Origin of the sequence: Pyxidicoccus xibeiensis (genome assembly GCF_024198175.1) — a bacterium.
Classification (GTDB): Bacteria; Myxococcota; Myxococcia; order Myxococcales; family Myxococcaceae; genus Myxococcus; species Myxococcus xibeiensis.
The window spans coordinates 287,417-344,620 of record NZ_JAJVKV010000007.1; the positions used below are offsets into that span (position 1 = coordinate 287,417).

The following is a 57,204-nucleotide window of genomic DNA, read 5'->3' on the forward strand; positions in this document are numbered from 1 at the left end:
CCACCGCAACGTCCACGTCCATCCGTCCAAGTCGAAGAAGTCCAAGGTGAGCAGCAAGCAGTGCCATCCGAGCCAGTACTGGGATGGCGACGAGTGCCGTCACAAGGGCAAGGGCAAGGGCGCTCGCAAGCACGACGACTGAGCGGGCTCCGAGCGGGACGTGCGCCGGGCCTCACCCGCAGGCTGTCCCGCTTCCGCTCGGGGAGCGGTAGGGTGGAGGGCGAACATGCGCTCCGAAGCCTCGCTCCCCCCGCTGCCCGCCCCGGTCCTCCCGCCGCTTCGCCAGGAGCCCCGAGAGGACATCATCCTGCTCGACGGCGGGACGGAGGCGTACCCGCGGATGCTGGCGGCCATCGCCTCGGCGACGCGGCGGGTGCACCTGGAGGTGTACACCTTCGAGCGTGAAGGTGTGGGTGCGCGCTTCGTGGATGCGCTGGTGGCGGCGGCCCGGCGGGGTGTGGCGGTGAAGGTGGTGGTGGACGGCTGGGGCAGCATCAAGGCCAGCAGCCACCTGACGCAGACGCTTCGGGCCGCGGGCGCGAAGGTGCGCGTGTACAACCCGCTCACCTCGCTGTTCACGGGGCGCTCGTGGCGGAACCACCGCAAGATTCTCCTGGTGGATGACGCGGTGGCGTTCCTGGGTGGCATCAACATCGGGGACGAGTACGCGGCGAATGGTGACGTCCCCGGCTGGGCGGACCTGGCGCTGGAGCTGCGAGGCGACATCTGCCGGCAGCTCGGCGAGAAGCTGCATGCGGGGGCGTCCGCACTGACGTCGGGGCCGGTGAGCCTGTTCCTGTCGGGACTGGGGGGCGGACACCGCTTGCGCAAACGGTACCTCTCGGCGATCGAGGGCGCGAAGCACGAGGTGGTGCTGGCGCATGCGTACTTCCTTCCGGACGCGGGCTTCGTGCGGGCGCTGAAGCGGGCGGCGCGGCGGGGGGTGAAGGTGTCGCTGCTGCTGGCGGGGCGCAGTGACGTGGTGTTCGCGCGCGCGGCGACGATGCGGCTGTATCGCGAGCTGCTGCTCGCGGGGGTGCACATCCACGAGTGGACGGCGTCCACGCTGCACGCGAAGGCGGCGGTGGTGGATGGGAAGACGCTGCTGGTGGGCAGCTTCAACCTGGACCCGCTCTCGCTGGTCAATCTGGAGACGCTGGTGGAGGTGGCGGAGCCCCGCATCGCGGCGCAGGTGGGGCTGTGGCTGGACAAGCACGTGGCCACGTCGCGGCATGTGGTGCTGGAGGAGTGCGGGCGCTCGCCGCTGCAGCAGTGGCTGCTGGATGTGGTGGGGCTGGCGGTGGCGCGCTTCGCGGAGCGGTTCGCCAGCTTCATCGGCCGGCGGCGGAAGCGGTGATGCGCGTGGGGTGCGGGTTCCCCGCATTCAGGTGTGGCGGTAGCGATTCGTAGAGTCCCTGCTTCGCGGTGCCGGTGTCCGGGCGCGCGGAGGGGATATGTCGCGACGGTGGTGGAGAGCGGCGGTGCTGGGTGGAGTGCTCGCCGGGTGCGCGGGAACGCCGGAGCGTGCGAGGCCGGACCGGTATGGCCTGGACTCGTTGACGGCCGCGTGCCAGCGGAACCCGAAGCTGTGTGCCCAGGCGGCAAGCGGAGAGGCGCTGGCGCCGTGGGCGAAGCCGATGGAGGTGGCAGCGTCGGTGGGTACGGCGGGCAGCGTCGCGGTCCGGGCGCTGACGGATGAGCAGGCGAGCCTCATCGAAGATGCGTTGGTCGAGTGTGCCGACGATGCACGTTCCGTGGTCCTCCTCCGCTACTTCCCCGATAGAGGTCCGCCCACCCGAGAGGAGTGCAACGAGGTTGTGGAGAATGCTGGAAAGGAGAACGCGAAAACCCTTGCCATGAAGCTCGGCACGGAGATGCACGCGGTCGCGCTCGCGTGCGCAGGGGAAAGACTGGGCAAGCTGCGTCCGGGAGGCTTCAGTCTTGAGCCGTGCTACCTGTACGACCCGGCGACGAAGACGTGGGAGCCGATAGGCCGAGACGCCGAGGAGTCACTGAGACAGCACGACCGCTGCAAGCTGACGGGGTCTCTCGTGCCTGACATCGTCATCCACGCAGGGGACCTCAAGCGGGCGCTTGCGGTCTATGACTTCAAGTTTCCCTGCGCAGACCTCGACAAGAGTGCGTTCTGGAGGAGGTATTCGTCGGGCCCGCACAAGAACCGCACTCAGAAAGACCTGTATAGAGAGGTAACAGGAGTGCCTGAATCCACGGCCATCATCCAGCCCAGGCTCGGAGTCATCCGATGAGCGAGCACTTCCCCAGGCTCCGCATTCACACCGAGAGCGGACACGTCCTGATTCGCGAAGGCCTCAACGCCACCTTCTACATGAAGCGCCCACATTCGGAGATTGCTCAAGGCATGCTCCGGTCGTTCGAGGCCTATCTGCGAGCAGTTGGGCCTTCAGCACTCACCGCCTACGCCGACCTGGAAGGGTACTGGCAGCAGCTCGACACGAAACGCTGGGGGGACATCTGGCAGGAACTGCGGCATCCACATGGAGCCAATGTCCAACTGACTGATACCGCCAGTCGCGAGAATCGCTTCGAGTTCGCCTACCAAGGACGTGCGCTGGACGACCCATCTCTCCATGTCGAGCCTGATGAGGCCTGCTTCGTCTCCTACTGGCTCCCCTCGGAGCTCCTGGAAGAGCGTGGCCCTCAATGGGTGCGCGAGCTACTCCTGGAGCTTGCCGCGCCACTGCCCTTCAACTCAGGCAATGCAGGCCTCGCCTTCAACTGCCCGCTCGATCATGTGGGCATACGCAGGGAGGTGGAAAAGTACTGCTTCCGCTATCCCGGCATGGATGTACTCGACCTGAGCTGGACCGCCATGCACATCGGCACGCGGGTGCGCGGACCCTCCTGGCTGACCTTCCTCGGCCAGCCCGTGCTGGGTGAACTGGGCGGCGCCGAGGGCCTGCGCTCGCGCCTCCACACTCCTGGCACCACCGTGCAGCAACTCGAAGGCGACCGGACCGTCATCACCCTCGGCCCCTGGCCCGAGGCAGGGGACACCGAGCAGGGCAAGGACCTCCCGGCATACCGCGAGCTGGCACGCGTCCTGGAGCCCGTGACGTACTTGGACTCGGCTGGCATCGGCATCCATGAGCAGCCCCCCCTCCGCTGGGCACGGCGCTTCCTCGACTGACCCACGGCCCAGCGCCGCGCAACATCCCTGTGACACGGCTCGCACGCAAAGCTGTGCCGGGCGTCATGGCGGCCTAGACTCCACCGGACATGCCCACCACCGCCCTCCAGCCCGTGCTCGCCGCCATCGACGTGGGCACCAACGCCGTGCGCCTGGAGCTCGCGCGACCGGACGTCGACGGCTCGCTCGAGACGCTGCACCAGGAGCGAGACCCCATCCGCCCCGGTGAGGGCGTCTTCGCCACCGGCACCATGCCGGAGGAAACCGCCGAGCGGCTCCTCTCCACCCTGCGCCGCTACGCCGCCCTCTGCCGCCGCCACAAGGCCCAGGTGCGCGCCGTGGCCACCAGCGCCCTGCGCGAGGCGCGCAACAGCAACGACATCGTCCGCCGCGTGCGCGAGGAGGCCGGCCTCAACCTGGAGGTCGTCAGCGGCAAGGAGGAGGCCCGCCTCATCTGCCTCGGCGTCCTCCACCGCAAGCCCCCCGGCACCCGCTCGCTCCTCATCGACATCGGCGGCGGCAGCACCGAAATCGCCACCGCCGTGGGCGAGAAGCCCGACAACCTCTGGAGCCTCGCGCTCGGCTCCGTGCGCCTCACGGAGGTCTTCGACGCCTCGCGCACCGTGACGGCCAAGCAGCTGCGCCTCATGCGCAGCTTCGTCTACGAGGCCCTCCGCAAGACGCTCCCGGAGAGCCTGCCCAACCTCCCGCGCGTGGCGCTCGGCTCCTCCGGCACCATCAACGCCGTGGTCGCCTTCGCCGCCAGCGAGAGCAGCGGCAACGCCACCGTGCGCCAGCTCACCCAGACGGTGGACACGCTCGCGGAGATGCCTCCCGAGCGCCGGCGCAAGCGCTTCGACCCGCGCCGCGCGGACATCATCGTCTCCGGCGCCGTCATCCTCGAGGCCGTGGCCAGGCAGCTCGGCGTCGAGTCCGTCAGCGTCGTCAACCGCGGCCTGCGCGACGGCATCCTCGTGGACCTGCTCTACCGCCAGGACGAGCACCGCGAGGACCGCAGCCTCGCCGACGCCGCCATCGCCATGGGCCAGCGCTTCTTCTTCGACGAGAAGCACGCGCGCCAGGTCTCCCGCCTCTCCCTCGCCCTCTTCGACGGGCTGGCCGCCCTCCACCAGCTCCCGCTCTCCGTCCGCCCCTACCTGGAAGTCGCCGCGCTGCTGCACGACATCGGCAATGCCGTCAGCTACGAGCGCCACCACAAGCACACCTACTACCTCATCCGGCACGCGGACCTTCCCGGCCTCGCCGACCGGGAGCGCGAGCTGGTGGCCCGCATCGCCCGCTACCACCGGCGCAGCCCGCCGGAGCTGGCGCACTCGGGAATGGACGGCCTCACCCCCACCGAGGCCCGTACGGTGCGCAAGCTCGCCACCCTGCTCCGGGTGGCCAACTCACTGGACTTGAGCCACCACCAGCCCATCAAGGACTTCAAGGTCACCAACGGGCGTGAAGGCGTGGCCCTGCACCTGCACACCCGCCAGCCCGTGGACCTTGAATTGTGGAACGTGGACCACGAGGTCCTCAACTTCCGCCGTGTCTTCGGCAAGAAGCTGTCGTTCCACGTCCACAACACCGCCGGCCGCTAGCGCCAGCCTCCCCGCCTGCCCTCCAGAGGAGAAGGCGGTTCGCGCTTTGCCCTCACCTGGAGTGATGCCCACCTCCATGGCGCGGGGCTCGCCTCCTGGGTGGCCCCTTCGTACCCGGAACGAGGGCCCCACGGGGGCAGGAGCGCGCGCGATGAAGGCAGTCGTTTTCCATGGGATTGGGGACATCCGGCTCGACGAGGTGGAGGAGCCGTCCATCGAGAAGCCGACGGACGCCGTCGTCCGGCTCACCGCGAGCGCCATCTGTGGCACGGACCTGCACATGATTCGCGGCACCATGCCGGGCATGAAGCCGGGCACCATCCTCGGCCACGAGGGCGTGGGCTACATCGAGACGCTCGGTGACGACGTGCGCAACTTCAGCGTCGGAGACCGCGTGGTCATCTGCTCCACCATCGCCTGTGGCAACTGCGCGTACTGCCGCTCGGGCTACTACGCCCAGTGCAACGATGCGAACCCCAACGGGCCCTCCGCGGGCACCGCGTTCTTCGGCGGGCCGGCCATGACCGGGCCCTTCCACGGCATGCAGGCGGAGAAGGTGCGGGTGCCCTTCGCGCACGTGGGCATGGTGAAGGTCCCCGAGGGCGTCACCGACGAGCAGGCCATCCTCATCTCCGACATCTTCCCCACCGGCTACTTCGGCGCGGAGCTGGCGGAAATCAAGCAGGGTGACACCGTGGCGGTGTTCGGCTGCGGGCCCGTGGGCCTGTTCGCCATCGTCAGCGCGAAGCTGCTCGGGGCGGGCCGCGTCTTCGCCATCGACTGCCACGAGGACCGGCTGGAGCTGGCGCGGGCCCAGGGCGCCGAAATCATCAACTTCGACCAGGAGGACCCCGTCGCGACGCTCAAGCGCCTCACCAACGGCATCGGCGTGGACCGCGCCATCGACGCGGTGGGCGTGGACTCCATACATGCCCACCACGGTCCCGCGGAGAAGGCCGCCAAGGCCGAGAAGGCCGAGTTCAAGCGCGAGGTGAAGGAGGTGGCTCCCAAGACGAACCCGGATGGCGACAACTGGGTGCCGGGCGATGCCCCCGCGCAGGCGCTGCTGTGGGCGGTGGAAGGGCTGGCCAAGGCGGGCACGCTGTCCATCATCGGCGTCTACCCGCAGCAGATGAAGACGTTCCCCATCGGCATGGCGATGAACAAGAACCTCACGCTGAAGATGGGCAACTGCAACCACCGCAAGTACATCCCCAAGCTGCTGGAGCTGGTGCGCACCGGCGTGGTGGACCCCACGGCCATCCTCTCGCACGTCGAGCCCATGGGCAGCGCCATCGACGCGTACCGCAACTTCGACCTGCGCAAGCCGGGCTGGGTGAAGGTGGAGCTGGAGCCCTCCCAGATTCAGTAGCGGATTCAGTAGCGGCCCGCTTCACGCATCCAGCAGGAGGCACGAGTCTCCGAACTCGTGTCCCAGGTAGCCGGCCGCCTCCGCGTGCGCGGCCGCCTCCCGCAGCAGCGGCAGCGGGGCGAAGGACTGGAGCAGCGCATGGTGGCTGCTCCCCGGCTCGTGCACGCCGGTGAGCAGCCCGTGCACCACGCGGGGCACGTAGCCCGGCCCCAGCAGCAGGTCCGTCACCTCTTCACCGGCCACCAGCTTCCCGCCGTGCTGGGCCGCGCGCCCCTCCAGGGCCCGCACCACGGTGGTGCCCACCGCCACCACGCGCCCACCCGACGCCCGAGTGCGCTCCACTGCCTCCACCGTGGGGGCGGGAATGTCCGAGCGCTCGGGCCGGGGCAGCGCCGCGTCCAGGGCCTCATCCCCCGTGGAGGACAGCCCCGCGGCATGGGTGAGGGACGCCAGGCGCACGCCCTTGCGCCGCAGCGCCAGCAGCAGGCTCCAGGTGAGGGGCAGCCCCGCGGAGGGCGCCTCCGCGGCCCAGGGACGCGCGCCGTACACCGTCTGCACGTGCCACAGCGCCAGCGGCCCTCCGGTGTACGCGTACTGCACCGGCCGGCCGCTCCGGTACAGGGCGGACCACAGCGCCGCGCCCCGCGCGTCGAAGGCCACCCGCAGCAGCCGGGGCGAAGGCGGCAGCACCGCCACCACCCGGGCCTTCAGCCCGCCCACCATGAAGCGCGAGCCCACGGGCATGGGCGGCGGGGGCGGCCGGTCCTCGGTGCGCTTGCGCCAGTCACCCGCGCCGAAGAGCACCGCCGTCCACGTGTCGTCCGGCTCGCGTGACAGCAGCCGCAGCTCGATGCGCTCTGCCGACTCGGTGCGCCCGGGCAGCGAGGCGGGCAGCGTGGCGGCGTCGTTCAGCACCAGCAAATCTCCTGCGCGCAGCAGCGACGGCAGGTCCGCCACGTGGGCGTCGCTGAAGCGGCCCGCGCGGGGCTCCACGTGCAGCAGGCGTCCCGTCTCCGGGTGCGCGTTGGGCCAGGTGGCGGGCTTCATGCGGCCTCCAGCTTCGTCGCCTCCAGGCGGGTGCCCGACGGCAGCGACTCCGCGCTCCGCTCCACCAGCGTGACGATGCGCGCCGCCACCGCCTCCGGCCTGCCCAGCTTCGAGTAGTCCGCCTCCGGCAGCGCGTCCCGGTACATCTTCGTGTCCATGTCCCCCGGGTCGATGTTGAGGAAGCCCACGCCGGTGCCCTCCAGCTCCGCGGCCCAGACGCGGCCCAGGTGCTCCAGTGCCGCCTTGGACACGCCGTACGCGCCCCAGCGCGGGTAGGCGGACACGGCCGCGTCCGAGGTGATGTTCAGCACCAGCCCGTGGCCTCGCACCGCCATGCTGCCCGCCACCGCCTTGGTGAGCCGGAAGGGGCCCACCACGTTGACCTCCAGCACGCGCTGCAGGTCCTCGCACGCCGTGTCCAGGAGCAGCGGCAGGGGCGTGGGCCCCAGCGTGCTCGCGTTGTGCACCAGCACGTCCACCGGGCCCACCAGCGCCGTGGCCGCGCCCACCAGCGGGTAGATGGACTCCTTGTCGCCCACGTCGTACGCCAGCGCGTGGACGTCCAGCCCCTCCGCGCGCAGGGGCGCGACGGCGGCCTCCATCTCCCCCGCGTGGCGCGCCACGCCCACCACCCGGGCACCCCTGCGGGCGAACGTCGCCATCAAGGCCTGGCCCAGCCCCCGGCTCGCTCCCGTGATCAGCACCGCTCTTCCGACGAGCTTCATGTGTGTCTCCTCCTTGCTTCAAGGGATACACGAAGCGCGCTGATGCATTGGCGTTGTGGCCAATGGCTTGGCAGATTGCCAATCCATGAACGACGAAGACCTGCCGGACAGGCTGGCGCGCAACATCCGGACGCTCCGCGAGACGCGAGGGGCCACGCAGGCGCAGCTCTCGAAGCTCGCGGGGGTGCCTCGCGCCACGTGGGCCCACCTGGAGTCCGGCGCGGCCAACCCCACGCTGTCCGTGCTGCACCGGGTGGCATCGGCGCTCCAGGTGTCGCTGGAAGAGCTGATAGCGAAGCCCCGGGCGAGCGCCCGGCACTACCCTCGCGCCAGCCTGCCCGTGCGGATGCGCGGTGGCGGCCTGCTGCGCAAGCTGCTGCCCGACCCGCTGCCCGGCATGGAGTTCGACCGGGTGGAGCTGCCGCCACAGGTGCGCATCACCGGCGTGCCGCACACTCCCGGCACCCGCGAGTACCTCGCCTGCGAGTCCGGGGAGATGGTGCTCATCGCCAGCGGGGAGCGCTTCCACCTCCAGCCCGGCGACGTCGTCGTGTTCCGCGGAGACCAGAAGCACTCGTACGAGAACCCCGGCGCGAAGCCCGCCGTGGGCTACTCCGTCGTCCTGCTGGCGCCCACCATTTGAAGCCCGCCGCGCTCAGCCCGCGTCCCGTCCGTAGTACCAGGCCGTGAGGGCCAGGCGCGGGGCGTGGGCGGCCAGCACCTCGTGCTCGATTCGCTCGCTCAGGAACACCACCAGTCGGTCCAGCGTCGGCGCCACGTCCACGGGCGCGGAGTCCTCCGGGTACAGCCGCAGCACGCCCCCGTGCTCCGGCACCCAGTCCGCGTTGGCGTACCAGATGGCCGTGGCCCGTCGGTTGGACTGGCCGGGGAACGCGTCGCGGTGGCGCGCGTAGTGCGCTCCGCCCCCCGGGTAGCAGGCGAGCTGCAGGTCGAAGCGCCCCAGCCCCAGGTACGCGCCCGAGGACAGCGCCTCGCCCAGCTCGCGGAAGCGCTCCCACAGCGAGCCCAGCGGCGTGCCCGGCTCGGGCACCACCCAGTCGATGAGGTCTCCGCGCACGGCCGAGTCGTGCGTCCGGTCCGCGCCCCGCCGGATGCCTGCCGGCCTCAGTCCGCCCGATGACACCCGGGCCAGCGCCTCGTCGCGCGCCGCGCGGGCCCGTGCCTCGCCCAGGAACGTGGGCCGGATGAAATATCCGCGCGTCCCCAGGGCTTCGACTTCCTCGTCCGTCAGCTCCACCCGGCTTCCTCCACGCGACACGTCGCGCACACGCGCACACCGTGCCCCAGACGTCCCCTCCAGGGAAGGAGGTACACTGTCCCCATGGCGCACCTCTCACGAGTCCTCACCGTCCTCCTGGGAGCCACGCTCGGAGCACTGGGCGCCTGGCTGCTCCTCCGCCCTCCGCCGTCGTCCCTGCCCGACACGCCCTCCGTGGTGCAGCAGATGCGCGACGTGGCCCGGCTGGAGACGCTGGAGGTGGCCCTCTACAAGAAGGTGGCCTTCGTCCCCGAGCCCGAGGCGACGGACACGCTGTGGAAGGACGTGCTCATCTGGGCGCGCCACTCCATCCAGAACCCGCATGGCCGCGCCATCGTCTTCGCGGACGCACGCCTGGGCTTCGACTTCCAGCGCTTCGACAAGTCCCACCTGCAGGTGGCCGGCACCCGCGTCTACGTGGTGCTGCCGCCGCTGGACGTGAAGGTGGAGCTGCGCCCCGGCGAGACGGAGGTCATCGACTCCAACCTGGACAGCGCGCAGACGGCGCAGCTCTTGGAGAAGGCCCGCCTCGCCTTCGAGCAGGAGGTGCGCGGCGACGCGCGCCTCAAGCAGCGCGCGAAGGACTCGGCGGAGCGCGCCCTGCGCGGGCTGCTGCTCACGCTCGGCTACCGCGAGGTCCTCTTCGTGGACACCCTGCCCACCGCCACCGCTGGCTGAAGCGCCGCCTCACACGGCGGACAGTCCCTTCGCGGTGAGGCGGAAGACGCCGGGAATGCCGTCCGGCGAGGGCACCAGCCGCTCCAGCGCCTCGCACGCCTCGACGTCCGTCTCGCGGCACACGAGCGCCAGCTCCCGTCGGCCCAGCGCCACCCGCAGCGGCCCCTCCCGGGTGCGCGCCATGAGCTCCCGCCACTGGGCCCGGGTGAGCAGGCGCGCGGCGTCGTGGCCATCTCCCTCCGCCACCGCCCACAGGCCGGAGAAGGCCTCCGCCAGCCGCACCTCGCCCTGGTCGATGAGGACGAGCTGTACCGGCGCCGGGCTCGCCTCCAGGTTGCGCCAGGCCGCCGCGTCCACCGCCTCCGCCGTCAGCCCCGCCGGGGCCAGCGCGGCCTCCGGCAGGTAGCGCACGAACTCGGCGTCCTCCAGCACGTAGAAGACCTCCAGGCCCGCGGGGCCCGGCCGGCACAGCGCACCCACCGCCCGCGCCGAGAAGCCCGCGGGCCGCAGCACCGGACGCAGCCGTGACTCCAGCGCGGAGGCTTCGGCGACCAGTCCGGAGGAGAGCCCTCCCAGCCGCGCCGCCAGCGCATCCACGTACGCCGTGAGGCCCGGGGCACCCGAGGACGCGCGGTAGGCCGCGTACAGCGAGCCCACGTCCACGCGCCCCACCCCGCCCGACGCCAGCTTCACCAGCAGGTCCTTGCCCTGCCGCCGGAAGCCCACCCGGGCCCGTGCCAGCGCGGCGGCGAGGGCGGTGGTGAACTCCGGGCGCAGCACCTGCACCTGGGGCGCCGGCGGAGGCGGCAGGTCGGCGGCCTCCAGCTCCTCCTTCAGCAGCCGCGCCTCGGCGTCGAAGGGGTCCCTGGCCAGCGCATCCTTTATATACGCGCGGGCCTTCTCGGCCTCGCCGCGCCGCAGCCCCAGCACCGCGAGCACCTTGAGCACCTCCGGGTCGCTGGGCTCCTGGGCCTGGACTTCTCGCAGCAGCGCCTCCGCGTCCCCGTGCCGCTCCAGCCCCAGCAGCGCCCGCGCCAGCCCCAGCCGCACCGGCACGTCCTTCGGGAAGTCGCGCCGCAGGGCCTCCAGCAGGGGCAGCGCCTCGCGCTCGGCGCCCGCGTTGACGAGCGCGTGCGCCACGGCCAACCGCAGCGAGGGGCCGGGGGTGCGCCGCGCCTCCTCGCGCAGCAAGTCCAGCTCCGCGTCGCCGAGTGTCTCGCCCGCCTCCACCTTCCGACGGACCCGCTCCAGTTCCTGGGAGGCGCTCACGGGCGAGACTCTAATGAGCTTCCGGGAGCCACGTGAAGGCCGGCCCGGGCCCCAGGCGTCGACACACTGTCAGCCACCGCGAACCACCTTCCGGAGGTGGCGCACGGCCTCCGGTATCCGCTCGACGTCCGTGGAGCCGAAGCCCAGCACGAAGCCGTGGCGGCCCGGCTCCTCCTGGTAGCAGCGGGAGAGCGGCATCGTCCACAGCCCCTCCTTCGCGGCGCGCTCGGAGAGCGGTCTGTCCTTGAAGCGCTTCGGCAGCGCCGCCACCAGGTGCATGCCCGCCTGGGCGCCGAGCACCTCCAGCATGTCGCCGAACTCCCGCTGGAGCGCGTCCACCAGCGCCGTGCGCCGCTCGCGGTAGAGCAGCCGCATCTTCCGCAGGTGGCGCGCGAAGTGTCCCTCGGTGAGGAAGTCCGTGAGGACGGCCTGGAAGAGCGTTGGCGGAAAGATGTCCATCGCATCGCGAAGCCGCGCGAAGCGGGGCACCAGGTCCGGGGGCAGGACGAGGTAGCCGATGCGCAGCGCGGGATAGAGCACCTTGCTGAAGGTGCCGATGTAGATGACCCGGGAGTCCCTATCCATCCCCTGCAGCGCCGACACGGGCAGGCTCTCGTAGCGGTACTCGCTGTCGTAGTCGTCCTCGAGGACCCACGCGCCGCTGCGCTGCGCCCAGTCCAGGAGCTGGAGCCGGCGTGACGCGCTCAGCGTCCCCCCGAGCGGATACTGGTGCGAGGGCGTGACATAGACGGCCCGCGCATTCGCGCAGCGGGCGATGCCGGCGCTCACGTCCAGTCCCTCCGCGTCGACGGGGACGGGCACCAGCCGGGCGCCGGCCAGGGTGAGGACGTCCCGCGCTCCGGCGTAGCCCGGCTCCTCCATCCAGACGGGGCTGCGAGGGTCCAGCAGCACGCGCGCGGACAGCTCCAGCGCCTGCTGCGAGCCGCTGACCACCATGATCTGCTCCGCCTCGCATCGTACCGCCCGCGACGTCCGGAGGTACTCGGCGAGCGCCTCGCGAAAGGGCCGGTAGCCCATGGGGTCGCCGTAGGCCAGCAGGTTCCGGGTCGGATTGCGCGAGTGGCGGGCGACCAGCGTCGACCAGACCTGGAAGGGAAAGTGGTCTATCGCGGGCTGACTCACGCGGAAGGCGCCCCAGTTCCCCATCCAGGGCCCGGGGGCGACCGGGAGCAGCGCGCTGCGCTGGGAGACCACGCGCCTGCCGGGCCGGGCCACCGTGCTCCGGACGCTCGCGCGCGACTCCGGCACCGGCGCCTCGTCGGGCAGCGTGCTGGCCACGAAGGTCCCCGAGCCCACGCGGCTCTCGAAGTAGCCCTCGGCCAGCAGCTGCTCGAATGCGCCCAGGATGGGGATGCGGGAGATGCCCAGCTCGGTGGCCAGGCTCCGCGTCGACGGCAGCCGCTGCCCTGCCCGCAGCCTCCGGTCGACGATGGCCTCCCGGTACGCCTCGTACACCTGCCGGTACAGCGGCTGAGGCGAGCGGCGGTCCACCGAGATGATGGGGACGATTCCCGACGGGGCTCTCTTCACCCGTCCAGGATAGTGGTCATGGCGACTCCGGCCAAAGCGGTCATCGAGGATGACCACCCTCCGGCCGGGATGACGCTCAGTGCTGCACGCCAGCGGGCCCGGTGACGGGCGTGGAGGGAGGCGTCGTTCCACCCTCCCCCGCGCCGCCGCCGCCCTCGGCCTGCCCGAGGAAGTCGTCCAGCGCGCCCACGTCGATGGGCTTGCGGAACACCGCGTCCACCAGCGCCAGGCTGGAGCGGTTCTGCCCGCGCACGTCCATGCCGGTGACGATGGCCAGCAGCGCATGGGGCGACTTCTTGCGCAGCTCGCGCGCCAGGTCCCACCCGCTCATCTCCGGCATCACGGCGTCCAGCAGCGCGGCGTCGAAGCGGCGCCGGTCCCAGATGCCCAGGGCCACTTCCGGACTGTGGGCCACCTGCACCTCGTAGCCCTCCTCGCTCAGCACCTCCGCCATCATCCGGGCGTTGTCCAGGTCGTCGTCCACCACCAGCACGCGGCGCGTCTGTTGGAAGCGCCGGGGCGCCTCCGGCCGCGTCACCTCCGCGCGCGAGGCCTCCGTCCGGGCGGCCTCCGACGCAGTGACTTCGTGTACGCGCGGCAGCCGCACCACGAAGGCGGCCCCGTGCCCCGAGGAGCTGTTCTCCGCCGTCAGCTGACCGCCCCAGCGCTCCACCTGCGCACGCGCCACGGCCAGGTACAGCGACAGCTGCGGCGCCCCCGTGTCCCTGCGCAGCGGGTCGAACAGCTGCGTCAGCTCCTCCACCGCGTACGGCGGGCCCTCGTCCTCGATGCGCAGCGTCAGCCAGGGCTCCCCGTTCGCACGGCTGCTGACGCGCAGCCGGCCCCCGGTCTCCATGCGGTCCCTGGCGGCCAGCAGCAGGTTCACCACCAGCTCGCGGAAGAAGCCCGCGTCCGCCCGCACCAGCCCGGCGCCTCCCAGGTCCAGGTCCACGTAGACGGGGTGCTCGCGCTGCTCCAGCTCGCCGCGCGCCAGCTCCAGCGCCTCGCGCACCGTCTGGTCCACCGGCACGTCCGTGGGCTGCTCCTGGGTGCGCTGGACGTTGAACTCCTGCAGCCGCGCCACCAGCTCGCCAATCTGCCCCACCGTCTTGTCGAGCGAGTCCAGGTGCTCGGGCTTGAACTCGCGCTGCAGCAGGGTGATGCGCAGCCGCAGCACGTTGAGGAAGTTGTTGAGCGCGTGCGCCGCGCCGCTGGCCAGCTGCCCCAGGGCCTGCTGGCGGGTGCGCTGCAGCAGCCGCCCCTGCAGCCGCCGCAGCTCCCCGTGCGCGCTCTGCAGGGCCTTGGTCTTGTTCACGGCCTCGGTGCGGTCGGTGAAGGTCATGATGGCGCCGGCCAGCTCGCCCTCCTCCTCCCACACGGGTGTGGCGCTCAGCTCCAGCGTGGCCTCGCCGCCGCTGGGGCGCTCCACCACCATCATCACCCCGCGCACCGGCACCTTCTCCTTGAGGGCCCGCAGGAAGGGCATGTCCGACACCTTGAAGGGCTCACCCGTCAGGTGCCGCGCGTTCACCTGCGTCAGCACCGGGTTGAGGGTGTTCGCCGCCCGAGCGCCCACCACCGCGCGCATGGGCAGCCCCATCAACCGGCTCACCGGCGGCGTGGCGAAGGAGACGGTGCCGTCCACCTCCGCCAGCATGATGCCGACGTCCACCTGGTTGAGCACCGACTCCATCACCGCGGCCTCGCGGAAGCGCACCTCCTCCGTCTTCAGCACCCGCGCGTAGGAGGCCTGCGCCGCCGCGTCCGCCTCCCACACCAGCTCGGCGATGAGCTCCGCCACCTCGGGCTCTATCTGCCCCCCGTTGCGGCGTGCGTAGATGTACATCATCACTTCTTCCAGGGACTTGAACTCCCGGGACAGGTCCTCGGGCTCGAAGTTCTGGCCATAGCGGTACGCCCCGTGCGAGCGCACCACCTCCGGCCAGAGGCGCACCGCGTCCTCGCCCCGGTCCTTCAGCAGGCGGTTCAGCTCGTCCAGCAGCCGGCGCAGGGGGGCGCGCAGGTCACGGCCCGGGATGTCGACCTCGTAGGTCTCCGTGCGAAGGCGCTTGGCCCACAGGCGCGCCACGCGCTCGCGTTCTTCCTCGAGCAGGTGGGAGATGGCGTCGATGGCGTTGATGGAAGACACGGTCAGCCGGCAAGGTGTGCACGCCCGCTCGCCATGGCCACCCGGGCGCCTGCCTGCCCGCTCGCCCTTCGGGGCATGGCGCACCAGGACGTTGGGGTTTCCCAAGGACGGTGATGCCCACCTGCGTTGCAATCAACCGGCAGGCGGCCCACCTTGATTGGACGGATGGCAGGCACCGAGCGAAACAAGAGCGACCTCATGGAGCCGCCGTGGCTGTCCCAGCAGGCCATGGCGCAGCTGTTCCGTGGGGAGATCAGCCGCTCGGACACGTGGCGCACGCGCCTGGACACCACCACCAACTGGGCGCTCACCACGACGGCGGCGGTCATCTCCTTCGGCTTCGCCACCCCGCAGAGCTCGCACGTCACCTTCCTGGTGGGCATCTGGATGGTGCTGTCGTTCCTCCTCATCGAGGCGCGGCGCTACCGCTACTACGACTTGTGGAACCGCCGCGTCCGTCTGCTGGAGGACGGCTGGTGGGCGCCCATGCTCCGGCGCGAGCCCGTGGACCCGGACGCGATGCGCGAGCTGGCGGTGGAGATGTCCCGGCCGCAGCTCCAGCTGTCGCTCTTCTCGGCCATCTCCACGCGGCTCAACCGGGCCTATGGGCCCATCCTCATGGTCCTGATGGCCACCTGGTTCGTGAAGGTCTACAGCCACCCGAAGCCGCCGAAGGACTTCGACGAGTTCCTGGAGCGCGCCCACGTCGCGTGGGTGCCGGGCGGCCTGATAACGGGCCTGCTGGTCTTCCTCACGCTCGGGGCCACCTACCTCTTCGTCGCCTCCTTCTTCGTCCGGGCGCCCATGGGCGAGCTGCGCACGCGCCCCCGGGGCCGCCGCGCCGCCCTGTGGGAGTCCTTCTACCGGCCCTACGCCATCCACACGCGCCGCCAGCAGCCCCGGCGTCGGCCCCGCCCGAGCGCGTCCGCCGAGCACTGACACCGGGTGGGGGTGCCCTCCCGCCCGGGGAGGGGCCAGGCGAGGGCTTTGAGGCCCTGGACCTCATGGGCGCCATGCCGGACGCTGAATCCCGGGCGTTTTCGTCCTTTCGGGCCCTGGGGATTTGTGCTGTGACTCCGGCCCCATGGCGAACACTCGCACTGTCACGATCATCAATGGCGATGGCATCGGCCCCGAGGTGATGGCGGCCACCGTGCGCGTCCTCGAGGCGCTCAAGGTGCCTCTCGAATTCGAGTACAAGGACGCCGGCACGGAGGTCGTGGCCAAGTACGGCACGAACCTGCCCCACGAGACGGTGGAGGCGGTGCTGCGCAACGGCGTGGCGCTCAAGGGCCCCACGGGCACGGTGGTGGGCGGAGGCCTGCCCTCGGCCAACGTCGGCCTGCGCAAGCGGCTGGACCTGTACTCGTCGCTGCGGCCCGTGAAGACGGTGCCCAACGTGAAGACGCGCTACGACGGCGTGGACCTCATCGTGGTGCGCGAGAACACCGAGGACCTCTACTCCGGCCTGGAGCACATCATCGTCCCGGGCGTGGTGGAGTCGCTGAAGATCATCACGGAGAAGGCCTCCACGCGCATTGCCCGCTTCGCCTTCGAGTACGCCAAGCGGCACAACCGCAAGAAGGTGTCGGCCATCCACAAGGCCAACATCATGAAGCTGTCGGACGGCCTCTTCCTGGACTGCTGCCGCAAGGTGGGCCGTGAGTTCCCGGAAATCACCTATGAGGAGGTCATCGTCGACAACCTCTGCATGCAGCTGGTGAAGGACCCGACGCGCTTCGACGTGCTGGTGACGGAGAACCTGTACGGCGACATCGTGAGCGACCTGTGCGCCGGTCTGGTGGGCGGCCTGGGCGTGGTGCCGGGCGCCAACATCGGCGAGCGCACCGCCGTCTTCGAGGCCGTGCACGGCACGGCGCCGGACATCGCGGGCAAGGGCATTGCCAACCCGACGGCGCTGATGATGTCGGCGGTGATGATGCTGGACTGGCTGGACATGCGTGAGGCGGCCCGCCGCATGGAGGGCGCCATCCACAAGGTCTACACCGCCGGGACGGTGCGCACGGGCGACCTGGGCGGCTCGGCCAGCACCCGCGAGTTCACCGACGCCATCATCGCCTCGCTGTAGCCGTCACACGGCGACAGCGGCTGGCCACGGGCCCGGGGCGCTTCGAGCGGCCCGGGCCTTTTTCATCGCCTTGGGCTCAAGCGTCCCAATTGCGACGAAGCGTCCGCGCGGCCTCGTCGAAGGCGCGGGCAATGATGGGTTCTTCCGGGCGGAAAGCCTCAATGTGCGCTGCATCTTCCGGACGCCCGATGTGCTGGAGCAGCACCGCGGCCCGGAGGGAACAACTGGGGTCTCTTGAGGCCACGAGGCCCAGGGCCACGGCGCGCAGCATCGTACGGGATTCTTCTGGAAGCGCGGCCAGGAGTTGCTCCCGGTGCGAGAGCAGCACGGATAGCAGGCACACTTCGTATCTCGCTTCCGTCTGTTGGTGGAGGACGGAAGCCGCCACGGAGATGAAGACCGGGAAGACGGAACGCAGCGAATCCGGCACCTCTTCGTCGAGCACCGAGAGGACCCACGTCTTCTGTTCCAAGGGGACGTCAAGGTCGCCAGCCCACACACGGAGCTCCTCTGGCGATTTTTCCAGGAGGATTCGCAGGCCTTGCAGTGCGCTTGCATCCGAGGGAGCGAGGGCCCGCAGTGCACGCATGACGGGGGGCAGCAGCTCGGGATGCCGCTGCCTCCAGAGCGCGTACACCAATGAGTACACCTCCGACACGGGCGGAGCGCCGGAGGCCAGCCGTTCGAGCCGCTTGACCAGGCTCGCCCGTGCACCTGCATCCTTGATTTGTCCCAGGGCCTGGGTGATGGCCTCCGCCACGGAGGCACCGTCGTAGTCTCCTCGCGCCTCTTCGATGGCGAGTTGCTGCGTCAAGAGCCGGGTACTGGCAGCTCCTCCCAGGACCCCCAACCCGAAGGCAGCGGCACGACGCTCGTGGGCATCTGGCTTCTCCAACATGGCAGCAAGACTGGCCCTCACCTGACGGAAACCCTGGCCAAGTTGGGACAGCAGCGTGCGCGCCTGTGCCTCGTCGCCCTGACGGAAGGCCTCGACAAATTCCTCGCGCACTCGCGCTACATCCGAAGTAGCTGGCATGTCGCGTCCTGGCCTGACTCGCTTCAAGGAAAGCTCACGCCGGGAGGAACATATCGTCTGACCAACGTCCCTTCGAGCAGGTACAGCTCCTGAATAGCCCACGGGTCCGCCCGGACCATGGCGTCGAAAGCCTCCACCTCACGCCGGAGGTCTCGCGCGTTGGAGACGTAGTTGGTGTTGTGGCGGATACCATCGGGTCTCAACGAAGATGCGTCCGGCTTGCGGAATCCGGCACCTCCCCCGGCATTCGGGTCCTTGACCTTGGCGCCATGAGCATCGACCTGCGGCTGATTCTTGCGCAGGTCGCGGTTCCCCGCGGCCTCACGGCGGGCCAGCTCAGTTTCGATGGTCTCGTTGTGAGGAGGATTCTTCCGGGTGTGGGCTCCGCCATATTGAGTGGAAACCGCCGTGCCGCTGCCCGCGCCCTGCGAGGACGAGGCCAGGGCTCCCAGTGAGGCGCCCGTCACCACCAGGGTGCCGTTCACGACCACCTGGACTGATGCGCCCACGTTCACGGCCAGGCCTTCAGCCACCACATATCGGGGTGCCGCCAGCAGCGAGCCCGCCCCTCCCCCGGGAACCATGGGCAGGGCCTTGGCAACACCGAAGCTGGCGACCATGACCAGCACCCGGAGCGCGGTACCGCCCAGTGACCTGCCGAAGTGCTCGGCTGCGGCCTCGAGTTCCTGCGATGACCGCGCAGCCTCCGCTTCCCTGTAGAGCCGCAGGCAGGCCCGTCCGAGATGCAGCAACTCCGTCACGCCCACCGCCAGGGCCAGCCCTACCGTCACGCTGGCGGCGAAAGCCTTGGAGAACAGCGGCTCAGGAAACGCCCAGGCGGCCAGGTACACCACGATGGCCAGGGTGACACTGGCGAGGAACGCCGGTGAGCTGAACAGCGCCTCGGCCGCATCCCGGAAACCGGGCTCCATGTACCGGGGCGACAGTCGCAGGGCGAGGAAGAGAGGGCTGTCCTCCAAGGAGGAAGGCAGCGGCAGCCGGGGTGCCCCGAAGCGAGCCAGGAACTCCTGGCGAAGTTGCAGCTCCCAGTCCGTGGGGCCGGAGCCCGCCGTTGCAACGAGCCTCGAAGAGGCCAGCATGCGCCGCAAGCGGGCGCTCTCCGCTGGTGGAAAGTCGCGGTGGAAGGCGAGCAGCACCGCACGCGCGGCCTCCACGTCCAACACGGCTGGCGCAGCGGTGGGCGGCACCGCTGGGAAGGAGAGCCGCAGCCGTCCGTCAGGCAGCGAGCGCACGGCAACAGGCCGTGGCTCCGTCGCCGCACGGCCCGCTTCGGGCACCGAGGCACATGCGACCGCCAGACAGAGCCACGAGGCGATGGCGATGCGAGACCACGAGGCGGAGGTCCTCATGCGGCGAAGCATGCATGAGGCCCGCCCGCCCTACCAATCTCAGCCGACGGTGACCTTGCGCACGCCCCGCGCCTCCAGGAGCGCCGGCAGCCGGTCCCGCTGGTCGCCCTGGAGCACGAGCGCATCGCCCTCCACCACGCCCCCGCAGCCCAGCGAGTTCTTCAGCGCCTTGAGCCACACCTCGCGTTGGGGCACGGGCAGCTCCAGGTGCTCCACCACCGTCACTTCCTTGCCACCCCGCCCCTTGCGCTCCATCCGCACCACCGCGCGCGCCGGGCCCTTCGGCTCGGGCTTCTTCGCGGAGGGCGGGGCCACCGGCGCGGGCGCGGCCTGGGGCAGCGCCTCGCGCTTCGGGGCCAGCGCGGCGAAGGGGTTGTTGAACGGCGCCGCCACAGCGGCCGGCGCCTCGTCCTTCTTGTCACGCTTGCCCATGGCTTTGGGGGTGCGTCCCGTCAGTGGTTGTGACCCGCGTGGTCGTCATGCCCCCCGGCCGGCATCGGCCGCGGCGGAGGCAGCATGTCGAAGGCAGGGGCGCTCGGGTTGCCCTCCGCCATCACCAGCGCGAGCAGCAGCGGCGCGGACGGCAGCGCCGTGCGCCCGTTCACCACCACCAGCGGCGTGCCACTGATGTGGTGCCGCATGGCGTAGCTGGAGTCCTCCTGGAGCTTCGCCGCCGTCTGCGGGCTCGACATGCACGCATCCAGCTGCATGCGCGACACCGAGCCGGACGACGCAATCTCCAGCACCCGCTCCGTGTCGAGGATGGCCTGCGCCGCGAAGAGCTTCTCGCGCAGCGTCCAGTAGTCCTTCGCCCCTTCCAGGCAGATCTGCGCCCGGGCCGCGGTGCACCGCACCGTGGGCGCGTCCAGGCCGCCCCGCCGCGGAATCGCCGGGTTGCACGCGCCATCCAGCGGGAACTGCCGCGCCTCCAGCGACATCTTCCCCTCCGGCACGCGCTTCTTCAGGATGGCCAGCTCCTCCACCAATGACTTGCAGTGCGGGCACTTGCTGTCCGTCCACTCGACAATCTTCACCGGCGCGTCCACCGGCCCGTACAGGTGCCGCGCGGGCGCCACGGCCGGCAGCGGCGTGCCCTTGCGGTACTGCGCCAGGCCGTCCGCGATGAACTGCTTCTGCTCGGGGTTGAGCCCCTGGAGGTACGCCTCCAGCGACGCGGGCGGCGGCGGCACCGGCTGGCCCGCCACGGGCGCCGCCGTCGCCAGCGAGCCACCGGGGCTCGCCGTCGCCTTGGGCGTGGCATTGCCGGGCAGCAGCATCGCGACGAACGCCGCGGCGGTGAAGCCCACCGTCCACTTCAGCGTGGAGCCCCACTCGCCGGCCGCGGGCGCCACCGGGCCGGGCAGCCCGCGCCAGGCCACGCCCGCGAAGGCCAGCACCAGCGCATACGTGCCCAGACACGTGGGGCACAGCGCCCCTGCGTCCGCGCTCGCGATGCCGAACACGGCCACCGACACCACGCCAGCCACGGCCACCAGCCGCAGCCCGTTGGCCGCCGGCCGCACCGAGCGGCCCGAGCGCGCCCACGCCAGGTACAGCGCGGACAGCCCCGCGGCCACCAGGCCCCACACGAGGCCCAGGCCGGCCACCGGGATGCCGAGCAGCTCATGGATGCGGCTGGCGAACGGCGAGTTCCACACCGTCTCGCAGTTCACCGTGTCGGACACGCCGCACACGGTGGCGCCGCCCCCTCGCAGGGTGAGCAGCTGCATCCACTGGAAGATGGCGAGCCCGCTCTCGGCGAGGCCCAGCACCAGCAGCGCCATGGCGCCGCGCGTGGGCACGGAGGTGGCGGGGGAGGCCTTGGCGGGGGGCGCCTTGGAGGAGGACTTCTGACTCATGCGTGCTCCGGGGGCGGGGTCATCAGGACGAGGAGGCGGGCGGGTTCCGGGCCGTCGTTGGCGACGCCGTGCTCGGACCCCGAGGGGGCGAAGATGGAGGCACCAGGGCCGTGCACCTCCTCCTCGGAGCCGACACGGAAGCGGCAGCGCCCTTCCAGTACGACGTATACCTTGTCGGACGTGGCATGGCGGTGCGGCTTCTGGGCCTGCCCGGGCTGGAGGCAGTACACGTCGAGGAAGAAGCGCCCGGACTGGAACACGTTGTGCTTCTGGAGCTTCTCCGCGGAGAACCCCTGGAAGTCGGACAGGTGCTTCACATCCATCGTGGCATTCGCTCCTTCGCCTCTATATAGCGACGGACATGGAACCGCTGTCTCTGCATTTTCTTCACGAGGGGACGGGCGCCCGCTTCATTTTCGTGGGCGGCCGGGAGGCCGTGGCCACGTATGGGGATGGGGAGGCAGAGTACCGGGCGGCACGTGAGGCCGTCGCCCTCCACGACGCCTCCTACCGCGAAATCCTCCGGATAACGGGGGAGGACCGGGCCTCCTTCCTGCACGGCATGGTGACGCAGGAGGTGAAGAACCTGCCCGTGGGCTCGGCGGCCTACGCCGCCCTGGTCACCGTGAAGGGGGCCATGGTGGCGGACGCCCGCATCCTCAAGCGGGAGGCGGACCTCCTGCTGGACTTGGAGCCCGGCACTGGCGCCAAGGTGCGGGAGTTCCTGGAGAAATACCTCATCTCCGAGGACGCGGAGCTGCACGAGGCCACGGGGGAGTACGCCCTGCTCCGGCTGCTCGGCCCCCAAACGGCCGGTGTACTGGCTGGCGCCCTGGGTGGCCCCCAGCCGCTCCTGGAGCACCACGCCGCCCGGCAGGGCGTGCTCGCCGGCCAGGAGGTCTGGCTCGTCGGGAACACCGCGGTGGAGCCCCATGGCGTGGATGTGTGGGTGCCGCGCGCGGGTCTGGAGCCGGTGTGGCGGGCCCTGGTGGAGGCCGGCGCCGCGCATGGGATGAAGCCCCTGGGCTTCGAGGCGCTGGAGCTCTTGCGCGTGGAGGCGGGGGTGCCCCGGTACGGGCAGGACATGGTGGACACCACCATCCCCCTGGAGGCGAACCTGGCGGGCGCCATCTCCTACAACAAGGGCTGCTACATCGGGCAGGAGGTCATCGCCCGGGCCACCTTCCGCGGGCACATGAACCGCAAGCTGACGGGCCTCCTGCTGGGCGACGTGGACGCGGCGCCGGGCACCGAGCTGCGGCGCGGGGAGAAGAAGGTGGGCTGGCTCACCAGCGTGGTGCGCTCGCCGGTGAAGGGGCAGCGCGTGGCGCTGGGGTATGTCCACCGTGACTCGCTGGAGCCGGGCACCGAGCTGACGCTGGCGGAGGGCCCGGCCACGGCGAAGGTCGCCCCCCTGCCCTTCACCGCCTGAGACGGGGCCGCCATACTGGGCGGCCATGGCTCCTGACTCTTCGCGCGCCACGCCCCGCCGAAGCTGCCGGAGATGTTCCAGACGCTGGCGATGGACCCGGCCCGCGACGGGCAGCCCACGCCGGGCAACTGGGAGCTGAGCTTGGAGCGCAGCGGCGGCGACCATGCCTTCACGCAGCGCTTCACGCCGGACAAAGTGGCAACGGGCGCTCGTGACGGAGACGCCACGGAGCAGGCGCCACAGGAGCTGGCGAAGGGGATGATGCGGGCCCTCCTGGTGAAGAACCACATCACCGTCCGCGTGCACGGGCCGAGCATCGGCGAGACGAACGGCACGGTGAACGAGCAGAAAACCACCGTGGAGTGGAAACTGCCGCTGGCGGAGCTGGTGGACGGGCCCGCCGAGGGCCGCGAGCTGCGCGCGGTGGTGCACGGCGCCGAGCCGCTGTGGCTGTGGCTGGTGGTGCTGGGCGTGCCCCTTGTGGTGCTCGGGCTGGCCATCGCCGCCGCGCGGAGGCGCCGGGCCGCATAGGACGCAGTCGTGCGGGCCTGACATGGCTGTCATGAAAGGCCGGGCGTTCCCGTCGAGCAGGCATTGATTTTCCAAGGCTCCCCCCGGTGGAACGGGCCTTGCTGCTCGGGGCACGCCCATGAAGCCCTCTTCGCTGACCTGGCTGTCCTTCATCTGCGGCGCGACGGTGATGGCCTCGGAGATGGCCGCGTCCCGGCTGGTGGCGCCCTACTTCGGGAGCAGCACCCCGGTGTGGGCGGCGCTCATCTCCCTGGTGCTGGGAGGCCTCGCGCTGGGGGCGCACCTGGGAGGCCGCGCCGCGGACCGGTGGCAGCGGATGGAGCCGCTGCGGATGGCGCTCTGTGTCGCCGCGCTGCTGCTGGCGGCGCTGCCCTTCCTCGCGCGCGGGCTGCTGCCCGGAGCCACGGCGGCGGCGCTGGGCGGACGGCCGCTGGAGGGGCTGGGCCGTGTCGTGCTGGTGGTGCTGGCGGCGCTGCCTCCGTTGCTGGTGCTGGGGGCGGTGGGGCCGTACGTGCTGCGGGTGGGGCTGGGCGGCGTGGAGTCGGCGGGCGCGTACGCGGGGCGGCTGTCCTCGGCGTCCACGGTGGGCAGCATCGCCGGGACGCTGCTGGCGGCCTTCGCCGTGCTGCCCCTGCTGGGCACCGCGCGCGCCATGGCCCTCTTCGCGGGAGTGCTGGGCGTCACGGCCGCGGCGGGCCTGGGGTGGCGCTGGCAGGTGGTGGCGGTGGGGGCCCCGGTGCTGGCGATGGTGCTGGGGCCGTATGCGCTTCCCCGTCATCCGCAGGCGGTGGAGGTGGCGGAGTCGCCCTATTCCTTCGTCCAGGCGCTGGTGGCGCCGGATGGCACGCGGCAGCTCGTCTTCGACGAGGGCTATGCCGTGCAGAGCCTCTGGAGGCCAGGGCTGCCGGTGCGCGGCGAGGTCTTCGCCCACTACCTGCTGGCGCCCGCCATGGCACAGCGGGAGCCTCGCGCGCCCCGGGTGCTGCTGCTGGGCCTGGGCGCGGGCACGAGCGCGCGCGGGCTGCGCGAGACGTACCCCGGCGTGGAGGTGGTGGGCGTGGAGCTGGACCCGGAGGTGGTGCGGCTGGGGCGCGCGCACCTCGGCCTGCCGCCGGAGGTGGAGGTGCACATCGGAGACGCGCGAGCGTTCCTCGCGAAGGACTCGCGCCGCTACGACGCCATCATCGTGGATGCGTTCCGCTTCCCCTATGTGCCCTTCCACCTGACGACGCACGAGTTCGTCGCGGCGGTGGCCGCGCACCTCGAGCCCGGCGGCGTGGCGTGCTTCAACGTGGGGCGCTACCGGAGCGAGCGCGCGGTGGTGGACGCGGTGGGCGCCACGCTGGCCTCGGTGTTCCCCGAGGTGCTGGCGGCGGACGCGCACAACCCCAGCAACACGTTGCTCTACGCCGGTGCTCCCGGACAGACCCGGCGGCTGGCGAGGCGCACGCACAGCCTGCCTGAGTCGCTGCGGCCGCTGGCGAGGCGCGTGGCCGGCGAGCTGCGGCTGGCGCCCCCCGCCGAGGTGCTCACCGATGACCGGGCGCCGGTGGAGCTGCTCACGGACGGCATCCTCCTGCGCGCGCTGCTCAGCGGGAAGGGGCGGCTGTGAAGCGCCTGCCCGCCATGCCGGAGTTCCTCGCGCCGCTGCCACTCGCGGCGGTGGCGCTGATGGCGGTGAACGACCGCTGGCTCAAGCCCGTCTTCCACAACGCGCTCACCGGCAAGCTGTCCGATGTCGCCATCTGCTTCTTCCTGCCCCTCTACGTCTCCGCGCTGCTGGCGCTGGTGACGCGCTGGCCCCGGGCCACCCGCGTGAAGGTGGGCGCCGTCTTCACCGCGCTCCTCTTCACCGCGCTCAAGGTGTCGCAGCCCGCGGCGGACCTCTTCTGCGAGCTGCTGCGCCCGCTGGGTGCCCCGCTGGGCCTCACCGGCTTCCGCGCCGTGGCCGACCCCACCGACCTCCTCATGCTGCCCCTCCTCGGGGCGGCGCTGCTGTACGGCCGTGCCACTCGCGTCTCGCGAGCGCCGGCCGCCTCCCCCCACCCCACCGGAGCCACCTCGTGAATGTCCTGATGAAGAACCTCGCCGCCGCCGCGGTCCTGGCCACCACCGCCGTGCTGCTCGTCGCCGACTCGGCCCGCGAGTGCGCCCACGCGGCCCAGGACGTCACCTTCGACGTGAGCAACAACACGTGCGGCGCGGCGGGCACCCTGCGTGTGAGCAGCTCCGAGGATGCGTGCAGCATCACGGTGGAGGCATCGCCGGGAACCGACCTGCCTGGATTCGGCAACACCAACAGGGACGACCTCGACCTGCGCGCGGGCGGCCACTGGTACCTGCACAGCGCGGACTTCACCTTCCACGTGGGCGCGGATGGTGGCACCGTGCCGCGGGACGCGGGCGGGCAGTCCATCAGCGGCAACCGCACCTGTGAGACGGTCGCCGAGGGCGCGGGGCTCCGGCTGCGCTGCACGGACCGGCGCGGGGACCTGTCCGGAGATGAGGTGGGCACCTGCGAGGCGCTGCTCACCCCGCGCTGAGGCCTCCCGCCACCAGCACGCCCACCGCGCCTCCGCCCAGCACAAGCCAGGCGGAGTTGACGCGGAAGCGGATGAGCAGCACCGCGGACACGACGGCGAGCCCCACCGTCCACGCATCCACCAGCGCCGCGCGCCCCAGCTGCCACGTCACCACGGCCATCAGCGCCAGCGACGCCACGTTGACGCCGTCCAGGAAGGCCCCCGCCACCCACGAGCGGCGCAGGTGGGGCACCAGCGGCCCGCTCAGCGCGACGAAGATGAAGGCGGGCAGGAAGATGCCCACCGTGGCCACCACCGCGCCGGGCGCACCGCCCAGCACGTAGCCGATGAACGTCGCCGTGGTGAAGACGGGCCCGGGCGTCACCTGCCCCACCGCCACCGCGTCCAGCAGCTGTGCCTCGGTGAGCCAGCCGTAGCGCTCCACCAGGTCCGAGCGCAGGAAGGCCAGCAGCACGTAGCCGCTGCCGTACAGCACCGAGCCCACCTTGAGGAAGAAGAGGAAGAGGCCGTGCAGGGTGAAGGGCACCGCCGTGGCTACCGCGCCTGTGAAGGGCATCAACCAGAGTGGCGACACGGCGGCGGTCGTGCCACCGGCCCCGGAGCCTCGGCCCGGCCCCGGAGCGGCCTCCGGAGTCGGCGACGCCTCCCGCCCCGCCCCCGGCTCCCCCTTGCGAGCAGGCTCCGAAGCCGGGTCGCTGGCACCACCCGGAGCAGGCCGCCCACGCCGCTCCCCCGCTCGCCACAGCAGCACGGCGAGCCCGCACAGCAACAGCAGGAGCAGCTCGTGTACGCCCAGGAAGCCGGCCACGACGGCGGCCACGCCCACGGCGGCAGCGAGCCGCGTCTTCACCACGGTGCGCAGCAGGCCCCACAGCGCCTGGAGCACCACGGAGATGATGACGGCCTTCACGCCGTACAGCAGCGCGTCCACCCGGGGCAGGTCGCCGTAGCGCGAATACGCCCAGGCGATGGCGGCCACGATGAAGAAGGCCGGGAGGATGAAGCAGGTACCCGCCACCACCAGGCCGGCCCAGCCCGCGCGCCGGTGGCCGATGTGGATGGCCAGCTCCGTGGAGTTGGGCCCGGGGATGAGGTTGGTGGCGCCGAGCAGGTCCACGAACTCGTCGCGCGTCAGCCACTTCCGGCGACGCACCACCTCGTCTTCCATCATCGCGATGTGGGCCGCGGGGCCACCGAATGCGGTGGTGCCCAGCCGGAGGAACAGGAGCGCCAGCTCCTTCAGCGCCGTGGCCCGGCCGGGCGCGGTGGTGGCGGTGACCTCATGGGGGGACGACATCCCCCGGACCCTACCCGCCCCGGACGGTGCCGCTCAGCAACGACTGAGCGACACGCGTCCTGGAGGACACGCTACAGCCGCCTCTCGGCCTGCTGCTGCCGCTCGATGCTCTCGAACAGCGCACGGAAGTTGCCGCCACCGAAGCCCTGGTCGCCCTTGCGCTGGATGATTTCGTAGAAGAACGGACCGGCCGACGGCTCCTTGTAGAGGCTGGCCGCGTCCTTCATGAAGATCTGCAGCAGGTAGCTGTGCTCCTTGTCCCCGTCGATGAGGACCTCGAGGTCGCGCAGCGTCTGGATGTCCTCGTCGATCTTCTTGATGCCCAGCTTCTGGATGCGCTCGGGCAGCGCGTCGTAGTACGTGCCGGGCGTGGGCATGAACTCGATGCCGGCGCCCTGCCGCATGTCCTTCACCGCGGTGAGGATGTCCTTCACGGTGAGCGCCAGGTGCTGCACGCCGTCACCCTTGTGGTCCTCGTTGAAGATGTTGATTTGACTCGCCTTGAAGAACGGCCGGTACGGCTCGTTGTTGGCGAACTTCACGCCGCTCTTCGGGTCCCACATCACCTCGGACTTCAGGCCGCTGCCGTGCGCCCGCTTCTCCTTGGCCGCCACGTCCTCGGTGTGGAACTCGATGTGCCAGAACTTCTCGAAGCCCATGACGTGCTCCATCCACAGGAGCATGGGCCGCATCGTCTGGAAGTTGGACGTGACGTGGTCCACCCGGCCGAAGCCGTACTTGTTCTTCCCGCCCACGGGCGTGGCGTGGCGGATGTAACCCGGGTACAGCGCGCTGTACCCGTCGCGCTGGACGAAGCGGAACGTGGTGTCACCGAAGGGCGTGGTGATGGAGAACATCGACAGCTTGCCGCCCCGCTCGTCGTCGAAGCGCAGGATGTCGGTGATGAAGGTGGCGCCGCGCTGGTCCAGCAGGCGGAAGGCCTTCTCGGCGTCCTCCACCTCGAAGTTGAGCGTGCCCACGCCGTCCGGGTGCTTGCGCAGCCAGCGCGCCGCGCGGCCGCCCTCGCCCACCGGCTGGCTCACCATCAGGACGATGTCGCCCGCCTGGAACACCGCGGACTTCTGCCGGCCCTGCTTCTCCAGCTCCGGCGACGAGATGCCCAGCTCCGCGAAGTCCAGGCTCTTCGTGTAGAAGTTGCGGCTGCGCTCCAGGTCATGCACGTACCAGTGGATGCTCTCGAGAGTCTTGATGCCCAGCGATTCCTGCTTGGCCATGTCCGCGCCTCCTTGAAGTTCCGTGAGTGTCAGGCCGGCGCCGCGTCGGGCTGCCGGTCCGGGTGGGCCGCCTGGAAGGCGGGGAGCTCGTTACACGCCGCCTCGATGCGAAGCACCGTGGGGTAGGGCGACAGGTCTACTCCAAACCGACGTGCCCCGAAGAGCTGGGGCACCAGGCAGATGTCCGCCAGCGACACCTCGTCGCCCACGCAATAACGCCCTGCCGTGGGCTTTACCGCCGCTTCGAACGCCTCCAGGCCCCGGGCATTCCAGTAGGCCCCCCACACCTTGTCGTCCCCCTTCAGCTCGTTCTTGATGCGCTGCAGCACGGACAGGTTCTGCAGGGGCTGGATGCCGGAGTTCACCAGCTCCGCCAGCATGCGGCTGCGGGCCTGGAGGTAGGGGTCCGCCGGCAGCAGGGCGGGCGAGGGGAGGCAGGCCTGCAGGTACTCCAGGATGGGGAGCGACTGGGACAGCCGGCGCAGGGTGCCGGAGTCGTCGGTCCACTCCAGGGTGGGCAGCGTGCGCATCGGGTTGACGGCGCGGTACTCGGCCGAGTGCTGCTGCCCGCCGTCCTGGATGAGGTGCACCGGCATGTACTCGTACTTCAGGCCCTTGAGCTGCAGGCCGATGCGCACCCGCCACGAAGCGGACGAGCGCCAGTAGCTGTAGAGGCGCACGTCCTTCATGACTTCTTCACCACCGTCTGGGCGATGCGGCCGAAGACGCTCTGCCCCTGCCCGTCGAGCATCTCGATGTCGATGGTGTCGCCCGGCTTCATGAAGGGCGTCTTCGGCTTGCCCTCCTCAATCGTCTCAATCATCCGGCGCTCGGCGAGGCAGGAGATGCCTCGCGCGCGGTCCGCGTTGGACACGGTGCCACTGCCGAGGATGGTGCCGGCGGTGTAGCTGCGCGTCTTGCAGATGTGCTGGATGAGGTCGAAGAAGGAGAAGTGCATCTCCGGGCCGGCGTCGGTGTCACCCACCTGCACGCCGTTGAGGACGGACTGGAGGCGCAGGTGGATGCGGCCCTCGCGCCAGGCGGGGCCCAGCTCGTCCGGCGTCACCGCGAAGGGGCTGAAGGCGGTGGCGGGCTTGCTCTGGAAGAAGCCGAAGCCCTTGGCCAGCTCGTCGGGGATGAGGTTGCGCAGGGACACGTCGTTGGCCAGCATCAGCAGCTTGACGTGCTTCTCCGCGTCCGTGGCCTTCGTGCCCTGGGGCGTGTCGCCGAGGATGGCGACGACCTCGCCCTCGAAGTCCAGGCCCCAGGCCTCGTCCTCCAGGGGGATGTCGGCCATGGGCGGCAGGAAGTCGCCGGAGCCGCCCTGGTACACGAGCGGGTCGGTCTTCAGCGTGGGCGGCGGCTCCGCGTTGCGGGCCTTGCGCACCAGGATGACGTGGTTGAGGTAGGCGCTGCCGTCAATCCACTCGTAGGCGCGGGGCAGCGGCGAGTGCAGGCCGCGCACGTCCAGCGGGCGGCTCTGCACGGTGCCCGCCTCCAGCTGCGCGGCCAGCGCGCGGAGCTGCGGCTCCTTCGCCTCCCAGTCGTCGAGCGCGGCTTGCAGCGTCAGGGCCACGTTGGTGGCCAGCGCGTAGGCCGTGTTGTCCCGCTTGACGACGATGAGCCGGCCGTCACGGGTTCCGTCCTTGAGCGTCGCGAGCTTCAATCCCGGGCTCCCCGGCGGCCCATGGGGGGAAACGGCGAGGCCGCCTTCTTGGGCCCGGCTTTTCCGCCGGGGGGCCTGGGGTGTCAAGCGTGACCGTGCGGGCCGTCACGCCGACTACGGGATTACCAGCAGGAAGAACGGGCCGGCAGGCGTGCGTAGAAGTTTGCGCCCGTGTTGCTGTCCCACTCGCCGTTGGCCGTCGCCGCGACGTAGAGGTCCCACGCGTTCTGGTTGCCGTACTGGTCCCAGCCGTAGAGGAAGACGTGGTTCTCCGTGGCGGAGGGCTGCTCGCACACCCACACGCCCTCCTGGCCGCCCGCGGCGAAGTGGGCGTTGCACAGCGGGGTGTTCATGTAGCGCATGCACTTGCCGCAGTTGCGCGGGCCGGCGTTCAGATAGACGTAGACGTCGTTGTTCGTGCCGGCGGTGGCCTTGAGCGTGGCGTACTGGTTGTTGAGCTTCACGAACAGGTAGATCTGGTCGGCCGGGTACTTGTTCTTCAGGTAGCCCCGGTAGGAGACCGTCAGCGTGGCGAAGCGGCCCGGCAGCTTCGTGGTGCGGCGGATGACCTCGAAGGGCGACACCAGCTTGGAGTCCGTCACGTTGCAGACGGCGTAGTCCGGCGGATAGTCGGAGGCCTCGGCCTGGGACGTGGGCAGGAGCAGCGCGAGCGCGAGCGCCGCGACGAGCGAGTTCAAGAGCTTCATGGAGAGTGTCCTCGTGGTGTGGCCCGGCGAGTGGCTGGGAAGCGCGGCGGACCCCGGGCGAGCGTCGCGCGACGCCTTCACCCGCGCTCTCGTACCATGCCCTCGCGATGGAAGTCCCCGCCCCCCCGGGCCGTCAGTCCACCACGGACGGACACCAGAGGCGGGTCTCCGGGAACCTCGCCTCGAGCCGCCGCAGCACGCCCTCGGGTGCCATGAAGGCCTCCAGGTGACGGACACCGCCGGGCCGGTTCCCGGCGAGCAAGTCGCGGACGACCTCGGCCGCCACCTGCCCGGTGACCGCCGCCTCCTTCCGGCTCCACAGTCCGGATTCCCACACCGCGCGCTGGCCACCGGCGACCCCCTCCACCCGCGCCATGACGGCACACGCATCCGACCCCGGGTGCACCTGCAGCAGGAGCGACGTCAGGGCACGGCGCAGCCAGGGCACTCGGAGCCACCGCGCGACCCCCAGCCGGACGGCGAGCGCTATCAATGAGGTCATCAGCCTCGGCTCGAAGCACAGCCACGTCGACACCGTGGGGATGGACAGCGTGCGCGCCAGGGTGCGCTGGTCGGGGAAGTTGAAGCGCCAGGCACCGCGCCCGCGGGCCTCTCCGGGCAGCCGCACCCGGGTGCCCTCACCGAAGGACTGCACGCGGCGCGGCTGCCCGTCGCGGTAGACCTCGAACCCGGACGCCAGGTTGTCCAGCGTCCACCCGATGGCCGCCGCTCCATGCGCATCGCCCGCGCCCAGCAGCACGAAGAGGTCCAGCCGGTCCACCCGCTCGAACCGCGACGTAGCCCAGGCCGCCAGCAGGTTCGTCAGCCCGGGCGCCAGGCCGACACTGAGCACGGCGGTGCTGCCCGCGCTCCGGGCCAGTGCGTCGAGTCCCTCGATGGCGTCGAGTGACGCCTGCTTCGCCGTCACGTCCACGTAGTCCACCCCGGCGCGGAGGCAGCGCTCGACGAAGCCCGTCCCGCGGGGGTCCACGCACATGACGACCCCTGCGGCGCCCTGGAGTAGCGCCTCCGCGTCCCCTCCATCCACGTCGAAGCCGACGCCCCGGACTCCGTGCCTCAGCGTGGCGGCGAACGCCTCGGCCGCGACCGGATTCCGGCCCGCGACCACCACGCGCCCCGGGAAGTCGGAGGCCAGCGCGCGGGCCACCGCCTGACCGACCTGCCCATAGCCGCCGACGATGACGATGGTCCCCTCGGTGCCCATGTCACAACACCTCTGGCATGCCCGGGTGCCGGGGACGTGAGCCCGGCCGGCGCTCACGGAAGACGTGGAGGAGGAAGACAGCGGCGAGCACGGCGGGAGGCACCTGCAGCACGCCGGTCAGCTCGAAGAGGAGGTCATCCGGCAGCTCATAGGTCGGTGGAGGAAACAGCCGCTCCAGCAGCGACCTGGACGTGCCCGCGAAGAAGAGGACGTTCTTGAGCACGTGGTTGTACACGCCCTCGAAGACGCCAATCATCCCGACGGGCATTCCGAGTGTCGTCAGCGTGAAGACGCCGAGCGCCACCAGGCTTCCGGGCCTCGCGAGCAGCAGGGCCAGCGAGCCCAGGAGCACGACGGCGGTGACGGCGGCGACGCCCACCATGTGCAGCCGCCAGGGCGTCCGGTAGAGGGCGGCCCCGTAGGCATGGTGCACGCTCGTCAGGAGCAGCACCGCCAGCGAGGCCGCAGTGGAGCGAACCGCCGGGCTCCAGGTCGACAGGGGCTTCATCGCACGCATCACACGTCCCTCCGAAGGAGTACGTGAGGGTTGTGCCGCGCGCTCGACTTGAGTGCGAGTGAGGTCCGGGCACATCATCTGTGCGTCCCGCGCATCAATGCCGCGCCCATGTGTCCATGCACTCGCTCTCGAACATCGACGCCTTCGTCCGCGCCGTGGAGGACGGCGACTTCACGCGCGCGGCGCGGAAGCTCGGCCTCACGGCCTCCGCGGTGAGCCGCCGCATCGCCCGGCTCGAGGAGGAGCTGGGCGTGCGCCTCTTCCAGCGGACCACGCGCTCGCTGCGCCTCACCGACGACGGGCGCGACTTCTACGCCCGCTGCCAGCGCATCCTGGGCGAACTCGGAGAGGCAAAGGAGTCCCTCGCGCGCTCCCGGAGCCGGCCCACGGGGCGGCTGCGCGTGGAGGCGCCGCAGGTCATCGGCCAGCTCGTCCTCGCCCCGGCGCTCCCCCGCTTCCTGGAGAAGTACCCCGGCGTCGAGCTGCACCTCACCCTGCGCGACGAGGTGGTGGACCCCATCACCGAGGGCGCCGACGTGCTCATCCGCATGGGCCCGCTGGCGGACTCGCGACTGAAGGCGCGCAAGCTCGCCGTGGCGCGGCTGGTGGCGTGCGCCGCCCCCGCCTACCTGGAGCGCCACGGCACCCCGCGCACGCCCGAGGACCTCGCCCGGCACCAGTGCCTCGGCTTCCTGCGCCAGGGCCTGCCTGCGCCCTGGAGCCTGAAGGACGGACGCGGCACCGTCCAGGTGGAGCCGCGCGGCGCGCTCCACGTCAACCACGGCGCCACGCTGCGCGACGCCGCGGTGATGGGGCTCGGCATCGCGTGGATGATGGACTTCATGGTGGCGCGGGAGCTCGCCTCCGGCGCGCTCGTCACCGTGCTCGAGGCACATGCCAGTGAGGAGCGCCCCATCCACGCGCTCCATCCGGCGAACCGCCAGCTGCCACCCCGAGTGCGCGTCTTCCTGAACTTCGTGGCGACGCTCTTCGTGCAGGACGCGGCGAGGGAGTACCACCGCATGCCTCGGAACGAGTGACGGTGCGCACTGCGGCACGTTGGAGAACCGCCAGCTGGTACCGTCTCGGACCGTGCTTCAGCAGCGGGCCGCCCAGGAGGCGAGCATGGACGTGACACGCATTGGCGCCGTGGTCTTGATGTGCGTGGCGGGTTTCGCCTCCGGTTGCGTGTCGACGCCAAGGCCCAGCCAGGCCTGGCCCTCGAGTGCGAATGCAAATTCGCTCATGCCAGCCCACGGCACTCCGCTGCCATCCATCACCGACGCCGAGAAAGCGGAGCGCCAGCCTCGGCGTCAGCACTCCCGTGACGTCGCGACGAGGGCAGACTCGGACAGCGAACAGAAAGCCGTCGCGGGCAGGCGACAGAGCGCCATGCGGACCCGGCAAGCGGTGCTCGACACCATTGCCAATGTGAAGGCCTCCACAGGCAGCGCCGCCAACGCGCTTTCCCAGCTCGCGGCCCGTCCACCCGGCCTCGGCGGCAGAGGCCTCAGTGGAGTCAATGGCGCCTTCACCCGCTACCTGGACTTCGGTTCCAAGTGGTTGCCATGGCTTCACGGCGTGCTCGGTGGCGCCACCGCGCTCACGCACGCAGCCTCCGAGGTCGTCGACCCGGACATGGAGCTGGGCATGCTTCGGATGACGGGCTCCCGGCTCCAGGCAGCCCTGTTCGGCGCCATGATGCTGGCCGCGTGGCGCGACTTCCTACAACTTGCCGACACCGTGCTTCGAGAGTGCCCCGCCTACAGCGCCGAGCGGCTGCTCATGGACCTGCACCGGGTGCAAGGACGGATGGAGCCCACCCTGGCAGCACTCGCCTCCCAGGACCCCACGCAGGTCGAGGCAGCGTCCGTCGCGATGCCCGGGTTGATGGGCCAGCTCACCCACGAGTTTGGCTCCATCAGCGAAGGTGCGCGCGTTTCCATGGAGCGCGTTGGAAGGACGATGGCGGCGGTACAGGCCCTGGAGATGCTCACCCTGGTCTCGGCGCTGAGGATGTCGCTGCCACGGCTGCCGCCTGCCGCACCCGCCACACTCGGAGTGGGCCTGGTGATGGGCTCGGGTGGTGTGATGGTGGGCTCGCGGATTGTCGTCTCCGCCGAGTGGGTGGAGATGATGAGACGGCTCGTGCAAGCGGGCGTCATCTCCGTCCCAGCCGTCAGCGCGGCCATCCGCATCCACGGCGGTCAGGTGTTGATGGCTCAGGCGAACCAGGACCTGCCCAAGGGCGTGCGCGACGCGCTGGGTGATGGGCCCGAGGTTCGCGCCATGCGCGAGACCGGCAAGGCGGGCGCGGGCATGTCAGAGGCACCGAAGCATCATGTGCTACCGGCTGAGCATCGTGCCTGGTTCGAGCAGCGCGGCTTTACCGGTGAGCTGAGCATCGACCAGTTCTGCGTCAGGTTGGAGGCGGCAGACCATCAAGCCATTCATGGAGGCGGTCACTGGCGTCTGGGGCGCACCTGGCCCGGCGAATGGAATCAGATGATCATGCAGGCACTGCTTGAAGCCGAGACCCGGGCTGGCCGGACGTTGACGCGAAATGCGATCCTGAGGATCGTCGGAGAGAACATGAAGGTGTACGGCATCCCGATGAACTTCACGTCCGGGCGAAGGCGATGACCAACGGAGGCTCCTGGCAGGGGAACTGGAAGGCCCGTCTCTATGAGCGCGTTCGCGAGCACGGGTACGAATCACTGACCGCCTTCGCCGAGGCACGGCCTACTGCCTCTCTGATTGCGCTGGCGGAGGAACTCGGCGCAGATGACGTTGCCGGGGTGCAGGTGTTCAGCGGGTTGGTGTCCGAAGCGGAGCGGAACAATCAGCTCACGCGCTTGGTGCGCGGGCAGCTCGTACGCGAACTGGCGAGGTATCTCCCCATGGGCTGGCCGCGCGTGCTGGACGACGACGCCAGACTGGAGGTTGCCATCGCGCTCGGCCAGTGGTCGGCATACACCCCCGAACCCCATAGGGAGTGCGCGAGGCGAGCCGGCGATGCGCTCCTCGCCTCACCACCGCCTCCCGGCTGGCGCCCGCTCGGTCCCGACGACGCCCTGCTCCGCACGCTCCTGCCAGATGAGGAAGCCTGACCGGGCGAAGCACCGCTCCCTCCCCTGCCCCCTCCAGCCGGACAGTGGCCCCATCTCCTGGACGACACGTCCATGCGCCCCGGAGCCGCTCGCCTGTCCGCCCTCCGGCCTGGCGTCACCTACTCCGCTGCACAGGTGGGAAGGCGCGTGAATGTGGAGGTGTAAGGCCCAGGCAGCGCATGGGGGCCGGGCGCCTGCTTCCCCCTTGGCACCGTCCATTCCGGCACCCAAGGTTGTAGGAGGGACGCACGGCCAACCGTAGAGGGGCGATTCGCACGGGGGCGAGGGCACTGAATGGCTGAGGGCTTCCAGTATGCCGGTGTCGCTCCCGGAGAGCCGCAACCCGGCCGCCGGCTGGGGAACCGCTTCGAGCTCGTCCAGCGCCTGAAGGCGGGCCGCGGCATCTCCACCTGGACCGGCAACGACCTGCGCACCGGAGAGCGCGTCGTCGTGAAGGTGACGTCCGCCGTGGCGCTCGCCCCCGCGGCCCGACACCGGCTGGAGCACGAGGCCACCGTCCTCGCACGCCTGGAGAGCCCCTTCGTCATCCCCGTGCGCCACCTGGGCACCGCCGGTGACCTGCTCTACCTCGTGACGCCCTGGCTCGAGGGAGAGACGCTGGAGGAGCGCCTGTCCCGGGGCTCCCTCTCCGTCCCGGAGGCCCTCACCCTGGGCTCCAGCATGCTGTCCGCGCTGACGGAGGTCCACCGCCAGGGCGTCCTCCACCGCGACGTGAAGCCCTCCAACCTCCTCGTCTCCGGGGAGCCGCTGTCCCAGGCGACGCTGGTGGACTTCGGCCTGTCGCGCAGCGAGCGGCTGGACCCGTCCCTGCGGGACTTGCCCGTGGGCACCGCGCGCTACCTGTCGCCGGAGCAGGCCGGGCTGCTCAACCGGCCCGTGGAGGCCACGACGGACCTGTACTCGGTGGGCATCGTCCTCTTCGAGGCGCTGTCCGGCCGGGCCGCCTTCGACGGCGCCTCCGTGGGTGAAGTCCTTCGCCAGCACCTGGCCACGCGGCCCCGGCTGCGCTCGGTGGGTGTCGAAGTGCCTCGCGCGCTTGAGGAGCTCATCGCCCGCCTCCTGCAGACGGACCCGCAGGACCGCTACCAGTCCGCCGAGTCCGCGCTGGCGGACCTGCGCGACATCGAGGATGCGCTCGCGCACGGAGAGGCGGAGCCGGAGCTCGTCACCGGCGCGCACGACCAGCGCCGCAGCCTCGCCGAGCCGTCCTTCGTGGGCCGCCACGACGAGGTCGTCACGCTGGAGCGCGAGCTGGAGCGCACCCGCGCGGACCTGGGCCGCCTGGTGGTGGTGGAGGGCGAGTCCGGCGGCGGCAAGAGCCGGCTGCTGGAGGAGTTCTCCGCGCGCGCCCTCCAGCACCGCGCGTGGGTGCTGCATGGCCAGGCGCTGGACCAGGCCGCGCAGCGCCCCTTCCAGCTCTTCTCCGGGGTGGCCTCGGGCATCTCCACCGCGATGAAGGAGCGGCCCGCGCTCGCGCGGCTGCTGCGGGAGCGGCTGGCGGGTCAGGAGGCCGGGCTGTGCACGGTGCTGCCGCAGCTGGAGTCCGTGCTGTGCCCGCAGCCCCAGGCGGGGGCGCAGGGGCTGGGGCCGGAGTCGCTGGGCGAGAGCCGGAGCGTCTGGGCCCTCACGGCCCTGCTGGGCGCGCTGGGCACCGAGGACGAGCCCGCGGTGGTGGTGCTGGACGACTGCCAGTGGGCGGACGAGCTGACGCTGCGCGCGCTGGAGGGCTGGTCCCTCGCGCGCCGCCAGGCCCGGGGCCGCGTGCTCGTCGTGCTCTCCTTCCGCAGCGAGGACATCGGCCCCACGCACGTGCTGCGCCGGCTGGCCCCCACCGCCCACCTGCGGCTGGCCGCCTTCGGCGCGGCGGACGTGACGCGGCTGGCGGAGTCCATGGCCGGCGCCCTCCCGCCCGAGGCCACCGACCTGGTGGCGCGCCTGTCCGAGGGCAACCCCTTCATGGCCAGCGCCGTGCTGCACGGCCTCGTCGAGGACGCCGTGCTGGTGCCCGGCCCCGACGGCTGGCGCGTGCAGCCGGAGGCCATGGCGCACGCGCGCTCCTCGCGCCAGGCGGCCACCTTCCTCGTGCGGCGCCTGCGGCTGCTGCCCCCGGACGCGCTGCGGCTGCTGTCCGTGGGCGCGGTGCTGGGCAAGTCCTTCGACCTGGGGCGCATCGCCGCCCTGGCCGGCACCACCCCGGCGGAGGTCGTCAGCGCGCTGGACGAGCCCCGCCGCCGGCACATGCTGTGGGCGGACGGCGCGCGCTACACCTTCGTCCACGACAAGCTGCGCGAGGTGCTGCTGGACATGCTGACGCCGCAGGAGCGGCGGGAGCTGCACCGGCTGGCGGCGCGCACCGCCGCGAAGAGCGTGCCGCAGGACTCCTTCGACCTAGCGTACCACTTCGACGCCGCGGGCGAGTACTCGCAGGCGCTGCCCTTCGCGCTGGTCGCCGCGGAGCAGGCCCGCCAGCGCTTCGCCCTGGAGACGGCGGAGCTGAACTACCGCATCGCCGAGCGCGGCGGGGCCGGCGCGGACGCGGGCACCCGCTTCCGCATCTCCGCCGGCCTGGGCAACGTCCTCATGCTGCGCGGCCGCTACGACGAGGCCCGCCAGCAGCTCGAGCGCGCCCAGTCCCTCGCCCGCGACAAGCCCGAGCAGGCCCGCATCCTCGGCCAGCTGGGAGAGCTGGCCTTCAAGCGCGGTGACTTCGGCCAGGCCAACACGTACCTGGAGCAGAGCCTCAAGCTGCTGGGGCGCTGGGTGCCTCCGCGCGGCCTGCTCACCGGGGCCAGCTCCCTGTGGGAAATCCTCTCGCAGGGCGCCCACACCGTGGCCCCCGGCGTCTTCCTCGGGCGGCGGCCGCTGGAGCGCGGCGACCGGGACATGCTGGCCGTCCAGCTCTACAGCCGGCTGGCCTATGGCTACTGGTACCGCCGCGGGCGCATGGCCGTGCTGTGGGCACACCTGCGGGACTTGAACCTGGCGGAGCGCTACCCGCCCACGCCGGAGCTGGCCCAGGCGTACTCGGCGCACTCGCCCGCGCTCACCACGCTGCCCTGGTTCAGCCGCGCCTTCGCCTACGCGGAGAAGTCGCTGGCCCTGCGCAAGCAGCAGGGCGACGTGTGGGGCCAGGGCCAGTCGCTGCACTTCTACGGGCTGGCCTGCTACGCCTCCTCGCGCTTCCAGGAGTGCATCGACAAGTGCCGCGAGGCGGTGCGCCTGCTGGAGCGCACCGGCGACCCGTGGGAGGTGAACAACGCCACCTTCCAGATTGCGATGTCCCTCTACCGGCTGGGCCGCCTCAAGGAGGCCCTGGAGACCAGCCGCAGGCTGCACGCGGCGGCGAGCGCGCTGGGGGACCGCTACGCGCAGCGGCTGGGCCTGGAGGCCTGGGCCAAGGCCGCCGGAGGCCGCATCCCCGGCTCGCTGCTGGAGGGCGAGCTGACCAACCCGGACCAGCCGGACCCGCAGAGCTACGCGGGCGTGCTCCAGGCGGAGGCCATCCGCCTCCTGCGCCTGGGCGACGCGTCCGGCGCCGTGGAGGTGCTGGAGCGCGCCGAGAAGCTGGTGGGAGACGCCCACCTGCGCCAGGAGTACGTGGCCCCGATTGCGCCGTGGCTCGCCACCGCGCTGCGGCAGCTGGCGGAGTGCACCTCGCCCCTGCACCCGGCCCGGCGCGACGCGCTGCTGGAGCGCGCCGAGGACGTGGCGAAGCGGGCCCACGCCACCGCGCGCACGTACCGCAACAACCTCCCCCACGCCCTGCGCGAGCGGGGCCTGCTGGCCGCCATGCGCGGCCACCCCCGCCGGGCCCGCCGCTTCCTGGAGCAGTCCCTGCGCGTGGCGGACACCCAGCACATGCGCGAGGAGCGCGCGCTGACGCTGAAGGCCCGCGGCGAGCTGGGCCGGGCGCTGGACTGGCCCGGCGCCGCGGAGGACCTGTCGGAGGCCACGCGCGAGCTGGAGGAGCTGGAGGAGGGGCTCGTCCCCGGCAGGCACGAGCGCGACAACGGCGGCGTGGGCACGCTGTCGCTGGTGGACCGCTTCCCGCGCGTGCTGGAGGCCGGCCGGCGCCTGGCGTCCGCCCTGTCGCGCGAGGCCGTCTTCGAGGCCGCCCGCCAGTCCATGCTGGAGCTCTTGCGCGCCGAGCACTGCGTGGTGCTGGACCCGCGCGGCCTCCTGCCCGCCGCGGACGTGGAGGAGCAGGGCGTCAGCCGCACCGCGCTCGCCCGCGCGCTGGAGACGGGCCGCATCACCGTCATGGGCCAGGGGCTGCCCGGCGGCGTCAGCGAGAGCATGGAGCTGCTCGGCGTGCGCTCGCTCCTGTGCGCCCCCATCCAGGTACGCGGCAAGACGATGGCGTGCCTGGTGGCCAGCCACCGCCAGGTGGGCGCCCTGTTCGGCGACGACGAGGAGCGGCTGGCCGAGTTCGTCACCGTGCTGGCCGGCGCCGCGCTGGAGAACGCGGAGAACTTCTCCCGCATCGCCGCCCTCTCCGAGGAGCAGGGCCGCCTGTACCGCGCCGAGCAGGAGGCGGTGCGCCGGCGCGACGACTTCCTCTCCATCGCCGCGCACGAGCTGAAGACGCCGCTCACCTCCCTGCAGCTCCACATCCAGGGGCTCCAGTCCCAGGTGCGCGCGGGCACGCAGAAGCCGCTGGCCCCGGAGAAGCTCACCACCAAGCTGGAGTCCGCCTACTCGCAGACGCAGCGGCTGGGGCGGCTGGTGAATGACCTGCTCGACATCTCCCGCATCGCCCAGGGGCAGCTGCACATCAAGCTGGAGGACGTGGACGTGGTGGCGCTGGTGCGCGGCCAGCTGGAGCGCAGCCGCGAGGCGCTCGCCCGCGCGGAGTGCCCCGTGCGCTTCCACACCTCGGACGCGTCCCTGACGGGCCGCTGGGACGCCATGCGCCTGGAGCAGGTGGTGGGCAACCTGCTGGCCAACGCCATGAAGTACGGCGCGCACAAGCCGATTGAAGTCTCCCTGGAGGAGGACGGCGGCCTGGTGCGGCTCAGGGTCCAGGACCACGGCATCGGCATCGCGGACGAGGACCGCGAGCGCATCTTCGAGCGCTTCGAGCGCGCGGTGTCCGTGCGCCACTACGGCGGCTTCGGCCTGGGCCTGTGGATAGTCCGCGAAATCGTGCAGGCCCTGGGCGGCACCATCGACGTGGACAGCACCCCGGGCCAGGGCTCCACCTTCACCGTCACCCTGCCCCTGGCCGGGCCCGCGCTCGCGCCGGGCGCCGAGTCCGACGCCCTGCACTGAGCCATCAGCGCCGCGTCAGCTCCAGGTAGATGACGTTGTCCACGCTGTCGCGGTACAGGCGCACGGAGGCGAGCGCGTCGATGGGCACCTCGCCCAGCAGCGCGCGCATGCCGTCCTCGTCCCGGTAGGTGAGCCACCAGTCCATGAAGGCCTCCATGTAGCCCGTCTCCGGCGGGTACATGGCGAAGTTGGCCACCACCATCCGCCCGCCCGAGCGCAGCATGCCGAACAAGAGCCCGGTGAGCCGCGTGGCCACCGCGTCCGACAGGTAGTCGTAGAGGCCCGCGGAGTACACGAAGTCCATGTCGGAGAACTTCGTCTTGCCGGACAGCAGCGCGCGCACGGAGCCGCACTGCGTCTTCACCACGCCGTGCGGGTTGTGGTGCGAAATCTCCGCCAGGCTCAGCGGGTCCTGGTCGAAGGCGACGAGCTCGGCGACGCGGCGCTCGGCCACCGCGCGCGACGACTCCGCCTCGCGCAGGTGGCCACACGCCACGGAGAGGATGCGCGCGGCGCCCGGCACGCGCTCGGCCGTCTCGTCGATGGCCCGCGCCAGCAGCTCGCGCCGCTCGCGGACGCTGACCGAGCTGGGCTGCTGGTGCATGAACCGGTAGATTTCACGCCCCGCGTGCAGCTCGTCCGACGCGTGGTCCATGTACAGGTAGTCGATGAGGACCGCGTCCCCCGCGTACCCGCGCGGCCGCTCATACGCGCGGCGCGTGAAGGGACACTGGTGGAGGAAGGGCCGCAGCGCATGCTTGCGAGCGACCTCCTTGCAGAAGCGCTTCCACACCTCCGGGCTCCACCGCCTGCGCAGGGTGAGCAGGCCCAGGTGCAGCGACTGCATGTCCTGCCGCAGCACCTCGTCGGGGGCCTGCAACATCCGCTCGTGGACGTTATCGAGCCACTGCCTCGCATCGTCCAGGGCCTCTTGGAACGTGGGCTCCGGAGGAGGGGCAACCAGCCTGTTGCGCTCGCCTGCCAGGATGGGGGCAACGCCGCTGCTGGTGGAAGTGGTCTGGGAATCGTGCATCGCCAACACAACGCGGAAGGGGCCGGCTTTCACTTCCTGGACGCCGCCCCCTCAACCAACTCGTGGCACGAGTGGGCAGGCGGGCGCGGCTCCGAAGCCTCACCCCAGTCCGACGGGCTGGGCCGGCCCCGGGTCGACACACCGGGTGATTTCAAGAGAGGTGCCATCATCCGTGGGCAGCTCCAGCGGGGCCACGTCCCAGCTGTCGAGCACACCGTGCTGACGCAGGGTGCGGTCGATGTCGTCCGGCAGCGCGAGCACCGGGCGCACGGTGAACCGGGTGATGAACGACAGCTCGTCCAGCTGCGGCAGGTTCTCCGGCTGCCAGGTGGCCACGTAGAGGATGACGCGAGCGCCCTGCCGCTCCACGCGCAGCGGGCAGACGCGAAACCGCTTCAGCACCGTGGCGGGCACGCTGCGCACCACCTGTGGCGGCACCCGCGCCATCTGCTCGCCCCGGACGAAGGGCACCTGGAGCTGGCTCGCCAGCACGCGCCGGAGCAGGTCCGGGCCGAGCATCCGCATGGCGACCAGGGCCTCGCCCAGCCGGCCTCCCCACTGGGACTGGTACGCCAGCCCCGTGGCGAGCTGCTGCTCCGTCAACAGCCCCAGCTGGACCAGCAACTCCCCCAACCGCGCCCGCCGCACACCGCACCTCCGGAGCCGAGTCTCAGGCGGCGGGAAATGCGTCCGGCGTGCCACTCCCTGTCCCAGTGCTTTCGCACTGTTGCACCGGGCGTTCACAGCCAGGGTGAAACCTTTTCCGCGGGTGGGCTTTCGAAATGCCAGTCCCGGGGGCGCAAACGGTTTTTGTACGGCAGGTGGCATTGGGCCAGAGTGCCCGCCTCGCGCGAGCCCTGGGGCCCGCGGTGATTGCCCACCTGGAGCCGACATGCCGTCCCGTCTCACCGTGTCACGCACGCTCGCCGCGCTGACGCTGCTTCCCCTGCTGGCGCTGGCCGCGCCCAGGCCGGCGAAGCCCACGGGGGCCCCCTCGCTCCCGTCGAAGCAGTACACCCTCGAGCAGCTCATGGAGACGACGGACGTGTTCGGCGCGTCCTTCTCCCCGGACGAGAAGCGGGTGCTCTTCACGTCCAACGAGACTGGCATCTTCAACGTCTTCTCGGCGCCGGTGACGGGTGGTGAGCCCACACAGCTCACCCGCTCCACCACGGACGCCACCCTCGCCGTGAGCTACTTCCCCAGGGACGAGCGCGTCCTCTTCTCGCGGGACCAGGCCGGCAACGAGATGACGCACCTCTACGTCCTCACGCCGGACGGCCAGGAGCAGGACCTCACCCCGGGCGCCGGCAACCGCGCCAGCTTCCATGGCTGGAGCCACGACGGCTCCGCCTTCTACGTGCTCAGCAGCGAGAGGGATCCGCGCTACCAGGACCTGTACCGCTACGACGCGAAGACGTACGCGCGCACCCTGCTCTTCCAGAACGACGGCTACAAGGTGGGCGCCGTGTCCCCGGACGAGAAGTGGCTTGCCCTGGAGAAGGCCCACACCACCGCCGACAGCGACGTGCACCTGTACAACGTCGCGACGAAGGAGCTGAAGCACCTCACCCCGCACCAGGGCATCGCCTCGTGGCGCGTGGCCACCTTCGACCCGGCGTCCTCCGCGCTGTACCTGCTCACCAACGAGGGCTCGGAGTTCACCCGCGCGGTGCGCCACATGCTGGCCACCGGCAAGCGCGAGGACGTGGAGAAGGCCGACTGGGACGTGATGTACCTGACGCTCTCCAAGAAGGGCACGCTGCGCGTCACCGGCATCAACGAGCACGGCCGCGCCGTCATCCGCGTGACGGACACGAAGACGGGCAAGCCGCTGGCGCTGCCGAAGCTGCCCGAGGGCGGCATCACCGACGTGGTGATTGCGCGCGGGGAGAAGCGACTGGCCTTCTACGTGAATGGGGACCGCTCGCCGGCCAACCTCTACGTCTATGACCTGGCCACGAAGAAGGCCACCCGGCTGACGGACACGCTCAGCCCCGCCATCGACGCGAATGACCTGGTGGTGTCGGAGGTGGTGCACTTCCAGGCCTCGGACGGGCTGCGGATTCCGGGCATCCTCTTCAAGCCGCACCAGGCCACGGCGGAGAAGAAGGCGCCCGCCATCGTCTGGGCCCAGGGCGGCCCGGGGGACCAGACGTACCGGGGCTACCTCAGCTTCATCCAGTACCTCGTCCACCACGGCTACGTGGTGCTCGCCGTCAACAACCGCGGCAGCTCCGGCTACGGCAAGACGTACTTCACCGCGGACGACCAGAAGCACGGCCGCGAGCCGCTGCGCGACTGCGTGGAGGCGAAGGGGTACCTCACCGGCCTGCCCTACGTGGACGGCGCGCGCGTGGGCATCCTCGGCGCCAGCTACGGCGGCTACATGGTGCTGGCCGCGCTGGCCTTCCACCCGGACGCCTTCAACGTGGGCGTGGACGTCTTCGGCCCCTCGGACTGGGTGAGCCTCTTGAAGGACCTGCCGCCACACCAGGAGGCGTTCCGCGACGTGCTCTACCAGGAGATGGGCAACCCGGAGACGCAGGAGGACATGCTGCGCGCCATCTCCCCGCTCTTCCACGCGGAGAAGATTCGCAAGCCGCTGCTCGTCATCCAGGGCGCCAACGACCCGCGCGTGAAGAAGGCGCAGTCGGACGCCATCGTCCAGGCCGTGCGCAAGAACAAGGTCCCCGTCGACTACCTGGTCCTCCCCGACGACGGCCACGGCTTCGGCAGCAAGAAGAGCGAGGCGGAGTCCACCGAGCGCATCCGCACCTTCCTGGACGAGCACCTCAAGGCGCCCCCCGCGGCTCCCGCGGCCCCCGCAACCCCGGCGGAGTGAAGTCCGTCTGACGCAATCGGGTGACCGGAATTTCGTCTTCCAGACGCCGTTACGCCAGATTGGCTCTCCGCGGGCCCGCCGGGCCCGCCCTCTCCCTGTCCCCCTGGAGGTTCCATGACGTCCTGGTCCACCGTGTCACGCGCGCTCGCCGCCGTGGCGCTCGTTCCCACCCTGGCGCTGGCCGTGCCGCAAGCAGCGCCGGCCGCCGCCGCGAAGCCGCCCACCGCCCGCGCCGCCACGCGCCCCTCGAAGAGCTACACCATCGAGCAGTTCATGGCGACGACGCGGCTGCAGGGCGCGTCCTTCTCCCCGGACGAGAAGCGGCTGCTCTTCTCGTCGAACACCACGGGCATCTTCAACGTGTTCTCCATCCCGGTGGGGGGCGGCAAGCCCACGCAGCTCACGCGCTCCACCACGGACAGCACCTATGCCGTGAGCTACTTCCCCAGGGACGAGCGCATCCTCTTCTCGCGCGACCAGGGCGGCAACGAGCTGACGCACCTCTACGTGCGCACGCCGGACGGCAAGGAGAAGGACCTCACCCCGGGCGAAAAGCACCGCGCCAGCTTCTTCGGCTGGAGCGATGACGAGACGGCCTTCTACGTCCTCAGCAACGAGCGCGACGAGCGCTACATGGACCTGTACCGCTACGACGCCAAGACGTACGCGCGCACCCTCTTCTACCAGAACGACCAGGGCCTCGACGTGGGGAACGTGTCCCCGGACGAGAAGTGGCTCTCCCTGGAGAAGACCAACACCACCTCCGACAGCGACGTGCACCTCTACAACGTCGCGACGAAGGAGATGAAGCACCTCAGCCCGCACAAGGGCACCACCGCGTGGTGGTGGTCGGCCGCCTTCGACCCGGCCACCTCCGCGCTGTACCTGCTCACCAACCAGGGCTCCGAGTTCACCCGCGTGGTGCGCTACGTGCTGGCCACCGGGAAGGTGGAGGAGGTGGAGAAGGCGGACTGGGACGTGATGTACACGTACTTCTCCAAGAAGGGCGCCCTGCGCGTCACCGGCATCAACGAGGACGGCCGCACCGTCATCCGCGTGCACGACGTGAAGGCCGGCAAGCCGCTGGCGCTGCCGCAGCTGCCCGAGGGCGACATCACCGGCGTGACGCTCGCGCGCAGCGAGAAGCGCATCGCCTTCTACCACAACGGCGACCGCTCCCCTTCCAACCTCTACGCCTACGACGTGGAGACGAAGAAGGTCACCCGGCTGACGGACACCATCAACCCCGAAATCGACGCGAAGGACCTGGTGGACTCCCAGGTGGTGCGCTTCAAGTCCTTCGACGGGATGCAGATTCCCAACATCCTCTACAAGCCGCACCAGGCCACGGCGGAGGCCAAGGCGCCCGCGCTCATCTGGGTGCACGGCGGTCCCGGCGGCCAGACGCGCAAGGGCTACTCCGCGTTCATGCAGTACCTCGTCAACCACGGCTACGTGGTGCTCGGCATCAACAACCGCGGCAGCTCCGGCTACGGCAAGACGTTCTTCACGGCGGATGACCAGAAGCACGGCCGCGAGCCGCTCCAGGACTGCCTGGAGGCGAAGAAGTACCTGGCCAGCCTCCCGTACGTGGACGCCTCGCGCATCGGCATCATCGGCGGCAGCTACGGCGGCTACATGACGCTGGCGGCGCTGGCCTTCCACCCGGACGCCTTCAACGTGGGCGTGGACATCTTCGGCGTGTCCAACTGGCTGCGCACCCTGAAGAGCATTCCCCCCTACTGGGAGGCCCAGCGCCTGGCGCTCTACCAGGAGATTGGCGACCCGGTGAAGCAGGAGGAGCAGCTGCGCGCCGTCTCGCCCCTCTTCCACGCGGAGAAGATTCGCAAGCCGCTGCTCGTCATCCAGGGCGCCAATGACCCGCGCGTGCTGAAGGTGGAGTCGGACGAAATCGTCCAGGCCGTGAAGAAGAGCAAGGTCCCCGTCGAGTACGTCGTCTTCCCGGACGAGGGCCATGGCTTCAGCAAGAAGAAGAACGAGGCCGAGGCCTACTCGCGCACCCGCGCCTTCCTGGACCAGCACCTCAAGAAGGCCAACCCGACGAACTGAGCCGGGCCCGTGAAACGCCGGCGCGGTGGACCGGGCCGCATCCAGCAGGCCCCCTCCACCGCGCCAGCACTGCTTCACGCCCCCACGAGGGCGGAACCGGCCGCCCACGGGTCGCGCCTTCCTTCAGGACTTCAGGCCCGGAGCGGGTTCACGACCTCCGGGCACTTCCAGTACGTGTACTCGCAGACGTCCCGCGACGGGTCGCAGGGCACCTTCATGATGGTGATGAGCTCGCACGGGTGACGCGGCACGTCCGCCCCACCCGCGCCGCGCGTGCGGCCATCACTGCCCGCGTCGCGCGGCTCCTCCTTCGCCTCCGGCAGCTCGGGTGGGGGCACCACCACGGCGGGGTGGCCCCTGAGAGACACCGCCGGCGCGGCGCCCAGCACGGCGCCCAGGACATAGAGCTTCGTGTTCATGATGAGAGACCCTCTTGCCAGCTGTGACCGCCATCGCACCCCTTCGGCGCGTCGGTTCCGGTGCAGCGGCAAGGACGTAGGTACCACCCGGGTCTGACATTCCACGTACTCCCGGACAGGGCAGGCGCCCCACCCGCCAGGGTGCCCCCCGCGTCCTCGGGTATCGGAATGTCACCGGCTGCGGCTAGGATGTCGCGCCCCGCCCGGAGCCCGCACCACATGCCTTTTCAGATCAACGTCCATACGCAGGACCGCATCCTCGAGGTCATCTACCCCGCGCAGGTCACCTCGGAGGACCTGGCCGAGTACCTGAGCGATGTGAAGAAGGCCATCAACGCCTTCAACGGCGAGTGGTCCGCGCTGGTGGACCAGTCCCAGCTCCGGGTGATGCCGGGCGACGTGGTGAGCGCCATGGCCAGCCTCAACGCCTACGCGCAGCTGCACGGCATGATGCGCTCGGCGCGCGTGGTGGTGGACCCGCCCTCGGGCCTCCAGGCCTGGCGCATGACGAAGCGGGCCATGCTGACCATCCCCACCCGCACCTTCGAGTCGCGCGGCGAGGCCCTCGCCTGGCTGAAGGACCCCGAGGCCGACTGAGCCCCGGCCTCTGAGATACCGCCAGTTCGGAATTTTCGCCTATAGTGGGGTCAGGCTGACCATCCCCCGGTTGGCCTCACGTCTCCCCCAGGAGTGGAAGTTCCATGCGAAACCCCCGGTCCGACGCCCGCAGGCAACTGCTCGGCGCGCTGCTGTGCACGCTCTCCTTCGCGGCCTGTGAGCCGGCCCCGGAGCCCGGGACGCCCCGGGGTGAGGCCCCGCCGACGAGCGCGGGCGGGCAGCCCGTGGTGTACGGCACCGACGACCGCATGGACGTGTACGCCCATCCGAGCGCCACCCTGCGTGCCCGCGCCCAGCAGTCCACCGTGGCGCTGATGAACAGGTCGGACATCGACATGTCCAACCCCAACGACGTCACCTTCCTCTCGGACACGCTGCGGGACTTCTACAACCTGTGTCCCTCCGAGCGCTTCCTGGACGACCCGACGCCGGCCCAGTGCTCGGGCACGCTCATCGACGACGACCTGGTGCTCACCGCCGGCCACTGCATCACCAGCGCGTCGGCCTGCGGCAGCACGCGCTTCGTGTTCAACTTCTACCGCGACAGCGCCACCACCCTGCAGCCGGTGACGACGGCGGACATCTTCTCCTGCCAGTCCATCGTCGCGCGCCGGCAGAGCACGACGGGGGGGCGCAACCTGGACTACGCCGTCATCCGGCTGGACCGGCCGGCCACCCCGCGCTTCACCCCGGCCCCGGTGCGCGCGGGCAACGCGCCCCTGCCGGCGGGCACCCGGGTGACGGTGATTGGCTCGGGCAGCGGCATCCCCTTCAAGATTGACTCGGGCGGCTCGGTGCGCGACGCGCGCGCCTCCACGCTGGACTACTTCATCGCCAGCACGGACACCTTCGGCGGCAACTCGGGCTCGGGCGTGTACGAGAACGACGGCCACACGGTGGCCGGCATCCTGGTGCGCGGCGAGACGGACTACGTCCCCGAGGGCAGCTGCAACGTCGTCAACGTGTGCGAGGAGGACGGCTGCGGCGGCGAGGACATCACCTACGTGCGGCCCGCCATCGACGCGTACTGCGCGGTGGCCACCAGCACGCGGCTGTGCGCCAGCGTCCCGCCGGTGGGGACCTCCTTCCCCTACTCGGCCAGCGCCACCCAGAGCGCCACCGTGAACACCGTCAACCGCGGGGTGGCCCTCACCGCGGGCCAGAAGCTCACCCTGGGCACGTGCGGCGTGGCGAGCGCCGCGTTCACCGGCGACACCTGGCTGCGCCTCAACGGCCCCGCCGGCGTCGAGGTGGCCTCCAACGACGACGCATGCGGGGGCCGTGGCTCCAGGCTGGTCTTCACCGCCCCCGCCGCCGGCACCTACGAGGTTCGCGCCGGCTGCTACGCCGCCGGGAGCTGCTCGGGCACGGTGGCGTGGACGGTGGAGGCGGGCAGCCCGCCGCCGGCCGCTAGCGGCGTCTTCGCCTTCAACGCCAGCAACACCAACAACGCACAGGCGAACACCGTCAACCAGGACGTCACCGTCCCCGCCGGGCACAGCCTCACCTTCGGCACCTGTGTGGTGGTGGGTGGCAGCGGCACCGGTGACACCTGGCTGCGCCTGTACAACAGCGCCGGCCAGCAGGTGCTCGACAGCGACGACTCCAGCGGCTGCGGCCAGCTGTCCCACGCCACGTACACCGTGCCCGAGGGCGCGGGTGGCACGTATCAGCTCCGCGCCGGCTGCTACGGCAGCTCCAGCTGCAGCGGCTCCGTGAGCTGGACGGTCCGGTAGCCCCCTCCCGGTGGAAGTGGCGGGACGCCCACGCGACACGGGCCGTCCCGCCCTCCCGGGTCCTGAAGCACCGCGGTCCCCCTGCGCCCCAGCGCGCCTGCCACCGTCAGACAGTGGACATCCCCCGGTTGCGGCAGCCGGGAGGGCTCCCTAGATCTGCAGGCATGCAACCAGGCCTCCGGCTGTCCCAGGCGCCCCCCCTCGGGCGTGACGAGCGAGTGAACGTCGTGCCTCCAAGGCGTGTTGGCTGAATCCCTCTCGCGAAGGAGGAGCTCCTTGCGCAGGTTCCAAGACCCGCTGCCGCTCGAGGCCTTGTCTCACGATGACGCGCTGGTGCTGTTGGAGGTCGTCCGTGAGCTCGCCCATCCGCGTGAGCTGGAAGACGTCATGGCGCTCGTGCGTCGCGCGGCCCGCCAGCTGAGCGGCGCGGACGGCATCACCTTCGTGCTGCGTGAAGGGGACACCGTCTACTACGCGGACGAAGAGGCCATTGCCCCGCTGTGGAAGGGGCGCCGCTTCCCCATCGGCTCGTGCATCTCCGGGTGGGCGATGCAGCACCAGTCCCCCGTGGTCATCGAGGACATCTACGCCGACGCGCGAATCCCCCACGAGGCCTACCGCGCCACCTTCGTGAAGAGCCTGGCCATGGTGCCCATCCGCCGCCTGGACCCCATCGGGGCCATTGGCGCGTACTGGTCGGTGCCCCACAGGGCGAACGCCCGCGAGGTGGCGCTGCTGCAGACGCTGGCGGACTCCACGGCGGTGGCCGTGGAGAACGGGCGCCTGTACTCGGCGGAGCGGTCCGCGCGCCAGGCCGCCGAGTCCGAGACGCGGCTGCGCAAGGAGCTGCTGGCCATGGTGTCGCACGACCTGCGCAACCCGCTGGGCGTCATCACCATGACGACGTCGCTGCTGGCGCCGCTGCTCGCGCCGCTCAACGGGCGCGCGCGCCACCACCTGGAGACCATCAACCGCTCCGCGCTGCGCATGGAGCGGCTCATCCATGACCTGCTCGACTTCGCGGCGCTCGAGGGCGGGGCGTTCCGGCTGTCGCCCGTGCCGCTGGCCCTCACCACCCTGATGGAGCAGGCCGCGGAGCTGGGCCCCATCGCCCACGAGCGGGGCATTGGCCTGGAGCTGCACGGCCCCATGAGGAACGTCGCCGTGCGGTGCGACCCGGACCGCATCCACCAGGTCTTCTCCAACCTGGTGGGCAACGCCGTCCGGCACACGCCCGCGGGCGGACGCATCCAGGTGGCGGCCGCCGTCCAGGAGGACCGCGTGGAGCTGAGCGTGTCCGACACGGGCACGGGCATCGCCCCCGAGGTGCTGCCCGTCCTGTTCGACAGGCTCCTGCGGCCCCCCGCGCGCACGCCCGGCAGCGGGGTGGGCCTGGGCCTGTCCATCACCCGCGGCATCGTCGAGGCACACGGCGGCACGCTGCGCGTGGCGAGCGAGGTCGGCCAGGGAACGACCTTCACGTTCACCCTGCCCATGGCCGTCTGAGGAACGGGCGGGCGGGCGCGGAAGCAAGACCTGCAGGGAAGCCTCGCTCGCACGCCCGGGCGGTCCGGCGGGGCCGTTCATACGTTCATGGTCCGAAGCGGGGGGCCGGGCGTGGACGAAGCGCGGCAGCGGACACTCTGGCGCAGGGCGGGGAAGGTGCCACGGCTCGCGGTGGCGCTCGTGCTCCCCCTGTCCACGGTGGTGCTGGCGGGCTGGGCCGTCTGGGGCAGGGACGTGCTGGCGGCCGTGTTCCCCGGGCTGCCCACCATGATGGCCCTGTCCGCCGTGAACTTCGTGCTCCTGGCGGTGTCCCTCGGCTGGCTGCTGGCGGGCAGCCCCACCCGGACGCTGCTGGCGAAGCTCGCCGCGGCGCTGGTGGTGGGAGCGAGCGTGGTGACGCTCGCCTCCTATATCTGGAGCCCGGAAGCGCTCTGGATGCCCGGCAGCCTGGCGGCCCGCCGCATGTCCCCGCAGACCTCGCTGGGCTTCCTGCTGCTGGGACTGTCCCTGCTGTCAGTGGACGGCCGGGGCGCGGGGACGGCCCGCTCCCAGCTCCTGGCGCTCGCGGCCGTGCTCGTGCCGCTGATGGCGCTGCTCGGCTATGCCTTCGGAGAGGTCCGCATCTACCGCCTCCGCAGCGGCCTGGGCATCGCCCCGCACACGGCGGTGGCGCAGGTGCTGCTGGCCCTGGGCGCCCTCGTCCTCCGGCCGGACCAGGGGCCGGTGTCGGTGGTGACGTCGGCGGCGGCCGGAGGGGTGATGGCGCGGCGGCTGCTCTTCGCGGGGCTGCTGCCGGTGGGCGTGGGCGTGCTGGTGCACCTGGGCGTGCACCGGGGGCTGATGGACGCGCGGCTGGCGTGGCCCCTCTTCGCCGTGGCGATGATGGTGGCGCTGACGGCGGTGGTGTGGCGGGCCGCGGCGGTGAGCAACCGGCTGCACGAGGAGCAGGTGCGGGCCCGGCGGCAGGCGGGAGCCGAGGCCGAGCTCCAGCGCCAGCTGGCCGGGGAGAACGCGCGGCTGGCCCAGGAGGCGGAGGCCGCGGCGCGCGAGCGGGAGGAGGTGCTGGCCATCGTCTCGCACGACCTCAAGAACCCGCTGGCCACCGTGCGGCTGGGCGCCGCGGTGCTGCAGCAGAAGCTGGGACGGCTCGCCGGCGGGGAGGCGCTGGTGGGCCGGGTGGCGGCCATGGACCGGGCCGCGCTCCACATGCTGGGCCTCATCACCAACCTGCTGGATGCGGCCCGGCTGGACGCGGGCCAGCCGCTGGCGGTGATGCCCCGGCCGGAGCCGGTGGGCGAAGTCGTGGGCGAGGCCCTGGCCCTCATCGAGCCCCAGTTCACCCGGAAGAACCTCCGGCTGGAGCAGCGCCTGGAGCCGGGGCTGATGGCCCAGTGCGACCGCGAGCGCATCCTCCAGGTGCTCGCCAACCTGCTGGGCAACGCCCTGAAGTTCACCCCGGCCGGAGGCACCGTGACGGTGGAGACCGCGGGCGGCACGGAGGAGGTGCGCGTGGCCGTGCGGGACACCGGCCCCGGCATCCCCCCGGACGAGCAGCCCCGCGTCTTCCAGCGCCACTGGCAGTCCCGCGCCACCATGCGCCAGGGCAGCGGCCTGGGCCTCTATATCGCCCGGGGCCTGGTGGAGGCCCACGGCGGCCAGCTCTGGGTGGAGAGCACCACGGGGGCCGGCAGCACGTTCACCTTCACCCTGCCGCTGCCACCCGGGCGGCGGCTCCCTCACCCCACTCTTGACAGGCCTGGAGCCGAGGTCTAACGCACAGCGACATGAGCACTGCCCGGTTCCCGCCTTCGCCCACGCGTCCCATCACCAACGAGGGCCCCTTCCGGGCCCTGCTGCTGGAGAACATCCACCCGTCCGCGGAGGAGATGCTGGCCGCCGAGGGCTTCCAGGTGGAGCGCACGAGCTCCGCCCTCAAGCCGGAGGAACTGGCCGAGAAGCTGAGAGGCGTGCACCTCCTGGGCATCCGCAGCAAGACGACGGTGCCGGGGGCCGCGCTGGTGCACGCGGAGGAGCTGCTGGCCATCGGCGCCTTCTGCATCGGCACCAACCAGGTGGAGCTGGCGGCCGCCAACACGCACGGCATCCCCGTTTTCAACGCGCCCTTCAGCAACACGCGCAGCGTGGCGGAGATGGTGCTGGCGGAGGTCGTCGTGCTGACGCGCCAGCTCTTCGACCGCAGCCGCGAGGTGCACGCGGGCCAGTGGCGCAAGGTGGCCACCGGCAGCCGCGAGGTGCGCGGCAAGACGCTGGGCATCATCGGCTATGGCCACATCGGCTCGCAGCTGGGCGTGCTGTCCGAGTCGCTGGGCATGCGGGTGCAGTACTACGACGTGATGACCAAGCTGCCGCTGGGCAACGCGCAGTCGGCGGCCACGCTGGACGAGCTGCTGGCCACGTCGGACTTCGTCACGCTGCACGTGCCGGCCACGCCGTCCACGCAGCTGATGATTGGCGCGGACCAGCTGGCGCGGATGAAGAAGGGCGCGTGCCTCATCAACGCCAGCCGCGGCACGGTGGTGGACATCCCCGCACTGGCGCGGGCGCTGCGCTCCAAGCACCTGGGCGGCGCCGCGGTGGACGTCTACCCGGAGGAGCCGGAGACCAACTCGGACGGCTTCGTCACGGAGCTGCAGGGCCTGCCCAACGTGGTGCTCACCCCGCACATCGGCGGCTCCACGGAAGAGGCCCAGGCGGCCATCGGCAAGGAGGTGGCCACCAGCCTGCTGAAGTACTTCAAGGCGGGCGCCACCACGGGCGCGGTCAACTTCCCGCAAATCGAGGCGCCGCTCATCCCCGGCACGCACCGCATCCTCAACGTGCACCGCAACATCCCGGGCGTGCTGCGCGACATCAACAAGATTGTCTCGGACCTGAACGCCAACATCCACGCCCAGGTGCTCAGCACCGACGCCAACATCGGCTACCTGGTGATGGACCTGGACCAGGACGTGTCCCGCCCCGTCTGCGACGGCATCGCGGGGCTGCACACGGACATCAAGACGCGCATCGTCTCCTGACGGGCGCGGCTTCGCTCACGCGTCGACGACCTTCCCGGGGTTGAGGATGCCCTGGGGGTCCAGCGCGCGCTTGAGCACGCGCAAGAGCTCCAGCTCCTCCGGCGAGCGCGAGTAGCCGAGGTAGTCCTTCTTCAAGAGGCCGATGCCGTGCTCGGCGGAGATGCTGCCGCCGTGCTTCTTCACCAGCTCGAACATGGTGGGGTCCGCCTGCTTCGTGCGGGCGAGGAACTCCGCCTTCTCCATGGCGTCCGGCTTCATGATGTTGACGTGCAGGTTGCCGTCGCCGATGTGGCCGAAGAGGCAGATTTCCCAGCCCGGGTAGCGCGCGGCGAAGACGGACTCCAGCTCCGCGCAGAAGCCCTCCAGCGCGGCCACCGGCAGGGAGATGTCGTTCTTGTGGGGCAGGCCGGTGGCGGACAGGCTCTCGCTGATGCCCTCGCGCAGCGTCCACAGCTCCGCGGCCTGGGCCGCGCCCTGGGCCTGGGTGCCGTCCGTCACCAGCCCGCGCTCGAAGAGCGAGCCCAGCCACGCCTCCACCGCCGCCGCGTCGCGGGCTTCTGCCTCCAGCAGCACGTAGCAGCCGCTGGACACTTCGAAGGGTGAGCGCACCTTGCGGTGGCGCTGCAGGCGCGCCAGGCACCTGTCGGTGAAGAACTCGTAGGCGGAGATGCCGAAGGCCGTCTGCTGGCGCGCGTCCCGGAACAGCCGCAGCACGGCGGCCACGTCCGGCACCGCGAAGAGGAACACGTCCTGCTTCCCCGGCAGCTGGGTGAGCTTGAGGGTGGCCTCGGTGATGACGCCCAGGGTGCCCTCGCTGCCGATGAAGAGCTGCCGCAGGTCCGTGCCGGTGTTGTTCTTCTCCAGCGCGCCGTTGAGCTCCAGCACCTGCCCCTGGGCCGTCACCACCTGGAGGCCCAGCACCCACTGGCGGGTGAGGCCGTAGCGGATGACCTTCACCCCGCCCGCGTTGGTGGCGATGTTGCCGCCCACCGTGCTGGAGCCCTTGGACGCGAAGTCCACCGGCCACGTGAGGCCATGCCCGGCACAGTGGTGGTGCACGGCCTCCGTCACCGCGCCCGCCTGCACGCGCACCGTGTTGCCGAGCAGGTCCACCGGGCCCATTCGCGCCATGCGCTGGAGCGACAGCACCACCTCGCCCCGGGCCGCCACCGCGCCACCCGCCAGGCCCGTGCGGCCGCCGGAGGGCACCACGGCCACGCGGTGCTGGTGGCACAGCGCCATCAGCCGGGCCACCTCCTCCGTGCTCCGGGGGAGCGCCACCGCGCTGGGGGCGGGCGCGTACACGCGCGTCCAGTCCCGGCCGTACTCCTGCAACTCCCCCGGCTCCCGGGTGAGGAAGTCGGCGGGGAAGCCCTCGGAGATGGCCCGGAGGAAGTCTGCGGGGAGCGCGGCGGTGGTCATGCCTCAAGGCGTATTGCAGCCGACGCACCGTGACAAGGCGAAGCGCCCGGTGGCGGGAAAAGGTCAGGAAAATGGGCTCACTCCGTATACGGAGCGGCGACTGCCGGACACCGGCCCGCCCTCCCCCATCCGAGGAGTTCCGAGATGTTGAAGAACCGAGCCCTCCGCACCGCCCTGCTGGCCGTGTCCCTAGTGCTGGCCCCTGCTGCGCTGGCGGAGACGCCGCAGCGGGGCCTGCCCTACATCTTCGAGACGGTGGACGGCATCAAGGTCGTCGACACCATCCGGATTGAGGTCACCGGCATCCTCCAGGGGGAGGGCACGCCCCGCACCTTCACCTTCATCCAGAACGTCTCGAGCCCGGAGAACTCGCTGTACTTCGCGCGCTGTGAGCGCTTCGCCCTGCTCACAATGAACAAGCCGGGGGCCTACCTCTTCGAGATGGTGCAGCTGACCAACGGCTCCTCCTCCACCTGCCGGCTGACGCGCCGCTAGGCGCCTCCCACACGGCGGGCGGGGAAACGGATTCCTCTCATGGGCACGATGCGAAGCAGCTGGCTGGCATTGGCGCTGGCCCTGGTGGGACTGCAGGCCGCGTGCGGCGGGAGTGACGGCACGGATGCGGGCGTGGACTCGGACCGGGACGGCGTGGCGGATGCCGTGGACTGCGCGCCGCACACCGCGGAGCGCTGGCGGAACCTGCCCGGCTTCCGTGACGGTGACGGCGACGGCGTGGGCGCCGGCAGCGCGCGGCCCCTGTGCTCCGGGGAGGCGCTGCCCGCTGACTGGGTGGCGGTCGGCGGTGACTGCGATGACTCCAGCGCCACGCGGTGGCGCCAGGTAGAGGGGCTCTACGCCGACCTGGACGGGGACGGCGCGACGGCACCAGGGCCCGTGACGGGCTGCGTGGGCGACACGCTGGTGGACTACCACGCCCAGCCCGGCCCGCCGGACTGCGACGACTCGGATGCGCGCCTCCAGCAGTCCACGCTGGCGTGGCTCGACTCGGACGGGGATGGCCGGGGCAGCGGCGCGAGCGTGCCCTACTGCGCGGGCGCACGGCCTCCGCCTGGCTATGCCGCGCTCGAGGGCGACTGCGCGCCCGACGACTTCCGCCGCGCGGTGCCCCTGGCCTACACGTACCGGGACGCGGACGCGGACGGGCACACCGTCCACGAGCGGGGCACGCTGTGCGTCACCACGCTGCCGGCCGGCTACACCACGCTGGCGAGCGGCCTCGACTGCGACGACGCGGACCGCGCGCGGTGGGTGATGCGTGACGTCTACGCGGACGAGGATGGGGATGGCTTCGGCGTCGGCGCGGCGGTGGCTCGCTGCGTGGGCGCGGCGCCAGACCCGGGCTTCGCCTGGGAGGACGAGGACTGCGACGCCGAGTCGCCCGCGCGCTGGCAGTGGCACTCGTACGAGCACCGGGACGGGGATGGAGACGGCGCCACCATTCCGGAGCGCGGCGTGCTGTGCGCTGGCGCGGCGCGCCCCTCGGGCTACTCCTCCTGGCCGCTCGGCAACGACTGCGACGACGGGAACCCGGACGTCCTGGTGAGCTGGAGCGTGTACCCGGACTCGGACGGGGACGGCGTGGGCGCGGGGGACCAGGAGACGCTGTGCGCGGACACCGAGCGCCCCACGGGCTATGCCCTCACCGGCACGGACTGCGCCGTGTCGGACGCCACCCTCTGGCAGACCCTGCCCTATGCGCACCGGGACGTGGACGGGGACACCTTCACCGTGGCCCAGGCGGGCA

50 protein-coding genes (2 of these 50 only partly in view) are annotated in these 57,204 nt (G+C 71.1%); 28 read left to right on the plus strand and 22 right to left on the minus strand.

Annotation, left to right across the window (positions count from 1 at the left end):
- From LXT23_RS30415 to LXT23_RS30440, 6 genes are all read left to right on the plus strand, one after another.
- On the plus strand, positions 1–142 hold the 3' portion of the coding sequence (locus tag LXT23_RS30415) for a hypothetical protein (RefSeq protein ID WP_253983844.1). 62 nt of this gene lie to the left of the window's left edge; the window shows 142 of its 204 coding nt (coding positions 63–204); the start codon falls outside the window, past its left edge; it ends in the stop codon at positions 140–142.
- 84 nt (positions 143–226) lie between these two features.
- Positions 227–1,357, plus strand: coding sequence for a phospholipase D-like domain-containing protein (locus tag LXT23_RS30420; RefSeq protein WP_253983845.1), 1,131 nt, complete (start codon positions 227–229; stop codon positions 1,355–1,357).
- A gap of 97 nt (positions 1,358–1,454) precedes the next feature.
- Positions 1,455–2,267: a hypothetical protein gene (locus LXT23_RS30425; protein WP_253983846.1), complete on the plus strand. Its 813-nt coding sequence runs from the start codon at positions 1,455–1,457 to the stop codon at positions 2,265–2,267.
- The gene (locus tag LXT23_RS30430) at positions 2,264–3,169 is read left to right on the plus strand and encodes a type VI immunity family protein (protein ID WP_253983847.1); all 906 of its coding nucleotides are present in this window, start codon (positions 2,264–2,266) and stop codon (positions 3,167–3,169) included. The genes LXT23_RS30425 and LXT23_RS30430 overlap by 4 nt, the downstream gene beginning before the upstream one ends.
- 89 nt (positions 3,170–3,258) lie before the next feature.
- Positions 3,259–4,773, plus strand: coding sequence for a Ppx/GppA phosphatase family protein (locus LXT23_RS30435; RefSeq protein ID WP_253983848.1), 1,515 nt, complete (start codon positions 3,259–3,261; stop codon positions 4,771–4,773).
- Positions 4,774–4,924: 151 nt separating this feature from the next.
- Positions 4,925–6,145: a zinc-dependent alcohol dehydrogenase gene (locus LXT23_RS30440; RefSeq protein WP_253983849.1), complete on the plus strand. Its 1,221-nt coding sequence runs from the start codon at positions 4,925–4,927 to the stop codon at positions 6,143–6,145.
- A 21-nt stretch (positions 6,146–6,166) separates the two neighbouring features.
- On the opposite strand, the gene LXT23_RS30445 is transcribed toward LXT23_RS30440, so the two are convergent.
- The gene (locus tag LXT23_RS30445; protein WP_253983850.1) at positions 6,167–7,192 is read right to left on the minus strand and encodes an S-adenosylmethionine:tRNA ribosyltransferase-isomerase; all 1,026 of its coding nucleotides are present in this window, start codon (positions 7,190–7,192) and stop codon (positions 6,167–6,169) included.
- Positions 7,189–7,917, minus strand: a complete 729-nt coding sequence (locus LXT23_RS30450) for an SDR family NAD(P)-dependent oxidoreductase (protein ID WP_253983851.1) — start codon at positions 7,915–7,917, stop codon at positions 7,189–7,191. Before LXT23_RS30450 ends, LXT23_RS30445 begins: the two co-directional genes overlap by 4 nt.
- An 85-nt stretch (positions 7,918–8,002) precedes the next feature.
- On the opposite strand from LXT23_RS30450, the gene LXT23_RS30455 reads away from it, so the two are divergent.
- Positions 8,003–8,560 carry a helix-turn-helix domain-containing protein gene (locus LXT23_RS30455; protein WP_253983852.1) on the plus strand — a complete coding sequence of 186 codons (558 nt, stop codon included), beginning with the start codon at positions 8,003–8,005 and terminating at the stop codon, positions 8,558–8,560.
- Between the two features lie 12 nt (positions 8,561–8,572).
- On the opposite strand, the gene LXT23_RS30460 is transcribed toward LXT23_RS30455, so the two are convergent.
- Positions 8,573–9,175 carry a 2OG-Fe(II) oxygenase gene (locus tag LXT23_RS30460; RefSeq protein WP_253983853.1) on the minus strand — a complete coding sequence of 201 codons (603 nt, stop codon included), beginning with the start codon at positions 9,173–9,175 and terminating at the stop codon, positions 8,573–8,575.
- Positions 9,176–9,259: 84 nt separating this feature from the next.
- On the opposite strand from LXT23_RS30460, the gene LXT23_RS30465 reads away from it, so the two are divergent.
- Entirely contained in the window at positions 9,260–9,874 is a 615-nt protein-coding gene (locus LXT23_RS30465; protein ID WP_253983854.1) for a DUF4230 domain-containing protein, read from the plus strand.
- A gap of 9 nt (positions 9,875–9,883) precedes the next feature.
- On the opposite strand, the gene LXT23_RS30470 is transcribed toward LXT23_RS30465, so the two are convergent.
- The 3 genes from LXT23_RS30470 to LXT23_RS30480 form a co-directional block, all read right to left on the minus strand.
- Complete coding sequence (locus LXT23_RS30470; RefSeq protein ID WP_253983855.1) at positions 9,884–11,143, minus strand: tetratricopeptide repeat protein; 1,260 nt, start codon at positions 11,141–11,143, stop codon at positions 9,884–9,886.
- A gap of 69 nt (positions 11,144–11,212) precedes the next feature.
- Positions 11,213–12,694, minus strand: coding sequence for a MocR-like pyridoxine biosynthesis transcription factor PdxR (gene pdxR, locus LXT23_RS30475; RefSeq protein WP_253983856.1), 1,482 nt, complete (start codon positions 12,692–12,694; stop codon positions 11,213–11,215).
- 76 nt (positions 12,695–12,770) lie between these two features.
- A complete protein-coding gene (locus LXT23_RS30480) occupies positions 12,771–14,843 on the minus strand; it encodes a response regulator (protein ID WP_253983857.1) in 2,073 nt (690 codons plus the stop codon).
- A 165-nt stretch (positions 14,844–15,008) separates the two neighbouring features.
- Between LXT23_RS30480 and LXT23_RS30485 the strand changes: the two genes are divergently transcribed.
- Positions 15,009–15,782 (plus strand): DUF2270 domain-containing protein, encoded by a 774-nt coding sequence (locus tag LXT23_RS30485; protein WP_253983858.1) that lies wholly within the window; start codon positions 15,009–15,011, stop codon positions 15,780–15,782.
- A 145-nt stretch (positions 15,783–15,927) separates the two neighbouring features.
- Positions 15,928–16,932 carry an isocitrate dehydrogenase (NAD(+)) gene (locus LXT23_RS30490; protein ID WP_253983859.1) on the plus strand — a complete coding sequence of 335 codons (1,005 nt, stop codon included), beginning with the start codon at positions 15,928–15,930 and terminating at the stop codon, positions 16,930–16,932.
- Between the two features lie 76 nt (positions 16,933–17,008).
- Here the strand turns inward: LXT23_RS30490 and LXT23_RS30495 are convergent, their stop codons facing one another.
- The 5 genes from LXT23_RS30495 to LXT23_RS30515 all read right to left on the minus strand — a co-directional run bounded on the left by LXT23_RS30495 (position 17,009) and on the right by LXT23_RS30515 (position 21,520).
- Positions 17,009–17,941, minus strand: coding sequence for a hypothetical protein (locus LXT23_RS30495; RefSeq protein WP_253983860.1), 933 nt, complete (start codon positions 17,939–17,941; stop codon positions 17,009–17,011).
- A 50-nt stretch (positions 17,942–17,991) separates the two neighbouring features.
- A complete protein-coding gene (locus tag LXT23_RS30500; protein WP_253983861.1) occupies positions 17,992–19,125 on the minus strand; it encodes a hypothetical protein in 1,134 nt (377 codons plus the stop codon).
- A 252-nt stretch (positions 19,126–19,377) separates the two neighbouring features.
- Positions 19,378–19,770: a translation initiation factor gene (locus LXT23_RS30505; RefSeq protein ID WP_253983862.1), complete on the minus strand. Its 393-nt coding sequence runs from the start codon at positions 19,768–19,770 to the stop codon at positions 19,378–19,380.
- 20 nt (positions 19,771–19,790) lie between these two features.
- The gene (locus LXT23_RS30510; RefSeq protein WP_253983863.1) at positions 19,791–21,197 is read right to left on the minus strand and encodes a vitamin K epoxide reductase/DsbA family protein; all 1,407 of its coding nucleotides are present in this window, start codon (positions 21,195–21,197) and stop codon (positions 19,791–19,793) included.
- The gene (locus tag LXT23_RS30515) at positions 21,194–21,520 is read right to left on the minus strand and encodes a cupin domain-containing protein (protein WP_253983864.1); all 327 of its coding nucleotides are present in this window, start codon (positions 21,518–21,520) and stop codon (positions 21,194–21,196) included. The genes LXT23_RS30510 and LXT23_RS30515 overlap by 4 nt, the downstream gene beginning before the upstream one ends.
- Positions 21,521–21,558: 38 nt before the next feature.
- On the opposite strand from LXT23_RS30515, the gene ygfZ reads away from it, so the two are divergent.
- From ygfZ to LXT23_RS30540, 5 genes are all read left to right on the plus strand, one after another.
- A complete protein-coding gene (gene ygfZ / locus LXT23_RS30520; RefSeq protein ID WP_253983865.1) occupies positions 21,559–22,629 on the plus strand; it encodes a CAF17-like 4Fe-4S cluster assembly/insertion protein YgfZ in 1,071 nt (356 codons plus the stop codon).
- A gap of 72 nt (positions 22,630–22,701) precedes the next feature.
- On the plus strand, positions 22,702–23,160 hold the full coding sequence (locus tag LXT23_RS30525) for a hypothetical protein (RefSeq protein ID WP_253983866.1): 459 nt from the start codon (positions 22,702–22,704) through the stop codon (positions 23,158–23,160).
- 118 nt (positions 23,161–23,278) lie between these two features.
- Positions 23,279–24,772, plus strand: coding sequence for a spermidine synthase (locus tag LXT23_RS30530; protein WP_253983867.1), 1,494 nt, complete (start codon positions 23,279–23,281; stop codon positions 24,770–24,772).
- Positions 24,769–25,227, plus strand: a complete 459-nt coding sequence (locus tag LXT23_RS30535; RefSeq protein ID WP_253983868.1) for a hypothetical protein — start codon at positions 24,769–24,771, stop codon at positions 25,225–25,227. Before LXT23_RS30530 ends, LXT23_RS30535 begins: the two co-directional genes overlap by 4 nt.
- A complete protein-coding gene (locus tag LXT23_RS30540) occupies positions 25,224–25,703 on the plus strand; it encodes a hypothetical protein (RefSeq protein WP_253983869.1) in 480 nt (159 codons plus the stop codon). Before LXT23_RS30535 ends, LXT23_RS30540 begins: the two co-directional genes overlap by 4 nt.
- On the opposite strand, the gene LXT23_RS30545 is transcribed toward LXT23_RS30540, so the two are convergent.
- From LXT23_RS30545 to LXT23_RS30575, 7 genes are all read right to left on the minus strand, one after another.
- Entirely contained in the window at positions 25,690–27,000 is a 1,311-nt protein-coding gene (locus LXT23_RS30545; protein WP_253983870.1) for a chromate transporter, read from the minus strand. The two genes, LXT23_RS30540 and LXT23_RS30545, sit on opposite strands and share 14 nt — an antisense overlap.
- 71 nt (positions 27,001–27,071) lie before the next feature.
- Complete coding sequence (gene hppD / locus LXT23_RS30550) at positions 27,072–28,235, minus strand: 4-hydroxyphenylpyruvate dioxygenase (protein ID WP_253983871.1); 1,164 nt, start codon at positions 28,233–28,235, stop codon at positions 27,072–27,074.
- A 29-nt stretch (positions 28,236–28,264) separates the two neighbouring features.
- Positions 28,265–28,924 (minus strand): maleylacetoacetate isomerase, encoded by a 660-nt coding sequence (gene maiA / locus LXT23_RS30555; protein ID WP_253983872.1) that lies wholly within the window; start codon positions 28,922–28,924, stop codon positions 28,265–28,267.
- On the minus strand, positions 28,921–29,901 hold the full coding sequence (locus tag LXT23_RS30560) for a fumarylacetoacetate hydrolase family protein (RefSeq protein ID WP_253983873.1): 981 nt from the start codon (positions 29,899–29,901) through the stop codon (positions 28,921–28,923). The genes maiA and LXT23_RS30560 overlap by 4 nt, the downstream gene beginning before the upstream one ends.
- A 122-nt stretch (positions 29,902–30,023) precedes the next feature.
- Positions 30,024–30,608: a hypothetical protein gene (locus LXT23_RS30565; RefSeq protein ID WP_253983874.1), complete on the minus strand. Its 585-nt coding sequence runs from the start codon at positions 30,606–30,608 to the stop codon at positions 30,024–30,026.
- Between the two features lie 133 nt (positions 30,609–30,741).
- Complete coding sequence (locus tag LXT23_RS30570; protein WP_253983875.1) at positions 30,742–31,833, minus strand: saccharopine dehydrogenase family protein; 1,092 nt, start codon at positions 31,831–31,833, stop codon at positions 30,742–30,744.
- 1 nt (position 31,834) lies between these two features.
- Positions 31,835–32,350, minus strand: coding sequence for a hypothetical protein (locus LXT23_RS30575; protein WP_253983876.1), 516 nt, complete (start codon positions 32,348–32,350; stop codon positions 31,835–31,837).
- A gap of 116 nt (positions 32,351–32,466) precedes the next feature.
- Between LXT23_RS30575 and LXT23_RS30580 the strand changes: the two genes are divergently transcribed.
- The 4 genes from LXT23_RS30580 to LXT23_RS30595 all read left to right on the plus strand — a co-directional run bounded on the left by LXT23_RS30580 (position 32,467) and on the right by LXT23_RS30595 (position 40,752).
- Entirely contained in the window at positions 32,467–33,390 is a 924-nt protein-coding gene (locus tag LXT23_RS30580) for a LysR family transcriptional regulator (protein ID WP_253983877.1), read from the plus strand.
- A gap of 85 nt (positions 33,391–33,475) precedes the next feature.
- Positions 33,476–34,993: a DUF2380 domain-containing protein gene (locus LXT23_RS30585; protein ID WP_253983878.1), complete on the plus strand. Its 1,518-nt coding sequence runs from the start codon at positions 33,476–33,478 to the stop codon at positions 34,991–34,993.
- On the plus strand, positions 34,990–35,460 hold the full coding sequence (locus LXT23_RS30590; protein WP_253983879.1) for an NUDIX hydrolase: 471 nt from the start codon (positions 34,990–34,992) through the stop codon (positions 35,458–35,460). The genes LXT23_RS30585 and LXT23_RS30590 overlap by 4 nt, the downstream gene beginning before the upstream one ends.
- A 294-nt stretch (positions 35,461–35,754) precedes the next feature.
- Positions 35,755–40,752, plus strand: a complete 4,998-nt coding sequence (locus tag LXT23_RS30595) for a protein kinase domain-containing protein (protein WP_253983880.1) — start codon at positions 35,755–35,757, stop codon at positions 40,750–40,752.
- A 4-nt stretch (positions 40,753–40,756) separates the two neighbouring features.
- Here the strand turns inward: LXT23_RS30595 and LXT23_RS30600 are convergent, their stop codons facing one another.
- Entirely contained in the window at positions 40,757–41,785 is a 1,029-nt protein-coding gene (locus tag LXT23_RS30600) for a methyltransferase domain-containing protein (RefSeq protein WP_253983881.1), read from the minus strand.
- A 99-nt stretch (positions 41,786–41,884) separates the two neighbouring features.
- Positions 41,885–42,433 (minus strand): GspE/PulE/PilB domain-containing protein, encoded by a 549-nt coding sequence (locus tag LXT23_RS30605; protein WP_253983882.1) that lies wholly within the window; start codon positions 42,431–42,433, stop codon positions 41,885–41,887.
- A 244-nt stretch (positions 42,434–42,677) separates the two neighbouring features.
- Here LXT23_RS30605 and LXT23_RS30610 point away from each other — a divergent pair, with 244 nt between their 5' ends.
- Both LXT23_RS30610 and LXT23_RS30615 read left to right on the plus strand, forming a co-directional pair.
- Positions 42,678–44,630 (plus strand): S9 family peptidase, encoded by a 1,953-nt coding sequence (locus LXT23_RS30610; RefSeq protein WP_253983883.1) that lies wholly within the window; start codon positions 42,678–42,680, stop codon positions 44,628–44,630.
- A 114-nt stretch (positions 44,631–44,744) separates the two neighbouring features.
- Entirely contained in the window at positions 44,745–46,700 is a 1,956-nt protein-coding gene (locus tag LXT23_RS30615; RefSeq protein ID WP_253983884.1) for a S9 family peptidase, read from the plus strand.
- A gap of 131 nt (positions 46,701–46,831) precedes the next feature.
- Here the strand turns inward: LXT23_RS30615 and LXT23_RS30620 are convergent, their stop codons facing one another.
- Positions 46,832–47,119, minus strand: coding sequence for a hypothetical protein (locus tag LXT23_RS30620; RefSeq protein WP_253983885.1), 288 nt, complete (start codon positions 47,117–47,119; stop codon positions 46,832–46,834).
- Between the two features lie 219 nt (positions 47,120–47,338).
- On the opposite strand from LXT23_RS30620, the gene LXT23_RS30625 reads away from it, so the two are divergent.
- The 5 genes from LXT23_RS30625 (at position 47,339) to serA (ending at position 54,017) form a co-directional block, all read left to right on the plus strand.
- Positions 47,339–47,716, plus strand: coding sequence for a SpoIIAA family protein (locus LXT23_RS30625; RefSeq protein WP_253983886.1), 378 nt, complete (start codon positions 47,339–47,341; stop codon positions 47,714–47,716).
- Positions 47,717–47,820: 104 nt separating this feature from the next.
- Positions 47,821–49,473, plus strand: coding sequence for a serine protease (locus tag LXT23_RS30630; protein WP_253983887.1), 1,653 nt, complete (start codon positions 47,821–47,823; stop codon positions 49,471–49,473).
- Between the two features lie 276 nt (positions 49,474–49,749).
- A complete protein-coding gene (locus LXT23_RS30635; RefSeq protein WP_253983888.1) occupies positions 49,750–50,979 on the plus strand; it encodes a GAF domain-containing sensor histidine kinase in 1,230 nt (409 codons plus the stop codon).
- 111 nt (positions 50,980–51,090) lie between these two features.
- A complete protein-coding gene (locus tag LXT23_RS50430) occupies positions 51,091–52,752 on the plus strand; it encodes a sensor histidine kinase (protein ID WP_253983889.1) in 1,662 nt (553 codons plus the stop codon).
- Between the two features lie 11 nt (positions 52,753–52,763).
- Positions 52,764–54,017, plus strand: a complete 1,254-nt coding sequence (serA, locus tag LXT23_RS30645) for a phosphoglycerate dehydrogenase (protein ID WP_253983890.1) — start codon at positions 52,764–52,766, stop codon at positions 54,015–54,017.
- Between the two features lie 15 nt (positions 54,018–54,032).
- Here serA and LXT23_RS30650 read toward each other — a convergent pair whose 3' ends face one another.
- Complete coding sequence (locus tag LXT23_RS30650; protein ID WP_253983891.1) at positions 54,033–55,439, minus strand: FAD-binding oxidoreductase; 1,407 nt, start codon at positions 55,437–55,439, stop codon at positions 54,033–54,035.
- Positions 55,440–55,583: 144 nt separating this feature from the next.
- Between LXT23_RS30650 and LXT23_RS30655 the strand changes: the two genes are divergently transcribed.
- Positions 55,584–55,934 (plus strand): hypothetical protein, encoded by a 351-nt coding sequence (locus LXT23_RS30655; RefSeq protein ID WP_253983892.1) that lies wholly within the window; start codon positions 55,584–55,586, stop codon positions 55,932–55,934.
- Positions 55,935–55,973: 39 nt separating this feature from the next.
- Positions 55,974–57,204, plus strand: partial view of a hypothetical protein gene (locus LXT23_RS30660; RefSeq protein WP_253983893.1) — the 5' portion only. The gene runs 566 nt beyond the window's last position; the window shows 1,231 of its 1,797 coding nt (coding positions 1–1,231); it begins with the start codon at positions 55,974–55,976; its stop codon lies beyond the right edge, outside the window.

Coding starts and splice junctions, on each gene's coding strand:
- LXT23_RS30565 (WP_253983874.1), bottom strand. CDS start 30,608: ATGAAGCTCTTGAACTCGCTCGTCGCGGCGCTCGCGCTCGCGCTGCTC.
- LXT23_RS30585 (WP_253983878.1), top strand. CDS start 33,476: ATGGACGTGACACGCATTGGCGCCGTGGTCTTGATGTGCGTGGCGGGT.
- LXT23_RS30595 (WP_253983880.1), top strand. CDS start 35,755: ATGGCTGAGGGCTTCCAGTATGCCGGTGTCGCTCCCGGAGAGCCGCAA.
- hppD (WP_253983871.1), bottom strand. CDS start 28,235: ATGGCCAAGCAGGAATCGCTGGGCATCAAGACTCTCGAGAGCATCCAC.
- LXT23_RS30580 (WP_253983877.1), top strand. CDS start 32,467: ATGCACTCGCTCTCGAACATCGACGCCTTCGTCCGCGCCGTGGAGGAC.
- LXT23_RS30625 (WP_253983886.1), top strand. CDS start 47,339: ATGCCTTTTCAGATCAACGTCCATACGCAGGACCGCATCCTCGAGGTC.
- LXT23_RS30435 (WP_253983848.1), top strand. CDS start 3,259: ATGCCCACCACCGCCCTCCAGCCCGTGCTCGCCGCCATCGACGTGGGC.
- LXT23_RS30530 (WP_253983867.1), top strand. CDS start 23,279: ATGAAGCCCTCTTCGCTGACCTGGCTGTCCTTCATCTGCGGCGCGACG.
- LXT23_RS30615 (WP_253983884.1), top strand. CDS start 44,745: ATGACGTCCTGGTCCACCGTGTCACGCGCGCTCGCCGCCGTGGCGCTC.
- LXT23_RS30655 (WP_253983892.1), top strand. CDS start 55,584: ATGTTGAAGAACCGAGCCCTCCGCACCGCCCTGCTGGCCGTGTCCCTA.
- LXT23_RS30525 (WP_253983866.1), top strand. CDS start 22,702: ATGTTCCAGACGCTGGCGATGGACCCGGCCCGCGACGGGCAGCCCACG.
- LXT23_RS30515 (WP_253983864.1), bottom strand. CDS start 21,520: ATGGATGTGAAGCACCTGTCCGACTTCCAGGGGTTCTCCGCGGAGAAG.
- LXT23_RS30490 (WP_253983859.1), top strand. CDS start 15,928: ATGGCGAACACTCGCACTGTCACGATCATCAATGGCGATGGCATCGGC.
- LXT23_RS30600 (WP_253983881.1), bottom strand. CDS start 41,785: ATGCACGATTCCCAGACCACTTCCACCAGCAGCGGCGTTGCCCCCATC.
- LXT23_RS30545 (WP_253983870.1), bottom strand. CDS start 27,000: ATGTCGTCCCCCCATGAGGTCACCGCCACCACCGCGCCCGGCCGGGCC.
- LXT23_RS30620 (WP_253983885.1), bottom strand. CDS start 47,119: ATGAACACGAAGCTCTATGTCCTGGGCGCCGTGCTGGGCGCCGCGCCG.
- LXT23_RS30440 (WP_253983849.1), top strand. CDS start 4,925: ATGAAGGCAGTCGTTTTCCATGGGATTGGGGACATCCGGCTCGACGAG.
- LXT23_RS30650 (WP_253983891.1), bottom strand. CDS start 55,439: ATGACCACCGCCGCGCTCCCCGCAGACTTCCTCCGGGCCATCTCCGAG.
- serA (WP_253983890.1), top strand. CDS start 52,764: ATGAGCACTGCCCGGTTCCCGCCTTCGCCCACGCGTCCCATCACCAAC.
- LXT23_RS30630 (WP_253983887.1), top strand. CDS start 47,821: ATGCGAAACCCCCGGTCCGACGCCCGCAGGCAACTGCTCGGCGCGCTG.
- LXT23_RS30610 (WP_253983883.1), top strand. CDS start 42,678: ATGCCGTCCCGTCTCACCGTGTCACGCACGCTCGCCGCGCTGACGCTG.
- LXT23_RS30455 (WP_253983852.1), top strand. CDS start 8,003: ATGAACGACGAAGACCTGCCGGACAGGCTGGCGCGCAACATCCGGACG.
- LXT23_RS30445 (WP_253983850.1), bottom strand. CDS start 7,192: ATGAAGCCCGCCACCTGGCCCAACGCGCACCCGGAGACGGGACGCCTG.
- ygfZ (WP_253983865.1), top strand. CDS start 21,559: ATGGAACCGCTGTCTCTGCATTTTCTTCACGAGGGGACGGGCGCCCGC.
- LXT23_RS30450 (WP_253983851.1), bottom strand. CDS start 7,917: ATGAAGCTCGTCGGAAGAGCGGTGCTGATCACGGGAGCGAGCCGGGGG.
- LXT23_RS30485 (WP_253983858.1), top strand. CDS start 15,009: ATGGCAGGCACCGAGCGAAACAAGAGCGACCTCATGGAGCCGCCGTGG.
- LXT23_RS30420 (WP_253983845.1), top strand. CDS start 227: ATGCGCTCCGAAGCCTCGCTCCCCCCGCTGCCCGCCCCGGTCCTCCCG.
- LXT23_RS30570 (WP_253983875.1), bottom strand. CDS start 31,833: ATGGGCACCGAGGGGACCATCGTCATCGTCGGCGGCTATGGGCAGGTC.
- maiA (WP_253983872.1), bottom strand. CDS start 28,924: ATGAAGGACGTGCGCCTCTACAGCTACTGGCGCTCGTCCGCTTCGTGG.
- LXT23_RS30575 (WP_253983876.1), bottom strand. CDS start 32,350: ATGCGTGCGATGAAGCCCCTGTCGACCTGGAGCCCGGCGGTTCGCTCC.
- LXT23_RS30425 (WP_253983846.1), top strand. CDS start 1,455: ATGTCGCGACGGTGGTGGAGAGCGGCGGTGCTGGGTGGAGTGCTCGCC.
- LXT23_RS30590 (WP_253983879.1), top strand. CDS start 34,990: ATGACCAACGGAGGCTCCTGGCAGGGGAACTGGAAGGCCCGTCTCTAT.
- LXT23_RS30430 (WP_253983847.1), top strand. CDS start 2,264: ATGAGCGAGCACTTCCCCAGGCTCCGCATTCACACCGAGAGCGGACAC.
- LXT23_RS30505 (WP_253983862.1), bottom strand. CDS start 19,770: ATGGGCAAGCGTGACAAGAAGGACGAGGCGCCGGCCGCTGTGGCGGCG.
- LXT23_RS30510 (WP_253983863.1), bottom strand. CDS start 21,197: ATGAGTCAGAAGTCCTCCTCCAAGGCGCCCCCCGCCAAGGCCTCCCCC.
- LXT23_RS30465 (WP_253983854.1), top strand. CDS start 9,260: ATGGCGCACCTCTCACGAGTCCTCACCGTCCTCCTGGGAGCCACGCTC.